This window comes from Roseobacter litoralis Och 149 (assembly GCF_000154785.2).
GTDB lineage: Bacteria > Pseudomonadota > Alphaproteobacteria > Rhodobacterales > Rhodobacteraceae > Roseobacter > Roseobacter litoralis.
The window spans coordinates 1665055-1722043 of the sequence record NC_015730.1 but is presented as its reverse complement, the minus strand read 5'-3'; the positions used below and the strand labels follow the sequence as shown (position 1 = coordinate 1722043).

Below are 56989 nucleotides of genomic sequence, written 5' to 3'. Positions count from 1 at the left end.
GATACCACTGCTGCGGAAAAAACCCTCAATATGCTGCGGACCCGGCTTGTGACGCTGGACTAACGGCCAAATACTCATAGAAAAGGCACCCCAGTGCACTCTTTTCGTACGTCTTGCCCTGCCGCACGTTGATATGTGTCCATTCCTTGGTGACTTGATCCAACTCGCTTGAAGGATGCATTCCAAATAGAGCGAGAGAGACGACAACGACCAAAACCAAAAGGATATCAAGTACTGGCCGAATTTGGTCTTGCGATCCAGAGAGAACGAGAAGCTCTGCAAAACGTAAAAACCAATGGCGACGGCTAGTAAGACGACCCAACGCGGCGCCAGTCCCTCTGTGCTCGAAACGTGTTGCTTGAGCAGAGCGATATGTTCCATCTGAGCCCAAAAGACCAAACGGCATAAAGGGACCGTTGGAGGACAAGGGCTATTGTCAGAAAGGAGAAGCCGTAGTGCAGCAGCCAGACTCCACGCGTCTGCTCTCGCTATCCGCGACCGGGAAATAGAGACCGCAGCATCAATCAACCATGGCAAGATACCTGCACCAGCAAAGCCATTAGCTCCGATCCTCAAGCAGCACATTGACATTCTCAACCGAGTTGAGCATATGCTCAATTAAGTATGCGGTGGTGCTTTGGTGAGAACAAATCGTGGCAAGAATAAAATGATTTTCGATCTGGAGAATTATCTGAGTTCGATCTGGCGCATTACGGTCGAACGGGGTGATATCGTGCCCCTACCGGATGATTGCGCGCAGATGAAGGCTCATGTCGCAATAGATTGGAACCCAGATGGTGACTCAACGATCCCGCGCGCGCCTGCGGCATCATTGAGGGATATCTGCTTCCGCCTCAACTCACCCCGATTGGACGGCGTTCAAAGCACCACGAGACACGCACCTTGGGCATTTGCAACAACACAGGCAGATTGAAACAGACCAAGGCAAACGCGACATGAAAGGCACTCATCCAAACATCGACGTTATCGCAAGGATCGACACGGCTGACATGATCGCCAGTGCGGACGTGTTTCATTCAGACGTCGTTTGGCATTTTTTCAACCCCGACGCGCCGGAATTGGCAGGATCTTACAAAGGTATGGCTGGAATTGCCGATTTCTTCCAGAAGGTCCGTAGTTACGGCGAAGGGAATTTTGTGATTCAGCCGCATGCCGTTCAGGCTGTTGGAGACGAGCTTGTGGTAGTGCATAGCCGCAACCAACTTGGAAAAGGTGAAAAAGTAATGGAGTTTGATGTGGTCGTGGTTTGGCGCATTCTCGACGGAAAGGTCTCGGAGGTTTGGGATATCCCTGCAAAGCAAACGGCCTGAGCCAACCGGTTGGAGGCCCGTCCGGCCCTGCGAAAGTGCCCTTTCCATGAGGCAAATAGCAACTATCGGCACCGTGTCAGATCAAACCGCCCCGCTTTCTTGAATTGAGAACCATCAAACAAGACACTGATTACCTTGACTATACGCGGTTCTGAAACCGTACGTCCGAAAAGGAGAAATCGAATGCCATTTGCTCTGCCAGACCCGAAACGTCGAAACCCCCTCCTCTTTCCTGACGGGTCACACGATCCTGCAACCGTCTTTCTCAATCAGGTCATCGATCATCCCAATATCGAGATCGGTGACTGGACATATTATCATGACCGACGCCTGCCCCAGGACTATGCGGAAACTCTTGCACCTTATCTGTTTCAGGGGGCCCCCGAACGCCTTATCATCGGGCGTTTTTGCCAGATCGCGCAGGGTGTAGAGTTCATCACGGCGACCGCAAACCATCCGATGTCCGGTGTCTCAACCTACCCTTTTGCAATTTTTGATCCCCCTCGGTTCGCAAGCTACCGATCGGACCTTCCTCGCGGGCACGACACGATCGTCGGCAATGATTGCTGGATTGGACGTCGCGCGACACTCTTGCCCGGCGCAGAACTTGGAAACGGCGTTATCGTAGCCGCAAATGCAGTTGTCCGCGGAAAAATCCCTGACTATGCCATCGTTGGCGGCAACCCGGCGGAGGTTATCCGCATGCGCTACACCGAGCAGGATATCGAAACGCTGCTTGGGCTTCGCTGGTGGGACTGGCCGACGAAGGCGATCGAGAACGCTATTCCAGCCATCGAGGCCGGAGATGTGGCGGGCTTGCGCGCCGCAGCACCGTAAAGGCAGTATCCAATGACCATGACGGCACCATCGCGCATCGCACAGGTCTGTAACAGGATTGAGGCGGACCTTGCAGCACCCTGGCGCACCGCAGACCTCGCGCGTGAGGCCGGAATGACGCATCATCACTTCCAACGGCAATTCGCAGCCTACACCGGCAAAACTGTGGCAGGTTACATTCGCAGTCGTCGGTTAAAGCGCGCTGCAATCCTGCTGCATGACATGCAAGCGCGTATAACTGACATCACGCTTAAAACCCTGCCGGTGACAGTGCTGGGCTGGCCTGTGGTCACGCTTCCCATCGGGCGGGACTCAAATGGTTGCCAATGGGTGCGCAATTGGTCGGTAAGCCGAGTTTAGACGGGCGCTTGCTGTCAATCTCGTCAAAAGTTCTGGCGGCACTTTTGTGATTGGGGTGAACCGGCCCAGGCATGCCTGCCGGGCCGGACATGCCGCATTATCTTGTCACAGCGAAACAGTACTCGGCACCGTGGCACTGGAAGCTTCTATCCAATCCGCCAGATCTCCGTACAGCTCCGCACTGTGCGGATCGTCAAGGAGCCAATGGCCACTTCGTGGATACATCCGAAACGTAGAAGGCACGGGCGACACCGAATAGTACTCCGCAATCCGCCGCACGACCGTCGCAGGCACCGCGCGGTCCCGACCGGCAGCAACGGTCAGCGTTGGGATGCGCAGGCTATCTGGCGCGATGTCGATGCCCTTGGTCATATCAGCAAAGAGCTGCCCGGGCTCGTAAACCATGTCACGCAATGCTCGATCTTGCCGACGTTTCGAAAGCGGGTAGAGAAGCACATCCCTCGCACCACGACGCCAAGCTTTGTGAAACCGCGCTGTGTCTCCGGAAAAAAGTACATTTGCGAAACACCAAAGCATCCAAGGTGATCGGTTCGGTATCGCCTTGGGCGGTGCCGGGGCGAGGAACACTGCCTTTGTGCAAAGACCCTCCGCTGCCACGATCTGCGCAATGAGCCCCCCCATGGAGTGACCAATTACGACAGGAGGTCGGCCTGTCCGCGACGTTGACGCCCGGCATAATGAGCGGACCTCCGAGACGAATTCGTCCAATCCCTTTGCAGGCGCTTTCAACTCGGACAGACGCTTTGGCCGATGCGCTTTGAGTAAGGTCGGCGCGTGACATATCATCCCTCGCGCGTCGAGGTAGGCTCGTAGCGGGTCCCAAACAGTGCCCTGACATCCCAGTCCGTGGACCAAAAGGACTTCATCCTGATGCATTAAGGCGCTTGAGGAACTCTGTGTTGCACACATTCTTGCCTATTTCCTTATCGAGATTGATTTTGGCGGCCCATGGCTTCTCGCCGCCCCTCTTCCGCTTCAAGCGTTCGCTCAGCGACCTCAATGGAATTTGGAGGATTGGATGCCGAACCAACAAGTGAACCTGATGCAGCGAAGGTTTTCCTGCCCGCCCCGTCGTCCGCAGCGACAGCTTCATACGTGTTGCCGTTCCGATTGCTTTGATCTCGTGACGCTTTGCTTGCCGCCTGCATTCGCCGGTATTTATGCTGTATTCGGCTCATCTGAGGCAAGGGTGGAAATGCTTTGCGGTATGACGCAAACGCTGGTCTTGTTACCGTCAAAATCTCGCAAAGCTCCGCCGAAAAACTGGCTGCCGAACGCCTCGGCCAAGCCGGTTCTTTCGGCGCCGAGGTCTACGAAACTGCGCACAATTAGTGCGGGTTTCTGCAGATCCACGCCCCCATTCCGCCGTTTCGAGGTGCTGCGGCATTGCCGTCGGTTGACGTGGTGACAGACAGCATCGGCTTTGTTGGATATTTGCGCCAAGCGATCGTGCAGTCGAGTGTTCAGGAGCGTTCTGCTCCGAACTGCGCCTCCGGCCTGTCACAGAACGCACCTGCTCTCTCCAGTATATCGGTGCCGGGGGTAATCTAGTCAACCATAACAGCTACCCGCCTGAATGCGGTTGGTGTGTCATGAGTGCCGCCGCTGTGTTTGTGTCGATCGGGTATCGTTGCGCATCACTGCAGCGGCCTCCATCGACCGCCAGTGATGGAGAACCTGTCGGCTGTCGATGTCAAAGGAAAACCAGTAACCGCCGCCGTTCGCTTGATCGTATCTTCGGTCGATCGGACGTTTGGCCAACGCACAGTAGAGCAGCGTGCCCACACCACCATGTCCGACAAACAGAACATCTCGGCCGCTGTGGTGCCACAGGAACTCAATGACCTCGCGCAGGATACGCGCCTGTGCATCCTTGGCCGTCTCCCAGCCGTGAAAGCTCTCATTTGGCCGTGCAAAGAAGCAATCAGCCGCCGCCTCAAACGCGGTCGGTGGAAGAAATCCGGTCGCGCTCCGGTCGTTTTCATGCATGTTCGGTCTTACGTCCACAGGACAGGCCCACGCTGCGGCGAGGGATGCGGCAGTCTCAAGTGCCTTCCGTTCAGTGCTGGTCACGATATGCGTCGTGTTCGGCCAAGGGCAGGCGCATGCAAGGTGCTCGGTTCGGTCACGACCGACCCGCGACAGCCCCCATTCAGGTATCGGGATGGTTTGATCTATCACGACCTGCGGGTGCGTCAGATATCTGGCAATTCTGTTCATCTTTCATTCCAGTCAATAGACCCAACAGCGCATTCTGTTGGGATTAAAAGCCACTCTCAAAGCCGGTCTGCCAACGGCCATGCGCATTGGCCTCTTTAAGGAGAACCGGCATCGATCCAGTCGAGCAACGGCCGCATCCACAAGGGATCAGCGGCATAGAACAGCCCGTGGCCTGAACCTTCGTGGAAGACCATCGATAGAGGGCTGTCGAGCTGCGGGTTGCGGTCAAACAACGGGGAACATGGGAAACCAAGGTCATCCGCAGTATCGGCCATCGACAGTACGCGACCCTCCAGACCGTCTCCAGACAGATCTTCCCCTGAGACGGCCTCGGCAATGCAACCGGCGAGAATCGCGTAGTTGACATCTGGCTCGTTCAGCTGTCGGGCCGCGCGAAGGGTCATGTATCCACCTTTGCTGAAGCCAACCACCGTGATGCTTTCCTCTGGGACGCCAGCATCTTGCAAGGCTTGGACATGCCCTACAATCGTGCCGACATAATCCAGCCCACCGGGGTCGCGCAGTTCTGCAATCACGACATGGCCCCGTGCCGAAAGGCCTTCCGTGATCTCTGCGAATTCATAAGGACCAAACCGTTCCGACACCGCCTTTGGACCTTCGTGCTCGATAATGCGTCCGTGAACGTAGATAATGTAGCGGGCGCTGGGGTTGATATGATCTGGCAGTCCGCGCAGCACGGTTTGCGCGGCTGCGGTCCCTGCGAGGGCCGATAGTGTTAAAGCAGCCACTGCGGCTAAATGCCGAACGCTGATATGTCTGTGCCGAAGTAAGTGTTTCATGGTTCTTTTCCATTTCTGGGGGGGGCGACAGGTGTGCCGCTCGGTTAACAAGATACCTGTTTAGTAAACGCGGCGCTTTTCCATTCATGCTTGTTTGCGAGAACCCGCGCCGATCTCAAAGCCGCATAGACACCGTTTAGTCCGGCAGGACCTTGCCGCGTCCGGGCGTTGGCTGCGTCCTCAATCGCTTTGCGTGATCGCGACGAATACAGCGACCGCGATGGCAACTAAAATAGCAAAGAAGGAGCGTTCTTTTCTCTTCATGGGAAGCCTTTCATTTTTTGTGTTTCTCATTCGAGCGGGTTCCGCTTCGAGTGCGGGCAAGGAACGTCTCGATTGTACGGCGCAGACCATCTGGATTGTCGATGTGCAGCATGTGCCCACCGTCAAGGGTCTCGAATTCGGCACCTTTGAGCGAATTTGCAATGAGGCGCGCACCCCGGTGCGTTGCCGTGTTTTCTGTTCCGACGATGACCAGTGTTGGCGTTGTCACCTTGGCCAGATGACGTCTTCCATCATAAAACCGGGCGGCATCAAAGGCGGCTACGATCTGGTCACGCTTCATTCGTGAAAGCCAGCGACGCGTTTCTTTAATGGCAGGGCGCGATTGCCCGGCACCTGCCATGCGCTCCAGCAAAAACCTCGGCAGATACTTCAGCACGGGGCGCGCAACAGGCGGGGCAACGCGTCCGATCCAACGGTCGCGCACTGTCGAGACCGCTTCGACCAGGATGAGCCCGCGCAACCGGACCGGGCTTCGCACCGCCAATTCAAGAGCGACCATACCGCCGAGCGAATGACCGACCAAAACCATATCGTCTTTCAGCAACGGACGCAGCCTTTCGGCGAAGCTTTCAACCGTGGGCGGCAGTGCCGCATGCGCAGTGCCGTGTCCCGGCAGATCAGGCGTCACCGATTGTGGAAGATCGGCGGTCAGCGGCTGCCACGTCTGGCCCGATAGCCCTGCCCCATGAATCCACAGGCTTTTGGCCCTCCGCAATACGCGGCATTCATCGGATTGCATATTGCTCCCCCTGCATTTTCAACGCGCGGACGATTCGTGCAGCGACGCGGCAACCACTCCGAATTGCCCCCTCAACATACCCTGCAAAGATGTCATCCAACTCGGCCCCGGCAAACTGAACGAACCCTTGCCATTGCGCCAAACGCGGAACGGTGTCAGGCGGTTGGTCATGCCCCACATGGGCGTTGTAGCCACCCCCACTCCATGGATGGTCCACCCATATTGCTTCATCCACATCGACCGGGTGGCCTGCAGGATCGCCCAACACCCGCGCAATATCGCCCAAAAGCAGAGCCTGTCGATGATCTTTGGATAAATTGGCACGCTTGCGCGCGACCGGCCCCCCCAAAAAGGCGGTCAGTTGAGGGTTGCCCCCGGTATCATAGCTGGTGTCGCGCACTGCCAAGCCCGCTGGCGACGCAAATGTAATTGCACCGCTATACCCCTTATGCCGCCAAAAAGGGCGATCATAGACCAGCCTCGTCTTGATCATGTCGCCCGCTGAGAAGGCAGATAAAAGTCGATCAAGCGCTGCGTGATCAGGCACGTCGATATGAATTTTGCGCGCGACGGTTGGTGGCACGGCGACAATCGCCTGCGATGCATGATAGGTTTTACCCTTGGCAGCAATCTCCAGCCCCTCCGGCGCGCAAGAGACACGGGAAACCGGCATGTTCAAAACCGGCTGGCATGACAGTTTTGACGCGAGCGCCTCGACGATCCGTGACATGCCGGCTGGAAATTGGAACTCTGCGTCCCCGCGTTCTGAGGCATAGGCCGCAAGGCCCGTTTTGACGGCCAACGTGCTCATCGCATCAGGATCAGCGCCATACTGCTCTGCAAGCATCGTGCGTGCGATTGCTTCATCTTCGGGACACAGCAGAAGCCGCTGGATAGCGGCCCCAAGACTGTCCTTTGGTGGCTTAATCCGGGTCGCCGCCAATGCCAGACCACGCCGCAACTCTCCCACATCCTCCCTCGGGCTTTTCCACCACCTGTAAAGCGAGCCGAGAGAGCGTACGATTTCCGGCGGGGATGCCCATGAGCGGATCGCATCGTTTATCAGGTTTTCTAAGTCTTCTGCCGACACAAGGTCGGTGCGCGGGAGAACGTCCCCGCCGACGCAGCACAGGTCGCACCCCGTGGACGAAACCGGAGACACATGCAGTTTTTCTTGCGCGGACAGCTCCCGCACCGCCGTCATGTCCCCATTGATCATTTGAGCACCTCGTTCGAAGGGAACCTGACCGGCATACGCCACGCTGTGAACGCGCCCGCCGATGCGGGATTGCGCTTCAAGCACGAGACACGACACACCAGAGGGTTCAAGTGCAGCAGCGGCGGCAAGATCAGCAGCCCCCGCCCCGACGATCAAAACCTTGACATCTTCGACCATATTTGACCCACTCAGAGCTGAGCAATCGCTCAGTTGAGCATTTGCTCAAATTCGTTAATGGTGTCAAGGGGGGGGGCAACATGAAGCGTTTGTCAGGTGAAGAACGTCGCGCACAAATCGTTGAAAGTGCCTATACAGTTATTCTCGAAAAAGGGCTGGCCGGAACCGCGACGCGAGATGTGACGCGCAAGCTCGGGGTCGGCTCGGGCCTGCTTCACCATTATTTCCGCTCTTGGGGAGATTTGCGTGCCGAGGTCGTAAAAACCTTCATCACCAAGGAAATAGAAGCATTGAAACACGCTCTGTCAGACTCCGCATCGGACAACATGTTGGAGCGTTTCATTGACTGGATGATCGCAGATCCTGAGTTCCGGTTCTGGCGGCTATGGCTTGATGCCATCGAGGAAGCGCGACGGGACCCCGAACTCGCAAGCATCGTGCAGGAAGGGCATGTGCAATGGCATGAAACGATCACAAAGCTCATCCGCCAGTCCGTCGATGCAGGGCTTGGAACGTGCGAAACTCCGGAAAACGCCGCATGGCGCGTTTCAGCGCTTATCGACGGCCTTATGGGAATGCTGGCGCTGGACGGTACGCCCCTGACAAAAGAGCTTGTCAAGAAGCTCCTACATGAGCAGGTCGCCATGGAACTCTGCCGCGACACACGGTAATCTCGCGACGTAAGGAAAACGCGCCAGTGTCCCCCGCCGTTCGTTTTCGCTAGCCCGTAGATCGCCACCATCGCAATCCGCGTCAGCTTTATCGGTGGTCTGGGTTGAGAACTGCATTTCACACAGGCCGATCAGGTAGCGCTTGATCGGGCGCTGATCGCTGAATTTCGCAACTTTGGGGCGCGCCCGGTCGGCAGTCGCCACCTCGGTTCGCCGCGGGTCGCAAAAGGGTACGGAATCTGAGGCCGCGAATACAGCCCTGAATACTGGCGACACGAAAGCGGCCTCGACAGGCTGGTCAAAGCCAATATGGGCTTCCTCAATAAAGAGGCCTTACAGGGTATCGCTGATACGCCCATGCGTGAGCAAATGGTCATGTTGAAAACTTGGACAATCACAGCCGACGCCTCCGGGCACGAGCCGATCTGTTTGCCAAATGGTATGCACCATCCTGTCGATGGGGGATGAAATTCCACCTGAAGAGTTCGAATCTTTTTGGAGCGCGATCCTGTGTGTGGTGACCAGTGGTCTAAGAACGTTGCAAGCCACAAAAATCGTAGCGGCACTGCCGCTTTCCGCTATGCGGGTATTCGCAGTCATTGAATTCATAAGGGCGTTGCACAAGGATCACGCCGTTCTCGAACCTGAGGGCCGCCGGGAACGGATATGGCAGCGCCTGCAGGTGATCTGGGCGCTACGCTTGCCTCACACCGAGGGGGCGCAAATCTTTCGAGACACACACAGTAATGGTAAGCGATGTTTGACTGGCACCCTTCTGTGGCTCAGCCTGGTGTTGATCCTGACCATCCGCCCCCTCACCTGTCCGCTCCCCCATCGGCAAGGTGCGTAGCCCTGATGCCCTCGAACGACAGATCGGCGAGACCTGCAAAACGGATCGCGGCATCGGCAGGGGATGATCGCTCTTGTTACATGAAAGCCGCATGGCAGTTCGCGTATTGTTTTCCTCCAAACAAATTGCCCTTCGCCATTTGTTTTGCGGGCAACGTCAGTTCATCCTGCATTCCATTCTCTCGACTCGATTATTCGTGTTGCCTACCGATAGCTCCCGAACGTAGGGTGCACGAGACCAGGACGAAAAATCCAATGAATTCATAAGCTGCCCGGTTTGACAGGCTCTTTGACGGTTAGTGCGAATGGAAAATACTTGTCGATCAATATCAAAATCTTGAAAAACGCATTGGGACCCGAGTGGAAATAGCAGCACAAGGAGCGGACGCGGTGGCTTCGGTTGTGCCGGTATGAGCGCGACACTGAAAGCCATGCTATGGATGTTTGGATCCATCGCGTCCTTTTCCACGATGGCCGTGGCTGGACGCGAAGTCGCGAGCGAGCTTGATACCTTTGAAATCATGATGTTCCGCAGCCTTTTCGGGGTGATCATCGTGCTGATCATCGCCGCATGGGCGGGCACGCTAAATCAAGTGAACACGGGCAATATGCGGCTGCATTTAGCGCGTAACCTCGCACATTTCACGGGTCAGAACCTGTGGTTTTACGCGGTCACGGTTATTCCGCTTGCACAGGTCTTTGCGCTGGAGTTCACCTCACCCCTGTGGGTTATCGTTTTGTCCCCGTTGATCCTCGGCGAAAAGCTCACCCTCATGCGGGCTGTGGCGGCCGTCATGGGATTTATCGGCATTTTGATTGTGGCCCGTCCCGATATGGCAGGGATCAACGGCGGTGTCGTGGCCGCCGCTTCCTGCGCGATTTTCTTTGCGCTCTCGATCATGCTGACCAAACGTCTGACACGCACTCAAGGCATCACCTGCATTCTGTTCTACCTCACCGCGATGCAGCTTATTTTCGGCATTATCGCCGCTGGGTATGACGGCGATATTGCCATGCCCTCTGTGCAAGCTCTGCCTTTGGTCATTCTGATTGGCGCGGCCGGTTTGCTTGCACATTTCTGCATGACCAATGCGCTGGCGCTGGCACCGGCAACCGTGGTCGTGCCCATCGATTTCATACGCCTGCCTGCCATCGCGATCGTCGGCATGTTGCTATACAACGAAGCGATTGATGTCTGGGTGTTCGCAGGTGCCGCCGTCATTTTTGCGGGCAATTATTTAAACATATGGTCCGAAACCCGTGTGAAAACCTGAACTGACGTTAGGTCACGGCTATTTTTTCCCCTGCGTCACCGATTGACCCATCACAATTACGTGCTTTATTGCGGCGATCTGCGTTAACATAACAGTAACCTTGAGCAGAAAGCATCTTCTGGGGAGGAGATTTATGAGAACCTATATTACGAGCGCGGCAGCCCTTTGTGTGGCTGCCAGCGGCGCATGTGCCGGTGCACTGGACCGTACCGGACAATCCGTCGACGTATTGTTTGAAGATGGTCGCTACCTGGAATTCAGCCTTGGCTATCTCTCACCCAGTATCACAGGCGAAAGCATTGCGACGGTTGGTGGTGCCCCCTTCCCCACGTTCCCTGCAGGTGGTCGCTCCGGCGATATTGGGCAAAGCAATTTCAATTTTGGCGCAGCCTACAAGGCAGACATCAACGAAACATGGTCTTACGCACTGATCATCGACCAGCCGTACAAGGCAGAAGTCGACTACCCTGACGGCACGGGTTATTTCGGCGAAGCGTCATTTGCCGAATTCAATTCCACTGCCATAACCGGGCTATTGCAGTATAACATGGCCAATGGCGTGTCCCTGTTCGGCGGTCTGCGCCTGCAAGAAAGTGACGCAAGCGCTGCCGTTGCATTTGCAGGCGGGTATGAAGTGTCTGCGGATGCGGACTGGGGGCTCGGATATGTCGCGGGTATTGCCTACGAACGCCCTGAAATCGCCCTCCGCGTGGCGCTGACATACAGCTCAGAGATTTCGCATGAAAATGACGTATCAGAGTCGTTCACTTCGCCATTTTTCACCGGCGGCGACAGCGTCGCCGAATTTGAGACACCCCAGTCGGTGAACCTCGAAGTGCAGACCGGTATTGCTCAGAACACGCTGCTGTTCGGCAGTGTGCGCTGGGTCGATTGGTCAGATTTCGACCTGTCTCCACAACAATACACGGCAACTTTTGGCCAACCGTTGTTGAGCTATGTTGAAGACACCGTCACCTATCGTTTGGGCATTGGCCAACGCATAAACGAAAATTGGTCGCTCGCTGCCTCCATCGGCTACGAAGAAAACACGGGCAACCTCTTTACCAACCTCGGCCCGGCAGATGGCGGCGAAAGCATCGGTCTGGCGGCGATCTACTCGCAGGGTAAATACGAAATCACCGCAGGTGTGCGCTATATTCGCATCGGTGACACAACGACTGCGGTTCAGGGAAACCCGGCGGCGGAATTCAACAATAACGACGTCATCGCTTTTGGGGTCAAGGTTGGATACCGTTTCTGATCTGAACTGACATTGCATTTGAACGCCCGCCCGGACATCCCGCGCGGGCGTTTTCTTTGCGCAGGATTCGGGTGGACCGTGGTCATGGCAATTTCTACGTTGCCCGCATGATTGAACAGAAAACCATCTCTGGCAGCGCATGGGTTGCGCTTGTTCTGCTTGGCACGATCTGGGGCGCATCCTTTGTCTCGATCCGCATCGCACTCAACGAAGTTGGGCCGCTTACGTCGGTTGCGCATCGCACGTTCTGGGCCATGCTGGTCCTTTGGGGTGTCGTCTTTGCCCTGCGCATCAAAATCCCGCGCGATCTCGCCGTCTGGCGCGCCTTTCTGATCATGGGCCTTTTGAACAACGTCATCCCGTTTTCGCTGATGGCTTGGGGACAATTGCACATCGAAAGCGGCCTGACCTCCATCCTGAATGCCGCGACGGCCATTTTCGGCGTGCTGGTCGCCGCTCTTTGTTTTGCCGATGAACGTCTTACGCTGCGCAAGGCTTTCGGCGTTGGGCTGGGATTCGTGGGGGTGGCGACGGCAATCGGCCTCGACAATCTGGCGCAATTCGATCTGCGTTCGCTGGCGCAGATTGCCGTGATTGCCGGAACGATTTCTTATGCGTTGGCAAGTGCCTGGGCGCGCAGCACGCTGTCCGGCCTGCCCCCGCAACTGGCCGCCGCCGGTATGCTGACAGGTTCGACGATCATCACCCTGCCCCTCGCCATGCTGTTCGAGGGCCCAATATCCTTGGCCTTGCACCCCGTCACGTGGCTCGCCATCGGGTATTATGCGCTGATTGGCACCGCAGGGGCGTATCTGCTCTATTACTTCGTTCTGCAGCGCGCAGGGAGCGGTAATCTCATGCTCGTCACGCTTCTTATTCCCCCGGTTGCTATCACGGCAGGCGCGCTCTTGCTGAATGAGACGCTTGCGCCAAATGCCTATGTGGGCTTTGCGCTTTTGGCGATCGGACTGGCGGTTCTGGATGGGCGGGTCTGGTCATGGCTGCGACCCGCCGTTTAGTACACAGCCGATTGATTGACGCCTCCGCGCGGCGGCGCTACCACAGGCGACAGGTTTTCAAGTCCCAAAGGGGCATCCCATGCTCTATTCTTCCGCGTCCGACTGGCACGCAGCCCCGCGCAAATCCGTTCTGGTCTTTGGCATGTCCGGACTTGGAAAAACGCATATGTCCAACCTGCTGCGCGCCAGTGGTTCATGGTTTCACTACTCCATCGATTACCGCATCGGCACGCGATATATGGGCGAATACATCGCGGATAATGCAAAACTCGAAGCGATGAAGGTCCCGTTCCTGCGCGATCTGCTGATGAGCGACAGTATCTACATTGGCTCCAACATCACCTTTGATAACCTGTCCCCGGTTGCCACCTATCTGGGCAAGCCCGGCAACCCGGCAAAATCAGGGCTGCCCTTTCAGGAATATGAACGCCGCCAAGACCAGTTCCAACGCGCTGAAATCGCCGCCCTGCAGGACACCGCGCATTTCGCAAAGCGCGCCGAAGACCTTTATGGCTATCCCAATTTCATCTGCGACACCGGCGGGTCCATCTGTGAATGGGTCGACCCGGAAGATGACGCCGACCCGCTGATGACTGAACTGGCAAATCATTGCCTGATGATCTGGATCAAGGGTGATGAAGCCCACACGCAGGAGCTGATCCGGCGCTTCGATCGCGCGCCCAAACCCATGGCCTATCAGCCGGCGTTTCTGACCCGTGTTTGGCGCGAATACCTTAGCGAAAAGAACTGCACCGAAACCGAGGTCGATCCCGATGATTTCATTCGTTTCACCTATGCAAAGGCCCTCGCCCACCGCCAGCCGCGTTATCAGGCCATGTCGCGCTGGGGCATCACCGTCACCGCCAGCGAGGTCAGTGCCCTGAAGACCCCGGATGATTTTTACGCGCTTGTCGCCAGCTATCTTTGAGCAGTTTCACTGCCTCGTGACATCGCGCCCCTTGAGAGTTTGACACACAGAGGTTACTTGCACTGCCTCATCCATCCAGCGGAAAGACCCCATGCCGATCAAGATACCTGCCGACCTTCCTGCCTATGACGTGCTGACGCGCGAAGGCGTGATGGTCATGGACCCGGATCAGGCGGCGCGTCAGGATATCCGCCCGCTGCGCATTGGGCTGTTGAACCTGATGCCCAAGAAAATTCAGACCGAGAACCAGTTTGCCCGCCTGATCGGCGCGACCCCCCTGCAGATTGAATTCAACCTGATCCGCATGTCCGAGCATCAGACAAAAAACACCGCCGCCGAACATATGGAGAGCTTTTACCGCCCCTTTCAGGACATCCGAGATGAGAAATTTGACGGGCTGATCATCACCGGCGCGCCCATTGAACATCTGGATTTTCAAGATGTTACCTATTGGGATGAGCTGCGCGAGGTTATGGACTGGACACAAACCAACGTACATTCCACCTTTGGCGTGTGCTGGGGCGGCATGGCCATGATCAATCACTTTCACGGTGTGCAGAAACACATGCTGGAGGCCAAGGCGTTCGGTTGTTTCAGGCATCGCAACCTTGCACCGGCGTCTCCCTACCTGCGCGGGTTTTCGGATGAATGCGTGATCCCCGTATCGCGCTGGACCGAGATGCGACAGAGCGAAATCGACGCCGCCGAGGGACTGAATACGCTACTGGGCAGTGATCAGGTCGGGCCGTGTCTGGTGCAGGACAAAGCGCACCGTGCGCTCTATATCTTCAATCACTTTGAGTATGACAGCGAAACGCTGAAACAGGAATATGATCGCGATGTGGCCTCGGGGACCGAGATCAACGTGCCGCTGAACTATTACCCGGATGATGACCCATCGCGTGCGCCGCTGAACCGCTGGCGCAGCCATGCCCATCTGCTTTATGGCAATTGGTTGACCGAAATCTACCAAGACACGCCCTATGACATTGATGCCATTGGCCGTTAAATCGCTCATTATCCTCACCCTGCTGTGCCTTGGGCTCGCAGCCCTTGTGCAATGGCGGGCAAGTGCACGCGAATCTGCGGTGGAGGCGCAATATCCACCCTCCGGTCAGTTTATTGATGTGGAAGGGACCAAAATTCACCTTAAGGTATCAGGCCAAGGCCCTGATATTGTTTTGATTCATGGGGCCAGCGGTAGCCTGCGCGATTTCACCTTTGATCTGGCTCAGCGGCTTGAAACGCGCTACCGCGTGATCGCTGTTGACCGCCCCGGCCTTGGCCGCTCCGAACGCCCGCCGGGGTATGGCGGGGTGTGGAACATCGCAGCCGAACCCCCCGCGCTACAAGCACAATTGTTGCAACGCGCGACGGATCAACTTGGCGTTAAAAACCCCATTGTGGTCGGGCATTCCTATGGCGGTGCCATCGCGCTGGCCTGGGCGCTGGAGCGGCCCGAGGACACCGCCGCACTGGTGCTGCTCGCCGCCGCGTCGAACCCGTGGGAGGGCGAATTGGGCTGGCTCTATCAAATCAATTCGACGCGATTGGGCAGCGCGATTGTTATCCCGCTGATCACGGCGTTTACACCGCATGCTGTCATCGAAAATACGCTGAGCGAGATTTTCGCACCGCAAGTCCCCCCGCCCGACTACATGGCGCATTTCGGGGCCGACATGACGCTGCGCCGCGCGACCCTGCGCGCCAATGCGCAGCAGGTCAACGCGCTGAAACCCTATGTCACCGAGATGTCCAAGCGCTATGACACGCTGACACTGCCCGTGGAAAGCCTGCATGGCACGCTGGACACGATCGTGCCGCTCACCACACATGCCACACCGCTGGCGCGTCAAATCAGCGGCGCAGTCCTGACGCAGATGGAGGGCATCGGCCACATGCCCCATCACGCTGATCCGCAGGCCGCTGTCGCCGCGATTGAGCGTGCCGCGACACGTGCCGGTTTGCGTTAACCCGATTAACATTCCATATAGACACCATGACTGACCTGCGGAGGATTCATGGATCTGCCTTTTGACGGTGCCATCAGCGCTTATTTCGAAAACGACGCGCCTACGGCTGTGCGCGATGCGATCCGCCGCGCAGATCGTGGCGACATCCTGTCGACCAGCTATCCTCATTCTGAACGCATGGCGCGCAAGCCCTATGAACGTGAACTTGCAGCACTGCAGATCGAACTGGTCAAAATGCAGGCTTGGGCCAAGGCCAGTGGTGCGCGAATTGCCTGCGTCTTTGAAGGGCGCGATGGCGCGGGAAAAGGCGGAACGATCAGCCGCTTTCGAACCAATCTCAATCCACGTGGGGCGCGCATTGCGGCATTGTCGACCCCTACGGATACCGAGAAAACACAGTGGTACTTCCAACGCTATATCCAACACTTGCCCGCCGGTGGCGAGATCACGTTTTTTGACCGCAGCTGGTATAATCGCGGCGTGGTGGAGCATGTGTTTGACTTTTGCACGGATGAGCAGCGCGCGCATTTCTTTGCACAAGTGACGCCCTTTGAACAAATGCTCGTCGAAGACAACGTACATGTGTTCAAATTCTGGCTCAATGTGGGGCGCGCAGAACAATTACGCCGGATGCTCAAACGCGAGCGCGACCCCCTCAAGCAATGGAAACTCAGCTGGATTGATGTGGAGGGTCTGAAGCGTTGGGACGCCTACACAAAGGCCATCTCGGAAACGCTGGAACGCACCGATCATCCGGATGTGCCCTGGACCGTGGTGCGGTCAGATGACAAGCGCCGCGCACGGTTGAACGTGATCCGCCGCGTTTTGCTTGGTCTGGAGTATACGCATAAAGACACCGCAGCACTTGGTGCTCTGGATACATCAATTTGCGGCGGTCTGGACGTCTGGCATGCCTAAACGCGGATACCACCACGGCAATCTGCGTCAGGCACTGGTGGATGCGGCCCTGCAGTTGATTGAGGCGAAAGGTCCGACCGGGTTCACCCTGTCAGAGGCCGCAAAACAGGCAGGTGTGACACCCGCCGCCGTCTACCGTCATTTTGAAGGTCGCGATGATCTGATCGCGGAGGCCGCGCGCCAAGGCTATGAAATCTTTGCTGATTTGATGGAGTTTGCCTATCAAAAAGGGCAGCCTTCAGCGCTTGCCGCCTTTTCAGCGACGGGTCGGGCCTATCTGGCTTTTGCGCGCAAACATCCCGGTCACTATATCGCCATGTTTGAAAGCGGAATTTCAGTGAACCGCACGGTCGAACTGGCAGCTGTTTCCACCCGCGCCAACGCCGTCATGGAAAAAGCAGCGGCAGACCTCAGCGAGCATATTCCAATGGATAAACGCCCACCTGCGTCGATGTTTTCAGCGCATATCTGGGCGCTGAGTCACGGGGTTGTCGAACTCTTTGCACGAAACTCGCCCGGTCGCGCCTCACCGTTTCCAGCGGATGAATTGCTCGAAACCGGCATCGGCATTTACCTGCGCGGTCTTGGTCTGATCAAGCCAGACCAGTCAGATTAGCACCTGCAATGCACCATATGTGGATTTGAGCGCATCCCAGATGATTTCTGGCCCAGCAGTTCAGCCCACGATACGGCACAATCTGCAGGCAGGCTAAAAACCTTCTGAGCTATGGCGATAACGGGGATGCTTACATTGTACGTTGAGGCGGTCGGGAGAACGTCATTCCCCCAATCGGCCCTCCACCCCTCTAAACCACTACAAAGCAATAATTCAGAGGGGTAAGGCTGGTACCCAAGGCCGGACTCGAACCGGCACAACCGTTAGGTCGGGGGATTTTGAATCCCCTGCGTCTACCATTCCGCCACTTGGGCAACGATGGTGTCTTTACCCAAGCTTGTGCAGGACGTCCAGTCCAAAGAGTCTTTCCTGATCGCTAAACGTCACTGCAATCGGCGCGATGTTTTTCCCGCGCTGGCGCAGATGTCTTCAATTTGGTACGCGGAGCGACAACTACCGTGGAATCAATTGACCCACCCCCAAGGAGAGACGCACATGACGGCCCGCGCCATGAACGAAACAGCGATTTCGGACCGGCTCAGCCAATTGGCGGAGAGCGCGCAAGGCGACACGGTTTCGCTCGACTGGATTCTGAGCCAGCTTCATGAACGCGCCTTTGGTCTTTTTCTTCTGGTGCTTGCCCTGCCCTGTTGCATTCCATTCCTCTACGGGATCCCGCAGATTGTCTCACTGCCCTTGATGTTTGTATCAGCACAGATCCTATTCGGGCGTCAAACCCCATGGCTGCCGGCGCGGCTGGCCACGCGCCGCGTCTCGGTAGAGGGACTGCACAACCTGTCACGCCGCGCGGGTCCCTCCCTGCGTCGGATCGAAGCCATCAGCCGCCCGCGGCAAGCCCAGCTGACGCGCGCGCCTCTCGACCGGGTCGTGGGCCTTGCTCTGGTGCTGTTCAGCGCCTCGATCCTTGTTCCGCTCCCAGGAACCAACACAGTGCCCGGCTTCGCGGTTGTCCTCATCTCGATGGGTCTTTTGCAGCGTGATGGCATCCTCGTGATCTTTGGCTTTGTCCTCGGAACCGCGTGGATTGCGACCCTGATCTTTGCAGGCGCAACATTGGTGAGCTTGATAAAGACGTGGATGGGGTTTTGAACGGCGCGCGGCTCGCCAGCCTCGCCGCACTCGGGTCTGCGGCATTGCTCGCAGGCGCCTTCCTGTTTCAAGCGCTTGGCTATGCCCCCTGTCAGATGTGCATCTGGCAACGCTATCCTCACGCGCTGGCCATGGCCATCGGCCTCATTGCACTTGCGATCCACCACAAAGGACTGCGGCTCGTCGGGGCGGCGGCCACGCTGACAACATCCGCAATCGGCTTTTACCACGCCGGGGTCGAACAAGGATGGTGGCAGGGTCCGACAACCTGCAGTTCGACCCCGATCGGCGACATCAGTGCCGACGCATTGCTCGATCAGATCATGAACGCACCACTTGTGCGCTGCGATGACATCCCGTGGGAAATGTTCGGGCTCAGCATGGCCGCATGGAATGGCATCCTGTCTCTCGCCCTGGCGGCTCTTTGGCTCACCGCCTATCGGCGCGCCTGACCCTTAAGCGCTGACGCCCGATGCGCGCCAGTCCGGGCAGCGCCCGGACTCTCAGTATGAAATGCGCCGGCGTGCCGGCGCTCCGCTGGATCACTCCGACGTCCCGGTCACATCATACCCATAGAGCCAATCAAACTGCGACATCATCAGACCCGGCGCTAATGTTGATCCCAACGTCAGCGCGCGGTGTGCGGCCCAGCGAAACGGGCCGGGTCGCAGGTGGTACTTCCACGCGTTGCCTGTCGCTGCGGCAATGACCTTTTCCACGCGCGGTTTGCGCCGCGCCTGATAGCGCGCCCAATCTGCATCCTGCGTTGCGACCTCAGCCAGCACCCAGGCGTCCTCCAGGGCCATATTCGCCCCCTGCGCCAGAAACGGCAGCGTGGGATGTGCGGCATCCCCCAACAAAATGGTTCCCTCTTTGTGCCATGTCTGCGCCACAGGATGGCGAAACAGCCCCCAAAGATTGACTGTTTCGACACGGCTCAAAACGTCCTTCACCGGCCCGTCAAAGTCACAAAATGCATCGAGCAGGTTTTGCGGATCATCGGTGTGATCCCACCCTTCCGCCGCCCATGCCTGTCGCTCTTGAACGGCCACGATATTGATCAATCCGCCGGCGCGCAGCGGATAGCGCACGATATGCCGCCCCGGTCCCATCGTAACTGTCGCCTGTGGCGCTGACGGCAGGCCAGAGGCTGGCACCGTGGCCCGCCACGCCACCTGCCCCGTGAAGAATGGCGCGGATGATCCATGAAACGCGGCGCGACCCACTGAATGAAGTCCGTCTGCACAAACCACCAGTGGTGCCTGCAACTGGCCTCCGTCGCCAAAATGCACCTCAGACATCGCACCTGGATTGTGAGCAACGACCCTGCGCCCCAACTCAATGATGACACCGGCCCGCTGCGCAGCCGCCAGCAGGCAGGCCACCAGATCCACCCGGTGGACAAAAAGATACCGCTGCCCGCTTAGCCGTGTCAGATCGAGCCGCGCAACTTGTCGTCCGCCCAGATGGTTTTCAAGGATCACTTCCTGTGCCTGCACCGCCCCCGTCTGATCCAGGGCAGCCTCGACGCCAAGCGCACGCAGCACAGCCAGCCCGTTCGGACTGATCTGCAGTCCTGCGCCCACTTCCGCGATCTCTGTCGCTTGCTCAACCAGCGTAACCGCCACGCCACGCTGCGCCAAAGCAGTGGCGACAGCCAACCCGCCGATACCGCCCCCAACCACTATTGCAGTGCCTGTCATGCAAGGCTCTCCCCCAAAAAAAATGCCGAAGCATTTGCTCCGGCATATTTAAAACAAAGCGATGATCAGATGATCAATCGTCGCGATGCACTTTCTCACGACGCTCATGGCGTTCTTGCGCCTCAAGGCTCATGGTTGCAATCGGACGCGCATCCAACCGCTTCAGAGAGATCGGCTCGCCCGTGACGGAACAATAGCCAAACTCGCCCTCATCAATCCGACGTAGCGCGCCATCAATCTTGCTGACCAATTTGCGCTGACGGTCGCGTGTGCGCAATTCCAGCGCGCGGTCCGTTTCTTCGGATGCGCGGTCGGCAACATCGGGAATATTGCGCGTGCCGTCCTGAAGCCCTTCGATCGTGTCCTTACTGCCCGCCAAAAGCTCGGCCCGCCAGTTCAGGAGTTTTCGCCGAAAATACTCAACCTGCCGTTCATTCATGAACGGCTCGTCTTCGGCCGGGCGATAATCGTCCGGCAAAAACACTTCTTGCTTCATTTGTTTCCCCTCAACGTGGTTCAAGTCGTCCATACGTACCGAGTCCTTTGGCCGAGATGCCCCTCACGCGAGCGTCTACCCCACAGGCTGCGAATTGTCACTACACAATCGCTAGGTTTTCTGTCTAAAAGGACCTGAGCAAAACGCGGCAAGAGGTTGACAAGAGCATGAAATTCCAAAGCACGGATGATTACGTGGCAACCGACGATCTGACGATTGCGGTTAATGCGGCGGTCACGCTCGAACGCCCGTTACTCGTTAAAGGCGAACCCGGCACCGGCAAGACCGAACTTGCCCGTCAGGTCAGCCAGTCGCTGGGCCTGCGGATGATCGAATGGAACGTCAAATCGACGACCCGCGCGCAACAGGGACTCTATGAATATGACGCGGTCAGCCGCCTGCGTGATAGCCAGTTGGGCGAAGAGCGCGTACATGACGTCAAGAACTACATCCGCAAGGGCAAGCTGTGGCAGGCCTTCGAGGCGGGTGAAAAGGTCGTTCTGCTGATCGATGAGGTAGACAAGGCCGACATCGAGTTCCCCAACGATTTGCTGCAGGAACTCGATAAAATGGAATTCTTTGTCTATGAGACCGGCGAAACCATTTCGGCGCGCCACCGTCCTATCGTCATTATTACATCCAACAATGAAAAAGAACTGCCGGATGCGTTTTTACGCCGCTGCTTTTTCCACTACATCCGGTTTCCCGATCCGGAAACCCTGCGCAAGATTGTGGAAGTGCATCACCCCGGCATCAAGGATGCCTTGCTCACCACTGCGTTGACGCAATTCTATGAAATTCGCGAACAGGCGGGGCTCAAGAAAAAACCGTCCACCTCCGAGGTACTGGATTGGCTTAAACTGCTGTTGGCCGAAGACATGACAGCGGCAGATCTCAAGTCATCGGGCACGAATGCCCTGCCCAAGCTGCATGGCGCACTGTTGAAGAATGAACAGGACGTCCACCTGTTTGAGCGGCTGGCCTTCATGGCACGCAGCGGGCGCTAGCATAGCCGACGCTAAAATTTCCCTCGAACCGGCGCATTTTTCGCGCTAGCCTGTGGATAACGTGTGGCACAAAGACCGCCGACTCCAATCATCCAAAGGCTGGCAGAAACGAACATGTCGAAAAATCCGTCCGCGACCCTGCGCGCTTTGCGTCCAGACGATAAACCCCAATGGGCGCCTTTGTGGCGCGATTATCTCGCGTTTTACGAGGCCACGCGGCCCCCGGAAATCTATGATCTCTATTTCGACAGGCTGATCGGCACCGATCCGCAGGATTTCAATGCGCTGGTCGCCGAGGTCGATGGCAAACTTGTGGGCCTTGCGCATTATCTGTTTCACCGCCACGGCTGGTCGGAGGAAAACACCTGTTACCTGCAGGACCTTTACACCGCGCCTCAGGCACGCGGCAGGGGCCTTGGGCGCGCGCTGATCGAAGCGGTCTATGCGGATGCCGACGCGGCAGGCGTGCCGAGCGTCTATTGGCTGACGCAGGATTTCAACACACAGGCGCGCCACCTTTATGACCGCATCGGGGCGAAAACGCCTTTCATCAAATACGCACGCAAGTGAAAATCCGGGCGGTCCTCTTGCTGGTTTTCTACTCGCAGCCTGCGCGCCGGTCGCACGCGATGGCGTGACCTCGCGCAGGATCGCACAAAACGCGGTGCTTCTTGCGAGCCTGCAACTTTTACGTGCCGAGGCATTGCAGGCCGAAGGACGCGCCGGCGAAGCAGATGCACTGCGACTGGACAGTCCTAGATGAGCGCGTTACGGATTTGCAGCGGATTGGGCCGTTCACAGCAAACTGCGGGAAATCGCAACGCTAAGGTCGGCAAGACCTCCAGACTGACGACCCATACCGCGCAAATTTCCCCGATTGGGATATGAGAGAGAAGACATGATCATTATTTGTGGCACACTCCTGGGCGCCATCATCGGCGGGAATACGGCGCGGCGCCGCAAGGGCAACCGATTGGACATCGCCCAATATGCAGCGGGTTACGGCATGGCCTTTCTTATTGTCAGTATGATCATAACCGTCATATTGGACCGGACCGTCATCTAACCGAGGCACGTGCGATGTTTCTGCCCTTCTTTGATGCGCTTCGCAAAAACGCGGTGCCGGTGTCCTTGCGCGAATTCCTGTCCTTTCTCGAAGCGATGAAAGCGGGTCTTGCGACCTATGACGTTGAGGCGTTTTATTATCTCGCGCGGCTCACGCTCGTCAAAGACGAACGCAACATCGACAAATTTGACCGCGCCTTTGCCGCTGCCTTTTCAGGGCTGGAGAGCATCCCCGATGACGTCGTGCTAGAGGCGGTCGATATCCCGCACGCGTGGCTTGAAAAGATGGCGGAAAAGCATCTCTCAGACGAAGAGAAAGCTGAAATTGACGCTTTAGGTGGCTTTGACAAACTTATGGAAACGCTGAAGAAACGTCTAGAAGAACAGAAGGGCCGGCATCAGGGGGGCAACAAATGGGTCGGCACGGCGGGCACCTCGCCCTTTGGGGCTTATGGCTACAACCCGGAGGGCGTGCGCATTGGCCAGGACGGCTCACGGCATCAGCGGGCGGTCAAGGTCTGGGACAAGCGCGAGTTTCGCAATCTGGACGACACGGTTGAGATCGGCACGCGTAACATCAAGGTGGCGCTGAAACGTCTGCGCCGTTGGGCCCGTGATGGCGCGCATGAAGAACTTGATCTGAACGGCACCATCCGCGCCACCGCCGAACACGGCTATCTGGATGTCAAAACCCGCCCCGAGCGGCGCAATGCGGTCAAGGTTTTGCTGTTTTTGGATGTAGGTGGATCAATGGACCCCCATGTTCGTGTCGTTGAGGAGTTGTTTTCGGCGGCGCGCGCGGAATTCAAGCATATGGAATATTATTATTTCCATAACTGCCTTTATGAAGGCGTGTGGCGCGACAACCGGCGCCGCTGGGATGCGCAGATCGACACCCATGAGGTGTTGCGCACCTATGGGCCTGATTACAAATGCATATTTGTCGGTGATGCCTCCATGTCCCCCTATGAGGTTGCCTATCCCGGTGGCGCGTCAGAGCATTGGAATGCAGAAAGCGGTGCAACCTGGCTGGCGCGCACGCGCGATCAGTGGCCAAGCCTTTTGTGGATCAACCCGGTTCCGGAGCGGTATTGGCCCTATACGCAATCCATCGGCATGGTTCAGGAAGTCATCGGATCGGATGCGATGGTCCCGATGACCTTGTCCGGTATTGAGCGTGGTATGAAAGTGCTTGGGCGCTGAACGTTCAAATGTTCGGGATTCTTTGGCAATTGATCCGGCAAAAAGCTTGTCCAAACGCGGTGCGGGCACCATATATTGAGCATGTTGAAACTAACGCCGATCCTGCTCGCCATTATGTATGGCCTTGTGATGTACCGCTTTTCGGCGTGGCGCACGGCCAAGGCGCTGGACACGCAGTCCACCGAACTGGCCGATCCCATGCTGAAAGTCATGACAGACCGCATGGCAGCCGCCCTCGGGATCGACCGCATCAAAGTGCATATCTACGAGATTGATCCGGTCAACGGGCTGGCCGCACCCGATGGGCGTATTTTCATAACACGCGGGTTTTACAACAAATTTCGCGCAGGCGACGTGACCGCTGATGAGATGGCCAGCGTAATCGCGCATGAATTGGGGCATGTCGCGCTCGGGCATTCTCGTCGCAGGATGATCGATTTTTCTGGCCAGAATGCGCTGCGAACGGCCCTTGCCATGGTTATTGGCCGGTTCATTCCGGGCGTCGGACCGCTGATTGCAGGGGCTTTGACGTCTCTGGTGGCAGCACGTTTGTCACGGTCGGACGAATACGAAGCGGACGCCTACGCCGCGGCCCTGCTGACCAAGGCTGGCATTGGTGTTGATCCGCAAATTTCCCTGTTTCGCAAGCTGGAAAAGCTGACGGCTTCAAAGGGCGGCACCGCTCCTGCATGGTTGCTCAGCCATCCGAAAACCGAAGAACGGATCAAGGCGTTGGAGACATTGCGCCTGCAATGGGAAACACCGCAACTGACTTAGGACAGAGCCTTGGCCACCTGCGGCAGCCGCGCTTTTTTTAGCAATGCGCGGATGTCCCAGTCTTTGCCAGATAATGCCCGCGCTGTGTCCAAAACGTGCTTTCCTGCCGCTTCCACAAGGTCCGGGTCATTCAACCATAACCCGTATAAAAACCGATCCGGGTCCAACCGCTCCAATCCCTCTTCTGCCAGAAGTCCGCGCGGGAAATCCTTTGCGTTCAGCGTCATAATGGCATCCGACGATGATGCAACTGCAGCAGCCAACACATGGATATCATTTTCATCCGGCAGCCAGAGCCTCGCGGTCAGACCTTCAGGCACGGGCACGCAGGCAGAGGGAAAGCCCGCCTTAACAAGCGCGATTTCCGACCGCGCCTGTATCTCTCCCTCAGGGCCAAGTTTGCGCGCTGCCCGCGCCCATTCCTCGAGGATGCGTGCAGACCACACAGGGGTAAATGCGCCCGCGCGCGCCGTCTGCAATACCATTTCGCGCATCACTGTCGGATAGAGCACGCAGGTATCGATCAGGATTTTCATTGCTTCAAAGCTGAAAGAAAATAGACTTCAGATATCCGCTTTCTGCCAACTGCGGCAGCTGTGGGTGATCTGGTCCTGCAAACCCGGTGTAAATAAGCGATCCGCGACGGCCTGACCGGCCAATGCCACGCGCACAGGCCGCGCGGAAAGCAGATAAATCCGCCGCATGCGAACAGGAACACAGGCCAAGAGTACCGTTTTCCGCCACCAGCGTCGCGGCCAATCGCGCGACCCGTTCATAAGCACGCAAGCCCGCATCCACCGATGGTTTTGATGGCGCAAAGGCCGGCGGGTCACAAATCACCAGATCAAAACGCGCGCCCTCTTCCGCGAGCACCGTTAAGACCTCGAATGCATCCCCCTGACGCGTTTGAAAGCGACCCTCACACCCGGACGCCTTTGCACCCTCCTCGGCCAGCGCCAAAGCAGCGGCGGATCCATCCACGGCAAGGGCACTCTGCGCGCCTGCCGCCAGTGCGGCCAGTGAAAAGCCACCCACATGGCTAAAGACATCCAAAACCCGCGCATCGCGCGCCAGCGATGCCGCAAAGGCATGATTTGCCCGTTGATCCAGATAGAGCCCGGTTTTTTGCCCGCCGGTCAGATCGGCCATGTAGACCGCATCATTCATCGGGACGGTTATGGGACCCTCCGGCGCGCTGCCGTGCAAAACCGCACTCGCATCGTCCAAGCCCTCCAGCGATCTTGTACGACCGCTTGCGTTTTTTAAAACGTGGCTCACACCGGTCACGGCCACCAAAGCATCGGTCAGCTCATGCAAGAGCGTCTCTGCCCATGCTGCATTTGGCTGCACAACACAGATGTCGCCGAAACGATCAATCACAACGCCCGGCAATCCGTCCGCTTCCGCGTGAACAAGCCTGTAATAGGGCGCGTCGAACACTCTCTCACGCAGATGCAACGCTTTGCGCAACCGCGTCTCGAACCATGCCACGTCAATCGTGGCCTGCGGGTCGCGGTCAAGCATCCGGCATATGATCTTGGAGTCCGGGTTGAGTGCGACAAGGCCCAACGGCACGCGCCCGTCGTCCTCAAGAACAGCAAGCGTTCCGGCGGGTTTCGATCGCGTGCGTCGGTCGGTGACCAACTCATTGGCGTAGACCCAAGGGAAGCCATGGCGGATTGCGCGCGCATTTGCTTTCGGTTTCAGCCGGACAGTGGGTAAATCACCCACCGGGGCTGAGCTTTCAGAAATTGATGTTGTCATAGCGCCCTGCTCTAATGCCTTCGCGCACAATGTGAAAGCCGCAAATGGCATAGCTTCATTTTGCTATAGCGATTGGCCGAACAATAGCGCCTGTTGGCGTCGTGTTGACGTTCAGTTCCTGGACCTGGACCGCCAACCGCCGCGCCGTCTGGGTGTCGCCATACCCGCCAACCCTTCGTTCATCACATCGTTCATGGGATGCTCCGGGTTGTCACCGACATATTGCGCGATCAGCAGGCGCAACGTTTGTCCCGTATCCTGTTCCATGGGCAAACTTAATGCCCAGTCAAGGAATATGGTGCGGCATTCGGGCTTGGTTATTCCTTCGATCTGGTACGCTTCAAAGATCAGGGCCTTTGGATCATTTGCGTCACCCTTCATGCGAGGTCCCCATTTGTGGCGTAAACTGACAACACCGTAGTCAGTATCTGATCGCAACGCTGGTACCTTTCCGCCAGTTTTGTCTCAAAAGCGTCAAACGATGGACAGTGCAACACATCCGTCAGAAAACCTTGGGCTGCGGGGGCAAGAGTTGCTGCGTCCAAAGGCTGATCGGACAATAGCCGCACCGCAGTATGAAGGTTTAAGAAAAGCGCGGCTGCTGCGGTCAAGTCCGCAGCCTGCTCGGCAGAAAGAACCCCCAGATTCGCCAGATAGGCGATGCCATCGGCTGTTCCATCCATCGGCTTGCCGGTCAAAAGCGCGCCTGCTTGCGCCAAGAGCTCGATTTCCTGCAGGCGCCCGGGTCCGATTTTCGCTTCAAAAAGACCGGGTGGGGATTTGGCCTGCTGCAGGCGCTGTCGCATATCTGCGACCTCTTTCAACACGTCCCCGGTCTTTCGCGGCATTGAAAAAACCTTGCCCTTAAAGGCCGCCACGTCACGGGCCAGCGCCTCAGGCCCCGCGATGACATTCGCGCGCGTCAGCGCCAGATGCTCCCATGTCCACGCCTGATCGCGCTGATAGCTTTGAAACGCAGGCCAGCTGGTCGCGACCGGCCCCTGATTGCCCGAGGGGCGCAGCCGCATATCCACCTCGAACAGTTTTCCCTGCGCCATTGGCGCGCTCAGTGCCGTGATGAGCGCCTGCGTTAAGCGTGCATAATAAACCCTTGATGCCAATGATTTCTTTCCGCCCGACGCTTCCACATCCAGCGGGTCGTAAATGACGATAAGATCAAGGTCGGACCCCGCATTCAACGTCCCCCCACCAAGCGATCCCATCCCCAAAACCACGGCCCCGCGCCCGGGCGCCGCCCCGTGTTTGAGCGCAAAGTTATCAATCACGATCGGCCAGAGGACCGCCAGAACTGCGCGCGCCAGATCGGCGTATTGCACACTGGCTTCCTGCGCCGATATCAACCCGCGCAGCAGATGTACGCCGATGCGAAAATTCCATTCCTTGTGCCACCGACGCGTTGTATCAAGGCGCAATTCATAATCCGTTTCACGCGCCATTTCCTCTTGGAGGGCCTGTTCCAAGCCTGCCTGTTTTGGCCAGTCTGAAAAGAAATCTCCTCCAATCACCGCATCAAACACACCTGCATTGCGCGACAGATACAGCGCCAGCGCAGGTGACGTCCCGGAAATGTCGATGATCAGGTCTGTGAGTTGGGGGTTCGCATCCAGCAGGGAAAACAACTGCACCCCAGCGGGCAAACCCGCCAGAAACCCATCAAAGGCAATCAACGCATCCTGCGGACGCGCTGTGCCGGACAGACGCGCCAGAAGATCCGGCTTGACCCGATCAAAAATCTGCCTGCTGCGCGTGCTTCGAAGTGCGGGATAACTGACCCAACGGTTCAGGATGGAGACATCCAGATTGGCCTGCGGTTCCGGTGCGTCGGGTTTTGAAGGCGCAAAAAACCCTTCGGTCATTTCATGCACCGCCGCCAGTCGCCGTCTGAGGTCTGCTTGCAGAGTTTCCACGTCGGTGGCCATCATCGCGGCGAGGCGCGCAAAGTTCTCGTCCGTTTTGGGCAGGGTGTGGGTTTGCGCATCCTGCACCATCTGCAACCGATGCTCGACCGTTCTATGCGCCACGTAGTGATCGCTCAAGGCTTCGGCGACGTCGGATTCGACCCAGTTCTTTTCAGCCAGAAGCTCAAGCCCCTTGAGCGTCCCCCGGCAGCGCAATTCCGGATCACGCCCGCCCGCGATCAATTGCCGGGTCTGGGTGAAAAACTCGATCTCGCGTATGCCACCCCTCCCCAGTTTCATGTCATGTCCCGGCAACGTGATCGGCCCGCCAAGACCTTTGTGTTCGCGAATGGCCAGCCGCATGTCGTGTGCATCCTGAATCGCTGCGAAATCCAGATGCCGCCGCCACACAAAAGGTGTGAGCGTCTTGAGAAACCTGTTGCCTGCGGTCTCATCCCCCGCCGCGACCCGCGCCTTGATATAGGCGGCACGCTCCCAAGTTCGGCCCAGACTTTCGTAATACTGCTCTGCGGCCTCCATCGCGATGCAGACCGGCGTGACGGACGGATCGGGGCGCAAACGCAGATCGGTTCGAAACACATAGCCCTGCGCGGTAATCTCGCTCAACGTTGCCGCCATGGCACGGGTGGCGCGGGAAAAGGCCGAACGCGCCTGCTGAAACGTGTCGGCGTCGAAACGGGTCTCGTCGAACAGGCAAATTAGATCAATGTCTGACGAATAGTTCAGCTCATGCGCGCCCATCTTGCCCATCGCCAGCACGGCCATTCCTGCGCCGTCCTCGGCGTCGCCCTCATCCATACCGGGCAATTTGCCACGCTGAATCTGGTGGCGCACCGCTGCCTTCAACGCGGCCTGACACGCAGCATCCGCAAGGTCAGTCAAGGCGCCAGTGACCCGGGCCAGTGGCCACGCCCCCCCGAGATCAGCCAAGGCCGACATCACTGCAACCCGTCGTTTCGAGCGGCGCAGACCATTTGCCAGCGCATCCGGCGCATGTGACGCGGTGGTGGCAAGTTCATCCGCGACGGCTTTGTCTATGTCCTCAAAAGCTGTCCTGAGCCACTCCTGCTCCTTTTCAATCAACCCGGCAAGATAAGGGCTACAGCCCGCAGCACCCGCGATCAGAGCGCTGATCTCCGGTCCGAACTCTGGCAGGAGCGCGGCAACGTCCTGCCCTTTCTGCGTATCAAAGGGCGTTGGCACGCGGCGAGTGGCATTGGATAAATTCATATCCAAGGTTTCGCTGTGTGACTGGTGAAGGTCAATCAAATGGCGTCAAAACCACCAAAAAATTTATGCAGGTGGATGAGATGATAGAAAAATACCAACCACAATGATGAAAAAATTTACCTTAATATATTGTTATTAAATAGATTTATAGCCCAATGTAAAAAACATTCACATTTCCCCTTGTGCAAACACGTAAAAAGCACAATCTATCTAATGTGAAAGGCATTCACATACCGGGCCGCCCGGTCGGTTCAACACCAAATGAAAGGCATTTATATGACGACCCTCACGCAGACCCCACCCGCCGCACACCAGCCCGGCTGGTTGACACGCGCCGAATATTGGCTCGACTCGAAAGGCAAAGGCGCGTGGATCGCCGCCATGGTTCTTGGATTCATCCTGTTTTGGCCAATCGGCCTTGCCCTTTTAGCCTATATGATATGGAGCAAACGCATGTTCACTAAATCCTGCCGCCAAATGAAAACGCAATTCGGCCCCATGCGTTCTGTGACACAGCCGTCCGGCAACAGCGCTTTTGATGCCTATAAGGCAGATACGTTGCGCCGGCTGGAAGAAGAGCAAGGCAAATTCGAAGCCTTCCTTGAACGCCTGCGGGACGCTAAAGATAAAGCGGAGTTCGACCAGTTCATGGACGAGCGCGCCAAGAAAAGCGAAGAACGCGCCGCAGAGGCGTGAAGCCCGCAAAACAATGGCTTCCGGAGGTTTTGTCCGGGGGCCAATCCTCGCACAGAAAGCACGAAGATGTCCTCGACACCCGATCCACATGCCCAGCCCGATTTCTACAAAGACGTCCCGCTCAAGCGCCTGCTCGCTTGGGTGATTGACGCTCTGATCACGCTGCTGGCTTGTATCATTATTCTCCCATTCACGGCGTTTACGGGCATCTTTTTCTTTCCGTTCCTGTTTCTGGTGGTGGGGTTCGCCTATCGGTTTGTCACCATCGCAAACAGCTCGGCGACCTGGGGTATGCGTGTCTTCGCCATCGAGTTGCGCCAGTCTGATGGCGGTCGGATGACCCCGGCCAGTGCTTTTGCCCATACCCTTGGCTACACGCTCAGCTGGACAGTGCCCGTTTTTCAGTTGATTTCGATTGTTATGATGGCTGCGACAGAGCGTGGACAGGGCTTGTCTGACCATGTTCTGGGGACCGTAATGATCAACAGACGTGCGGTAATAAGTTAACCTTTGTTATCTTGCCATTTGACCAATGTCCTTGCTAGTCTGCCCCTGAAGACCGGCTAGGAACTACATGCGACATACGTTACCGATAGCACCGCAGTTTTACGTCACGGCCCCTCAGCCGTGTCCGTATCTTGACGGCCGTATGGAACGTAAGCTGTTCACGGCGCTGCAGGGTGAAAGCGCGGACAAGCTGAATGACAGCCTGTCCCAGCAAGGGTTTCGCCGATCGCAGAATGTGCTGTACCGGCCGTCTTGCGCGGAATGTTCGGCCTGTCTGTCAGCACGCATTGATGTATCCGAGTTCGCACCCTCCCGCAGTCAAAAACGGACCATCAGGCGCAACCACGATCTGGAGCGGCGCGCGACATCGCCCTGGGCGTCAGAAGAGCAATATGATCTGTTCCGCTCCTATCTGGACAGCCGTCATGCGGATGGGGGTATGGCGGATATGGATGTCTTTGAATTCGCCGCCATGATCGAGGAAACACCGATCCGCAGCCGCGTCGTTGAGTACAAGAATGAAACCAACGGCGCACTCGTCGGGGTGAGCCTGACGGATGTGCTGTCAGACGGGTTGAGCATGGTCTATTCATTCTATGCACCAGATATGACGAAACGCTCAATGGGCACCTATATGATCCTTGATCACATAGAAATCGCACGCGAAGCCGGGCTTCCCTATGTGTACTTGGGATACTGGGTGCCGGGCAGCCAGAAGATGGGCTACAAGTCAAAGTTCGCAGGTCTCGAAGTCTATATCGGGGGAAGCTGGCAAAAAGTCGAAAACCCCGCAGAATTCACGGCAGAAACGCATCCACTATCGACCGATCCCATCGCAGAGCAGGTCGCGAACATACAACTGCCGGATACGCGCCCGACGCGGTAGCAAGACCAATGATAGCGGTCCTCAATCGTATTGGATAATGACAGCTTCAAAATCGCAATCGCTGGTGACAACCGTATGGTGCCCTTTGCCATGGGTATCCTGCATGTGCCACACGTCGCCCGGTCCAATGTCCTGACACATCCCATCGCTGGTCGTCACCCGTACCGCCCCGGCAAGGCAGATCAGTTTCTGCGCAACAGGCGTGGGGTGAACAGGTTCGTTCCACCCTGCCCTGAGCCGTAAGAAAAGCATCTGCCTGACTGCATCCGGCCGCGACACCTCGATGGATTTGGCGGGTGGTGCAAAGCTTTTTTCTTCCAATGGAACTTCGACGATTTTCCAGTGGCTCTCACCATCGGGATCGGAATAGAGTTTGTGGTACTTCACTAGAGCGTCTGACGAAATACCTGAAACATCAAGTATCACGTAACGCGTTGAAATCTTTGATTTCAGGCAGCGTTATGTGATTCAGGTTTTTCGCATGACGCTTCAAACAACCTTCCGCTGTCTGAATGCGCTTCGAGATATTACTGCCAAGCATAGTCTCAAGGAACACAACCACACAAGAAAAAGGGGGCCCGAGGCCCCCCTTATGATTGCTCGTCTTCGAGCTTTTAGTTCGGGATCAGATCCGGGATGATCGTGACAATGCCCGGGAAGGTCCATAGCAGGGCAAGACCGGCGACCTGGATCAAGACGAAGGGTATGATCCCGCGATAAATATGCCCGGTCGTGACCTCTTTTGGGGCCACCCCGCGCAGATAGAAAAGGGCGAACCCAAAGGGCGGTGTCAGGAAGGATGTCTGCAGGTTCACGGCGATCATGATCGTGACCCATTTGGGATCGAACGTGCCGCCGTAAATGACCGGCCCAACGATCGGTATCACGATGTAGATGATCTCAAGAAAATCGAGCACGAAGCCCAGAACAAAGAGCACGAGCATCACGATCAGGAAGACCGTGAATTCATTATCGAACGACTTGAGGAATTGCTGAATGTAATGTTCTCCTCCAAAGGAGATCACCACGAGGTTCAGCAGTTGCGAGCCGATGAGAATGGTAAAGACCATACTCGTGACCTTGGCCGTTTCCCGCACAACCGGCGACAGGATGCCGGATGTGTAGAGAATCCAGCACGAGAACAGCAGCCCGAAGATTGCATAGAGATAGGCACCATAGGCCACGAAGAACGCAAACCAGCTTTCAAAACCCACATCATCGGTGTTGACGCGCAAATCGAAATTGATGCCGACCAGAATACAGACGATGATCGCCAGCGTAGACCAGATGATGACCTTGGGCGTTTTGTCCTGATCCCGCAGCTTGCGATAGGCGGCAAGCATGATGGCACCACCGGCCCCGAGAGCCGCCGCGGGTGTCGGGTTGGTAATGCCGCCAAGGATCGAGCCGAGAACAGCCACGATAAGGATCAGCGGCGGGAACACGACGCGAATGAGCTCATTGCGCGCGCAGATTTTCGTCGCATAGACCACACCATACATCAGTGCTGCAAATGGCAGGGCCAGAATGACGACCGTCGCACCTGCTGATGTTGCAGGCGAAATAGCGATAATATCGAGCAGTATGATCACGACTGCCCCCATCGCCCCGATAAGCAGCGGTTTGGTTGGCGATGAGGGTGAAACACCCCGCGCTGTGGTCAAAAACAACCCTGTGAGAATGAGGATGATCGCGATCCCGGTTCCGATGGGTGCGGCGTCGTCGATTTTGTCTTGCAGTGCTGTGACGAGTTCTTCTTCGGTCAATGCTTGGGACGCCTGAATGCCACCCGCCGCATCAATATCAACCTGCTGTGCTACCGCCGCGTCCCAAGCCTCCTGACCGTGCAATTCGATCATCGAGGCCTGACACTGCTCACTGACCGTAGTCCTCAGCGATGCCCCCTCACCTATGTCCGAAAAGCGCGAAACATCTGTCGATTGGCTGCCGACCATGCCGAGGTTCCCCAGCAGGATGGTGCCGACAATGATGAGAACCGGTGCGCCAAGGAACCATGTGAAAGCTTCGTTTCGCGTAATGGGTTCGGCGTTCGTGCTGCCCATCTCAACCGCCGGGGCCTTGTCGGGGTTCAGCAGTGCGTAGCCGAATGCATATAACGCATATAGCAGTGCAAGCATGATACCCGGCAGCAATGCGGCCTGAAAAAGTGTACCAACGGAAAGGACCGCAGGTTCCCCGAGATAGGTAAGCGCATCCGTACAGCCCGCCAGACTGGCGCGGCGTTCCTGTGCCGCGGAATACAAATCCCCCGCCAAGGTGCCGAGTAGAACGATCACGATGGACGGCGGGATAATCTGGCCCAAGGTGCCGGAGGCCGCAATCACCCCCGTGGACAGCTCAGGCGAATAGCCGTTGCGCAACATCGTGGGCAGCGCAAGCAGACCCATGGTGACAACAGTCGCGCCAACGATGCCGGTCGACGCCGCCAGAAAGGCCCCCACAACGACGATAGACACGGCAAGACCACCGGGCAGCGGCCCGAAAACCCGCGCCATGGAGGTCAGCAGGTCATTGGCGATCTTGGAGCGTTCCAGCGTGATGCCCATCAGCACGAACATCAAAACAGCCAAGAGTGTCTCGATCGACTGACCGGCCAGCACACGTTCGTTCATGCGGTTGACGACAAAGGACACATTGCGATCCAGCGCCACTTCCCACCCACTGGGGAATACCGGTTCGCCGATACGCGGCAAATCCGGGTATCGGAAAATCGATATCGTGTCAGCCTTGACGCCTGAGTTTACCAGATCACGATAAACTTGGCTGCTGGTGTCTATGGCTTGGTGGATCAGCAATCCGGCGCTGTCCAGCGCCGCGATGATCCCGAAGGAGATAACCCCCGCCCCGGCGATGGCAAAGGCCACCGGAAACCCGGAAAGAATGCCACCAAAGAGGCAGATGGCTACGATGATCAGGCCAACTTCTACGCCGTCTAGACCGAAAAACATGGGCTTTGTCCCTTATACGTCACGCGCTTGAGGCGCTTGTTCTCGCGTTGTTACGCGCGTTGTCAGTGCGTGCCCTCATAGGCTTCTTCACCGTCACCGAGGCTGTCCTTATCGAGGTATTTGCCCGCGCTCTCTTCGCCTTCGCGCCACTCCTGAAAGGAGCGGAAGAACATGGCCATCGCCTGCAGGAACACCATCGCGGTGAACATGCACAAAAGCACCTTGAAGAGGAAATAGCCGTTGAACCCGTTCGGGCTGAAGCCGATGGTTTCAACATTCCAGCGCAGCGCGCGGGATTTGTTCAGCAGACGGTCCAGCGTATCGGATGCAGAGGGGTTCGGCACAATCAGGTGACGCCACATGAAGAACCACCCGTAAAGCCAGATGATCACCGCGACGGGCATCATGAAAAACAGTGCCCCGAACATGTCGATGACTTTCTTGGTGCGGAACCGGACCGAGGAATAGACCAGATCAACGCGCACATGTCCGCCCTGCACAAAGGTATAGGCCATGCACAGACAGACGACCATCGCGTTGTAAAGCTTGAGTTCTTCGGCAAACCAGCTGATGTCGAACTGCAGCGGGATACCAAAGCCAAAGGAAATATCCGGGCGCGTGAAAATCCGCTGCATGAACACGATGATGATCTGCTGGACCACCATCAAAAGACCTGCCCAGGCAAAGAAGCGCCCTACCGTATTGGCAAAGCCTTCAAGGACGCGCACGTAGCCCCACATGATGTTGCCACGCCAGACCCCGATGCCGAGCATCACAAGGAAGGCGGTGAACACGACAAAGAAAAATTCGACCGAACCGCCGTAATAGACAAAGCGCATGATGGCTTGCTTGTCCGACCAGTCCAACCAGAGCGAGGGATGCGCGAGGGCGTAGAAAAAGTTGTAAAATGAAAGTGCGATGTTGCTCAAAAACCAGAGCACTCCGTCCAACAGGATTGCAAACCCGCCTGTCGTAGCCACTTCTTCTTCCATTTTCCCCCCTTCTTTGATCCCGTTTCACATGCGGGTCAAAGCGTTGTTCTAACCCAGTGTCACCCCGGGATGTCAGGCATGCAAGGGGCCAGAGAAATCCTGGCCCCTTGCCGTTTCTTTACAAATGGTTAACCGGCTGCAAGCACGCGGTTACGCTGCTCTACGTAAAAGCCATCCGACTTGAGAAGCCAGTCAGAGCTCTGCGCCAACGATTCTTCGAAGGAGGTACGGATTTTGGCGAACAGTTCGTCGCCCATGTTTTCATCCATGACCGTTTTCGACGCGGCACCAAAGGCATCCCAGACATCGTCCGGGAACTGCAACGTCTTCACACCTTGCGACTGCAGGCGCGCCAGTGCAGCACCATTGTTGGACAGTGTTTCCGCCAGCTGGGTATGCGTTGTCGCCATTGCCGCGTTCGAGATGATCGCCTGATGCGCAGGCTTGAGCTCATTCCAAACATCAAGGTTCATACCGGCCGCCAAAGCGGAACCCGGTTCGTGGAAACCGGCGGTGTAGTAAACCTTGGCAACTTCCTGAAAACCCGCGCGTTCGTCCGCAAAGGGGCCAACCCACTCAAGACCGTCGAGGGCACCGGAGGAAAGCGCCTGATACAGTTCGCCACCGGGAATATTCTGGACCGAAGCGCCCAACTCGCCAAGTACCTTACCGCCAAGACCCGGCATCCGGAACTTCAGACCGTTAAAGTCAGCCGCTGAATTGATCTCATTGCGGAACCAACCTCCCGACTGGGAACCGGAGTTCCCCGCGATGAAGGATTTCAGGTTGAAGATTTCGCCCAGTTCGGTGTGCAATTCATGTCCGCCACCGTGGTGATACCAGTTTGTGACTTCCTGCGCGGTGCCGCCAAATGGCACGGCCGTGAAATAGGCATAGCCCGGATGCTGACCGATGAAATAGTAATCCGCCGAGTGGTAGAGATCCGCCTGTCCAGATGACACCGCGTCAAACACCTCAAAGGCACCAACCAGTTCGCCCGGCGCTTTTTTGTCGATTGTCAGCTGTCCATCGGACATCGCATCAACCATATCGTTGAAGTAGGTTGCCGCATCGTCCAGAACCGCAAAACCGCGGGGCCAGGATGTGACCATTGTCAGGGTACGGTTGCCTTGTGCGTAGGCAGGTGCCGCCAGTGTCGTGGCCGCAGCGGCAGAGCCGCCAAGTGCAGATGTCTTCAGAAATGAACGACGATCCATAAAGATACTCCTCCCGATTATATCGCCTGTCCGCTCCTTGTGGCGCACACGGCTTGTGAAGTAGTCGCGAAAGTAGCGTGATCGGCGCAGAAGGGAATACCTAGTACTGCGTAGATTTCGCACCTAATCCATCGTTTACTCTCGTTTTAGGCGAGCAAAACCGCGTTACACACCACATACGCGTCGCGATTCTGGCGAAAGCCCTGTTTGTGGCCCTTTGATTCGGTTCTCTTTCGCCGTAGCAATGAAGCATGAAGCGGTTCTTGCCTCTTTTCCGACCGAGCTATGCGCAAAAGCTGTCGCTTTTGGCCACGGTGCCCTTGATTGCAGCAGTTGCGGCCATCGCCGTTCTTGTGGCGTTTCAATCGCGTGCCTTGGCCGAACGTGAGGTCCGCGCGCTGGAGACCCAGTTGCTGCAGGCCAAGAAAGCGGAACTGCGCAATTATATCACGCAAGCGCGCAATGGGTTTTACTTCATCTACGGCAACGCCGCACCCGACGATTCCGACGCCAAGAACCAAGTCGCACAAATCCTGTCGGCCATGATTTATGGCACCGATGGCTTCTTTTTTGTCTATGATTATGATGGCAACAGTCTGGTCAGCCCACGCCAGACCCAACGCATCAATCAGAACTGGCTCGAAGAAACCGATACAGAAGGCACGCCAGTTGTTGCCCGCCTGATCGAAATCGCGCGGCAAGGTGATGGATATCTGACGCATCAGTGGCCCAAACCTTCCACCGGGGAAGACGCGCGGATGATCACCTATGTGACCAGCTTTCCCAGTTGGCGATGGGCCGTCGGCACGGGCGTGTTCATCGATGACGTGCTGGCCACGGTAGCAATAGCGCGCGCCGAGGTTGAAGCACGCGTGCAGCAAACCTTTATCTACATCGGTGCGATCACACTCGCCGCCCTGCTGGTCGTTTTCCTGACGGGCATGGTGCTGAACATCCGCGAACGCCGCCTTGCGGATGCCAAGCTGAAACGGCTGACCCAGCGGGTTCTGGACGCACAGGAAGAAGAACGCGGACGCGTGGCGCGTGAGTTGCACGACGGCATCAGCCAGATCCTCGTCGGGGTGCGCTATGCCCTTGATACGGCGCGGCGCAAACTGGAACGCGGTGATCCCAGCGCGGCGGAGCCTTTGGGCAAGGGCATCGAGACATTAGGCGAAGCCATTTCTGAGGTGCGCCGCATCAGCCGTGACCTGCGCCCCGGCATGCTGGATGACCTTGGCCTTGGTCCGGCGATCAAGAACCTGACGGATGCGTTTGGTGAACGCACAGGCCTGCGGACTGAATTCAGCACCGTTGTGTTCCGAAACAGGCTCGATTCCGATGCAAAGATCGCACTTTATCGCATTGCCCAAGAAGCACTCACGAATATCGAGCGGCATGCGCGCGCCACGCAAGTCAGCGTCGATCTGCGCGGCCATGCGCAAGGCGCCACGCTGCGGATCGAAGACAACGGCTGCGGGTTGAACAATGGATCAACGCACCCGTCCCAAGGCCTTGGCTTGCGCAACATGCAAGAAAGGGTCGAGCAATTGGAAGGTGAACTAAACGTATTCACAACGCGCTCCGGCATTGGCACGGTGGTCGAGGTTACCGTTCCGTTGTCCCATTTGCTGCCGCCCGAACCCGAAACTTCTCAGCCCGAAAAACAAAAGCAGACTGCATGACACCAACATCCCCTGACCCGATCAAAGTCCTGATCATTGATGACCACCCTATGGTTGCGGAAGGCATCCAGTCTATTCTCGAAAGCTATGAAGATCTGCGTGTGGTGGGCAGTTGCAATTCGGCGCGTGAAGCGATTGCGCAACTGGATCACTTTGATCCGGATGTGATCCTGATGGATCTCAACATGCCGGATATGGGCGGGCTGACCGCGACCGAGATTGTACTGGAACGCCGCCCCGGCACGCGCATCCTGATCCTGTCGATGCATGACAGCGCTGAGTATATCTCATCCGCGCTGAGCCATGGTGCCATGGGATATATCCTCAAGGATGTGCCCACCGACGAAATCAAACAGGCCATTGATGCCGTCATGGCGGGCGATCAATACCTGTGCACCGGGGCCAGCGGATCGCTGCAACCCAAGGAAGGCGAAGTCCGCGAAGCGCTGACCGGGCGTGAGCAAACGATTCTGCTGCAACTCGCGCAGGGCAAATCGAACCGGGACGTTGCGACGGCCCTCGATATTTCCGTGCGAACGGTTGAGACGCACCGCAAGAACATCAAACGCAAACTGGGTATTTCCAGCACAGCAGGTCTGACGCGATATGCGATGGAACACGGCGTGCTGCAGGGCACCGGCGTCAGTCTGTAACAGGCGCGTTTAACGCAGCTTTTCAGGATGGATTGCAGGGGCAACCACAGACGCTGTGACATCGTGAATGCACTTGGATGCAGTGAGGTTTTGTGACATTCGTCTTTGAAAGTTCGGATTGTCGTCGTACAACGCGGGTCAGCCTGTGATTGTTGCCGTGAAGGAAAACAGAATGTCAGACGCCCCTGCGCGGCCCCTCGTCAAATTACCCGAAACCATTGTAGCTCTGGCCTTGTTTGCGGCGGCGATCATAATCGGCGTCTTGACCGGTTTGCGCGGTATTGAGCTGGCGGACCTCGTGCGTGATCCCGCCGCTATTTACAAATACCCATCCTATATCGGTTTCTTTTCCCATGTCGGCGTGGCCTTGATGACATCGACAGCGGCTGTTACCGGCTTTGCGGTCGCAGTGATGCGCGGCTCTTTCTCCACAAGCCGCGGTGTTCTTCTAGCGGTTTCAGTCTTATCGGCTCTTCTCGTGATCGACGATGTTTTCATGTTGCACGAAAAGGCCTCGCGACTGGGAGAAGTCGCAGTCTTCGGCGTTTACGGTCTGTTGGGCTTGTCTGTCTGGTTCAGGTTACGCAAAATCGACAATCAATATGACATGCGTGGATTAAAGGTTGCGCTGTTTTTTCTTGGATTGTCGGTATTTACGGATGTATTTAAAATTTATGGCCCCTTCGCACATTGGCTGGAGGACTTTTCGAAACTTTCGGGATTTGCTGCCTGGCTTGTGTTTTGGTCCGGCTTTGCGTCGCACAGCCTCACATCCCGGCGGTGACCCCTGATGCGAAGGCGCTGAGCTAAGCGGGCATCCAACGGTCCAGCTTTTTTGCCTGCCGACTTTTCAGAATCAACAACGCTTAGCCGGTAAAGCTACGATTTTGGCTTTAATTCCCTCAAATGACATCTGAACGAAATAATATTACTGGTTTTTCTCACTCAGAGACATATTTTTCTGCGCATCGGCTGTTGACGTACTTGTCAGCCGCTCATAATGTCTCGCGCAACACAACGGAGTCTTACCGAATGAACGACCTAGTGGTCATTGTAGGAAACACGCGCATGGGCCGGTAACGGTAGACCATAGTCTGACCCATGCGCCCCCGCCAAGATCGGGGGCTTTTTTGTGCGCAACAGGTAACTGGCCCATCGGGGCCAACACGGAGAGAATACTATGACACGTCAAATGTCCGGTGCGAAAATGATTGTTCAGGCCCTGATTGATCAGGGCGTGGATACCGTATTTGGGTATCCGGGCGGCGCAGTGCTACCGATTTATGACGAGGTCTTTCAGCAAAACGCGATTCGCCACATTCTGGTGCGCCACGAACAGGGTGCTGTTCATGCCGCCGAAGGCTATGCGCGCGCCACTGGTAAACCGGGCGTTGTTCTTGTCACCTCCGGCCCCGGTGCGACCAACGCGGTCACCGGCCTGACGGATGCGCTGATGGATTCCATTCCGCTGGTGGTTCTCACCGGTCAGGTGCCGACCTTCATGATCGGCTCTGACGCATTCCAAGAAGCGGACACCGTGGGCATCACGCGCCCCTGCACCAAGCACAACTGGCTGGTCAAGGAAACCGAACGCCTGTCCGGCGTCATCCACGAAGCATTTCATGTCGCGACCAGCGGGCGCCCCGGCCCCGTTCTTGTCGACATCCCCAAGGACGTGCAATTCGCCACCGGCACCTATTCGCCGCCCAAACCCTCCACCTCGCATTACCAGCCCAAGCTGAAAGGCGACATGGAAGCGATCACCGAACTGGTGGCTGCGCTTGAAAAGGCCAAGAAACCGATCTTTTACACGGGCGGCGGCGTAATCAACTCAGGCCCTGCAGCCAGCCAATTGCTGCGCGAACTGGTGAAGGCCACAGGCTTTCCGATCACCTCTACGCTGATGGGCTTGGGGTCCTACCCGGCATCCGGTGAAAAATGGATTGGCATGTTGGGGATGCATGGTTTGTACGAAGCCAATATGGCGATGCATGATTGCGATCTGATGATCAACATCGGCGCGCGTTTTGACGACCGGATCACGGGGCGGCTCGATGCGTTCAGCCCCAAATCCATCAAGGCACATATCGATATTGATCCCTCGTCCATCAACAAGGTCATCAAGACCGACATCCCCATTGTCGGCGATATCGCCCATGTGCTTGAGGATATCCTCAAGGTCTGGAAATCCCGCGGGCGCAAGACGAATTCAGAGGCGGTCGCCAAATGGTGGGCGCAGATCGAGCAGTGGAAGACAGTGGATTGCCTGAAGTTCACCCAACAAGGCAAGATCATCAAACCGCAGTACGCGTTGGAACGGCTCGAAGCACTGACCAAAAAATATGACCGCTACATCTGCACCGAAGTGGGCCAGCATCAGATGTGGGCCGCGCAATATCTGGGCTTTGAAGATCCGAACCGCTGGATGACCTCCGGTGGTCTGGGCACGATGGGCTATGGCTTCCCCGCGTCGATCGGTGTGCAGGTCGCGCACCCGGATGCGCTGGTGATCAACGTGGCGGGTGAAGCGTCGTGGCTTATGAACATGCAGGAAATGGGCACGGCCATTCAATACCGCCTGCCCGTCAAACAGTTCATCCTCAACAACGAACGCCTCGGTATGGTGCGCCAGTGGCAGGAACTGCTGCACGGGGAGCGCTATTCACACAGCTGGTCCGACGCCCTGCCCGATTTCGTGAAACTGGCCGAAGCTTTCGGGGCCAAGGGCATCCTGTGCTCCGACCCTGATGATCTGGATGACGCAATCATGGAGATGCTGACCTACGACGGCCCGGTGATCTTTGACTGTCTGGTGACCAAGCACGAAAACTGCTTCCCCATGATCCCGTCGGGCAAGGCGCATAACGAAATGCTTCTGGGGGAAGCGGATACGCAGGGTGTGATCGATGCCAAAGGAAGCGTTTTGGTGTGATCAAACAAAGCTCGCTTTATACGATTCTGGCCACTGCGGTTTTGGTAGGTTGCGCTGCCCCCAATCAACAAAACGGTGTAGAAATCCGACAGGTCTCGAAAATCGTTCTGAGTAAAACCGGCATGGAAAAGTACGTGGAGTTCCGCCAAACAGCTCCCGTTTACAGCGCAATGTATGTAACATCGGACGGCCGTGGGGGCGGTCGGTCGCGTGGCGATAAAAACTTGGTACAAAGCAAAGAGAACGCGTTAGAAAATTGTCGGTACTTTAATCCAGAAAAATCGTGCATTCTATACGCGGTTGCGGTTCCAGAAAAGAGCGAAACATACGAATGAAAGAACTGTACCGAAACCGCGCAAAAACTGAATTTGCCAGACTACGGAAAACTAGGTGCAGAGCGCACACGTCGAAGTGCAAAAGAGCGGAAAAGAACTTCCGCACATGGCCATAAGAAATTGAGGACATCATTATGTCACCGCTAAAAATCAAAAAAGGCTCAAACAGCCATTCTGCCTATAACCTGCGTCCCACATTCTCGGATGTGATCGAACGGCACACGCTCGCGGTACTTGTCGAAAACGAACCCGGTGTGCTGGCGCGTGTCATCGGGCTTTTTGCAGGTCGCGGGTACAACATCGACAGTCTGACCGTCGCCGAAGTGGATGAGACGGGGCATCTTTCGCGCATTACGATTGTAACCTCTGGCACGCCGCAGGTGATCGAGCAGATCAAGGCGCAGCTGGGGCGCATTGTCTCGGTGCACGACGTGCATGACCTGACGGTCGAGGGGAAAAGCGTGGAACGCGAGCTGGCCATGTTCAAGGTCGTGGGCCAGGGCGACAAACGGGTCGAGGCACTGCGTCTTGCCGATATTTTTCGCGCCAATGTGGTCGACAGCACCCTCGAAAGCTTCGTGTTCGAAATTACCGGCGCACCGGAAAAAATCGATGCTTTCGCTGACTTGATGCGCCCCTTGGGCTTGGCTGAGGTCGCACGAACCGGTGTCGCGGCCTTGTCCCGCGGGGAGTAACCCCCGTCATTCACATCTTATGGGCAGGCTGCTTTGGCCTGCTCATTCCAAGGTGAAAAATCCACCACCTGCCCTCTTTTGCGCAGGCTCAGGTCTTCGATCTGGGCAGCATCGCGCAGCACATCCGGCAGAGCCGGTCCGACCTTTTCAATCACGAGGCGTGGGTTATGCGCCAATCGGGTTGATTGCGACATTTCCATGTCAAATTGCACAAGATCGCCTGCATCGAAAAAGTCACCGGACCGCAGAACCTCGTCCGACGGGTTCACGTATGCCAGGTCACCCTGATCTTCGCACCAGATAACCGCCTTGCGGTCCGAAGCGTCGCTCCACAGCACTACGCCCAACATGTGATCTTCCAATTCTTCAATGTCTTTTTTCAACTATACCAAGAAGTTAAGACATTAAGACACCAAAAAAGTGACACCGTACGCTTGGTTTTTGTGTCCACATGCGGTACAGTCGACACAAATCAAGACGGCAGTGACGCCATTTAGCGTCAGTTTCGGGTGACCAGAAGTAACCATTACGTGTAAAGCAATTGCTGATACAATTTATGCATGTAAACCACACCGAAGGACGATAATGCGCACCCCTGCCCGATCCCCCGCTCAATTGCGCAATATGTTCGGAGCAAATTTGCGTCACCTGTCTGAATCTTACCCGTCGGTGTCTTCACTGGCGCGTCAACTCGGCATCAACCGCACGCAGTTCAACCGCTATTTGAGCGGCGAGAGTTTTCCCAGACCAGACGTACTGGCCCGCATTTGCGATTTCTTTGATGTAGATGCGCGGGTATTGCTGGAGCCTGTCGATCAAATCGGCCCCAGCTCGGGGCCTGTGATGAGCGGTTTTCTAAAGGACTTCATGGGCGAAAAAGTTCAGCAGGTCCCTGAAAATGATTTTCCCAGCGGATTTTATCAGTTTTCCCGTCGGAGCTTTGTCAAGGAAAACCAATTCGTGCGCGGTTTGATTTATGTTCTGCGTCAGGGGAATGACACGCACATCAAAGGCTACGAGCCCAAACTCGCAATGGCCATGCAAGGCATCCCCCCAGCCCCGCAGGCGCGCGAATATCGTGGCTTTGTGCTCAAGGTGGAGGACGGCGTGGTGATCGTAACGTCCCGGCGCAACGGGCTGACGGCTTCAATGAACTTTTTGAACCGCGTCACGTCATTCGAAAACAACTTCTGGGTCGGCTATGCCACACGCACAGCCCGTGAGAATTCAGCATCAACACGTGTCACACGTTTGGTTTATGAACATTTGGGAAATGATCTTGAACGCGTGATGCCCATCGCCCGGTACACCGGGTTTTGCGCCCTTGAGGACTTGGTCGCGTTTCACCAAAACCTGCTGCAACACAAAGACCCGATGCGATAAGCTTCTATCCGATGTCGCCCTAAAGCTACTCAGGTCGCTGTCGCGACAGCCCATACGCGCACGTTCGGTATTTTGTTTCAGACATCCATCCTTAGGAGTTCTGACATGGAAAATCGTGTCTCGGATTTATCCTCTGTTCGCCGCCCGATCGCGCAGGCAAACGGTTTACCAAACGCGCATTACACTGACCCCGCCGTTTTCAATGTGGAAAAGCACGCACTGCTGTTCGAGGGATGGTCGGGGCTTGCCGTGGCTGCTGATGTCCCTGAAACAGGTGATGCGGTGCCACTCGATTTTCTGGAAATGCCGCTTTTATTGATCCGGGATCGCCAAAACAAGGTGCGGGTGTTTCAGAACATCTGTCGCCATCGCGGGATGATCCTCGTGGATGCGCCGCGCAAAATCGAGGGTGCCATCAGATGTCCCTACCACAGCTGGTGTTACTCGACAGAGGGCGCTCTGGTCAGCACCCCGCATGTGGGCGGGCCTGGCCAGAACACGCATGACGGCATCGACCGCGCGCTTTTGGGGCTCATAGAAGTGCGCAGCCATATCTGGATGGGTGTGGTCTGGATCAACGTGTCGGGCACCGCAGAGGATTTCGACGTTGCAAATGCCAAAATGATGGCGCGCTGGCAGGAATTTGACAAACCACTGCATCACGGCGGCACCGAGAGCCGCTTTACCCTAGAGGTGAATTGCAACTGGAAACTGGCGGTCGAAAACTATTGTGAAAGCTATCACCTGCCTTGGGTGCACCCCGGCCTTAACAGCTATTCACGTTTGGAAGATCACTATCATATCGAAGAGGATGACGCGTTTTCAGGACAAGGCACGCTGGTCTACCGCCAGATCAGAGACGCCGAGGGGGGCACTTTTCCAGATTTCGACGCGCTGAGCGACAAATGGGATACGGCCGCGGAATATATCACCGGGTTTCCGAATGTGCTGCTGGGGGTTCACCGCGATCATACATTCGCCATCATTCTGCAACCGGTCGGGCCTGAGAAAACGCTTGAGCATGTCCACCTGTTTTACGCAAGACCAGACACCAGCGACACCCTGCGCATCCGGAACGCAGAGCAGTGGAAAACGGTTTTTGCAGAAGATGTCTTTGTCGTCGAGGGCATGCAACGCGGTCGCCACGCCGTGTCGTTCGATGGCGGGCGGTTTTCGCCTGCCATGGATGGGCCGACGCATTTGTTCCACGCTTGGGTCGCGGGCAAGATCGAACACGCCCGCGCACAAAAGCAAGCGGCGGAATAATGTCGCTTGACGCAAAGCTGCTCGCCGCACATGCGGCGGGCGATAAGGATCGTTTGGTTACCCTTTATACGCAGGCGGCGGCCAGCGCGGACGATCCCGATGCCGCCGGGTTTTATCTCACCCACGCCTATGTTTTCGCGCTTGAGGCTGGCTTACCGCAAGCGGCTGATCTGCGCGCCCAACTGGTTGAGATGGGCCGCGAAGAACCACTTTAGAGCGTCTGACGAAATACCTGACACATCAAATATCACGTAACGCGTTGAAATCTCTGATTTCAGGCAGCGTTACGTTTGTCAGGTTTTTCGCATGACGCTTTAAGGGCTTACGATCATCTCTCGATAAAGATGCCATGAACTGTGCCCCAACAGGGGTAACGTGATGAAAAGGCCAAAGAAGCCCGGCAGCATGGAGGCGAACACCACAACCGCGATAAAGGCGGCCCAGATCAGAAAGACGACGGGGGAAGATTTGACCGCCTGAATGCTGGTAATCATCGCGGTGACAAAATCGATCTCCCGGTCCAGCAGCAGCGGCAATCCGATCACCGCGATCGAGAAAATCAAAACCGCGAAACCGGCCCCCACAGCCGTTCCGAATGCCAGCATCATCAGCCCGTTTGAGGTCAGAAAGACCTCAAAGGAACTCGATACATTGGTCATGGTGGACAGCCCAAGGAAGAGGGCGAAGATCATGTGGCCCAGAAAAAACCAGAACATGAAAATAACCACCATCATCGTGCACATTGAAGGCAACTGCCGGTGGCGCTGGTTCAGGATCACGCCAAAGATTTCCCCGGCGGGCACAGGCAGGCCCGCTTCGAGCCTACGCGACACCTCATAGAGTCCGACGGCCGCAAATGGCCCCAGCAGCGGAAAGCCAATCGCCGCGAGCACCAGCCAAAAGGTATGCCCGGTTTCGGCGGTGATGATCGTCATCACCCAGCCTGCGAGGACGTAAAATGCAGCAAACAGAATGCCGTAAAGCGGTTTGGCTTTGAAATCGGACAGGCCTTTTTTCAAAGCCGCGCGCAGCATATCGAAATTTGCATCGCGCAACTCCGGCGCGCCCGGTTTCAATTCACCCTCTGCAATCGCCGCCACGGAAGTCTCCTCTTCGTACTCGACCGATTAAAACGTGCCTGAGTTGCGGTGTTATGTCAAAATGGAATTGATCAGCCGTTTTGCGCTTCGGCCCGTGTCTTTCCAGATGCATCCAGTGCAAGGGTCGCCGCCATGAACCCATCCAGATCACCATCCAGAACCCCCTTGGTGTCGGAGGTTTCAAAATTGGTGCGCAGGTCTTTGACCATCTGATAGGGCTGCAGCACGTAGGAGCGGATCTGATTGCCCCATCCGGCATCGCCCTTGTTTTCATGCGCCTCGTTAATGGCCGCGTTGCGGCGGTCCAGTTCCATTTGATACAGGCGCGATTTCAACGCTTTCATCGCGATGTCGCGGTTCTGGTGCTGGGATTTTTCCGAACTGGTCACCACGATGCCAGTGGGATGGTGCGTGATCCGAACGGCGGAATCGGTCGTGTTGACGTGCTGCCCGCCCGCGCCTGAGGACCGGTAGGTGTCGATGCGGATATCCGAAGGGTTCACGTCAATGTCGATATTGTCATCCACCACCGGGTAAACCCAGACCGAGCTGAAGGAGGTATGTCGCTTGGCCGCGCTGTCAAAAGGCGAGATGCGCACCAAACGATGCACGCCGCTTTCCGATTTGAGCCACCCATAGGCATTCAGCCCGGTGATCTTGTAAGTCGCGGATTTGATCCCCGCCTCGTCGCCGTCGCTCATGGACTGAAGTTCGACCTTATAGCCCTTCTTCTCCGCCCAGCGGACATACATGCGCGCAAGCATATTCGCCCAGTCGCAGCTTTCGGTGCCCCCTGCCCCTGCGTTGACCTCAAGAAAGGTATCGTTGCTGTCGGCTTCACCATCCAGCAGCGCTTCGAGTTCCTTTTTCGCCGCGGTCTCTTCCAAAGCGCGCAATGCGTTTTCGGCGTCAGTTATGACATCCGCGTCGTCTTCCATCTCGCCAAGTTCGATCAGTTCGATGTTGTCAGCCATCTCCTGCTTGATGTTGTCATGGGTTGCCATGGCATCCACCAGCATCTGACGGTCCCGCATCAGTTTCTGCGCCGCATCCGGATCATCCCAGAGCGTCGGATCCTCCACGCGCGCGTTGAACTCCTCAAGCCTGTAGGGGGCGGTTTCGACATCCAGCCGCTGGGCCAGCAGGTCCAGCGATTTCTGTATTTTTTCAATGGTGTTCTGGACGTCTGCGCGCATGTCAGCCTCGGAAAACTAGGGTTACTTCCTGATAGACCAGCACCACGGCAGCGGCAAGGCACCGGCGGCGATTACACCCTGAGGATCAGTATAGCCCGCCGGAACTGAGCGTGCCGAAATTGGCATTGGGGCCGACCTCGATCGTTTCCCCGGTCGAGGTCGTCACCTCCTGACGCTTTCCGGGCTGCACTTCCTGAACCAGCGGCAAATCCTGACCCATGGCAAAGCCTCCATCGAACATGACACCGAACAATGGCTCTTCACCGCTGCGGAAATACTCAGCTACAACCGCATCGCCCGTGGCATCATCGTTCAGACGTGCACCGGTGAAACGGTCGATCTTGATAAAGCGACCGCCATTTGGCACCTCAAACGGGCCGCCGCCATATTTTTGCGTCGCTTCTTCCATGAACCGCTGGAACACCGGGCCGCACATGCCGCCGCCTGATGCGCCCCGCCCCAACGACCGGGGCTGGTCATAGCCGATGTAGCAGCCCGCAACGATGTTGCTGGTGAATCCGATAAACCAGACGTCTTTGGCGTCATTGGTTGTTCCGGTTTTACCGGCAGTCGGCACAGGCAGGTTGACCGTGCGCGCAGCAGTGCCGCGATCAACAACACCCTTCATCATCGAGGTTAGCTGATAGGCGGTGATCGGGTCCATTACGCGTTCCCGGTTCGAGATGATGCGCGGGCCAAAGCCGGGATCAAGGCTGGCCAGTTCACAATCGAAACAGTAGCGTTCGTCATGGCGGTAAATCGTGCGCCCGTAGCGGTCCTGCACCCGGTCCACCAGCGTCGGCTGCACACGTTCGCCCCCATTGGCAAACATCGCATAGGCAGCCACCATCCGGTAGAGCGTGGTTTCCTCAGACCCCAGCGCATTGGCCAGAAAGGTGCCCATGTTGTCATAAACGCCAAAACGTTCGGCATAATCGGCCACAACATCCATGCCGACCTCTTGCGCCAATCGCACAGTCATCAGGTTTCTGGAGCGTTCAATGCCGGTGCGCAAAGGAGTAGGTCCGTAGAATTCGCGCGACGCATTGCGTGGCCGCCACAGGCCTTGCGGCGTGTTGATCTCAATCGGGGCGTCTATGACGATGGTGGCTGGGGAATAGCCACTGTCGAGCGCTGAGGCATAGACAAAAGGTTTGAAGCTTGATCCCGGTTGGCGGCGCGCCTGTGTGGCGCGGTTAAACACGCTGTCCTGATAGGAAAACCCGCCCTGCATTGAGATCACGCGTCCGGAATTAACGTCCATGGCGACAAAACCGCCCTGCACTTCCGGAACCTGTCGCAGGCTCCAGCGGATAAAGCTGTCGTCCTCATCCGAGGTCATGGCGCGAACATGCACCACGTCGCCGACCTCAAGCAAATCACCCGCCCGCTGCGCCTTGCCGCTCAGAGAACCGTCGCGCCGCTTTTTGCGCGCCCAAGTGACGTCTTGCGCCGGGATGAAATGGCCGTCTTCGTCTTCAACGACGCCTTCGATGCCAATGCGCGCCGAAGTTTCGCCGACGGATAAAACCACCGCCGGATACCACGGGCCGTCCAGATCAATATCACGCGCGATGTCAACTGCCGCGAGGGCCGTGCGCCATGCCGTTTCATCGCCCAGCTGTCCCGGGTCAATCCGCGTTTGCGGTGCGCGCCAGATGCCCTGACGGCGGTCATATTCTTCCAACGCGCGACGCAGAGATTCGGCAGCAAGTGGCTGCAAATCCTGATCAATCGTCGCGCGCACGCTCAGCCCACCGGTAAAGAACTCGCCTTCACCAAAGTCTTCGCTCAACTGTCTGCGAATCTCATCCGTGAAATAATCACGCGGCGGCAACTCCGCCCGGAAGCTTTCGAAATCCCCGTTTTGCACCGATCGCAAGGGCGCGGCGACCTCGGTTTCATAAGCGGTCTGCGTGATATAGCCGTTTTCCATCATTTCCTTGAGCACGAAGTCACGACGCGCCTGCAGGCGCTCTTTCTGGCGCACGGGATGATAATCGCTGGGTGCTTTGGGCAAGGATGCGAGGAATGCCGCCTCATGCGCCGTCAGATCGCTCAGCGGTTTGTTGAAATAGGTCTGTGCGGCTGCCGTGACACCATAGGAATTCTGCCCCAGAAAAATCTCATTCAGGTAGAGTTCAAGGATCTGATCTTTCTCAAGCGTTTCCTCAAGCCGGGAAGCCAGAATGATCTCCTTGATCTTACGCTCCGCACGTCTGTCACCGGAGAGCAGGAAATTCTTCATCACCTGCTGCGTGATGGTCGACGCCCCGCGCACATCCTGTCCGCGCGATTTCACCGCATCGACCGCCGCCGCCCCGATGCCGCGCAGATCATAACCGTCGTGCTGATAAAAATTCTTATCCTCTGCCGAAATGAAGGCCTGTTTGACCAGATCGGGGATGTCCTCGGCCGGGGTAAACAGTCGCCTTTCCTTGGCGAATTCATCAATGATCTGCCCCTGACCGGAATAAATCCGACTGATGGTGGGTGGGGCATATTGCGCGAGTGATTCGTGGCTTGGCAGATCCTTGCCGTAGACCCAGAAAATCGCACCAATGCTCAGCACAACCATGCCCAAGCCCATGGTTATGGTCGTAAAAATACCACCCAGAAATGACAGAATGAATCGAAACACGAAAAGCACGCACCTTTGTTGACGTTACAGACTTGGGTATAAGTGTTTCTGGCGTCATGGTCAAAAGAGCGTGACGTCATAAGCACGTGATCGCTACTGCCTTATCAGCCCGCGCAGTGCCGCGTCCTGCGCGCGCCATTCCAGAACCGCGCGCGCCATGGCATCCACCATTTTGCTGCGCCACTCAGGGTTGCGCAGGTTTTCCAGATCGCGCGCGCTGGAGAGAAACCCGACCTCTACCAAAACGGACGGGATATCGGCGGATTTCAATACTGAAAAACCCGCCTTCCTGAGGGGTCTGTTGTTCATCGGCCCCCCGGAGGCTGTCATACTCTGGATCAGTGCTTGCGCCAGCGCCTTTGATCGCGGCTCTGTTTCCAGACGTGCCAAATCAAGCAAAACGGTGGTCACAGCATCATCCGACCCGGTCAGATCAGCACCTGCGATGATGTCCGCCCGGTTGTGGCGCGCCGCCAGATGCGCGGTTGCTGTATCGCTGGCCTCATCGGACAACGTGTAGACCGTTGCGCCCTGCGCCCCCCCTTGGCTCAGTGCATCTGCATGTAATGACAGGAATAAATCAGCGCGGGCGCGGTGGGCCTGCGCCACGCGGTTTTGCAGGGACACAAAAACATCCCGGTCACGGGTCAGCACGACATCCACATCCGCCGCACGGATCAAGGCGTCGCGAAGCTCAAACGCAACATCCAGCATCAAGTTTTTTTCCGACAGACCTTCGCGCTCCGCGCCGGGATCAATGCCGCCGTGACCCGGATCAATAACGACAACAAACCGATCGTCAGACACGGCGGGCTGCACCAGATCAGGCTGCGCAGTCGGCCAGACAGAGCTTTCAGGCACGCCGGACGCCATGGCAAAGGTTTCTGGGTCCGTCGACCGCAGGGTCATGTTCAGAATCGCCCCGCCTGTGACCTCATCAACTGTCATGCCAATCTCGTCAGGCAGCATCGGCTGCGCCAGATCCGCGACCAGCCGCGACCAGCCGGGCTGAAAGACGCCGAAACGCAGCGCGTCGATGCTGGTCCCCTTGTTCAGCAGCGCATCCGCCTGCACGCCTGACCAGTCCACTTCACGGAAATCCACGACCAGACGCGGGGGCTGATCGAGGGTAAAGATGCGATACGGCACGCCCTGCGACAGGGTCAGCTGCATGTCCAACCGGCCAAACCAGTTCTGTTTGATGTGGCTGTTGGCCGTGTCCACCCGCGCAACGCCGGACAGGTCCTGCGCATTCAACGGTGCTGCCAACACGCCCAAGACAAAGGCGCAGAGTTTCAAATGTCGGATCATGGGCTGCTCGGCCAGTTTGTTTTGCCGAACCCTATAACACCTCAACCCCGGAGGGAATGGGCTAGCGTGCCTGCATGAACGCCTCGAGCCGTGCCAGCCCTTCGGCGATATCCGCAGTCGAGCGCGCATAGGAAAACCGTAGCGTCTGGTGTCCGCGCAATGGATCAAAATCAAGTCCGGGCGTGACGGCCACGCCTGCCTGTTCGAGAGTTTCCGCCGCAAAGGCGCGGCTGTCATCGGTCATTTCCGACACATCCGCATAGACGTAAAACGCCCCGTCGGGCGGCGCGATTTTCGTGAACCCGGCCTCTGGCAACCCTTCGAGCATAAGTTTGCGGTTGGCCCGATACACATCCATATTCGCCTGCAATTCATCCTCGGCGTCCATCGCAGCGAGGGCGGCAATCTGGCTGGCATGGGGCGCGCAGATGAACATGTTCTGCGCGATCCGTTCTATAACGCGCACATGGTCCTCAGGGACAACCAGCCAGCCAACCCGCCAGCCCGTCATCGAGAAATACTTGGAAAACGAATTGATCACATAGGCCTCATCCGTCACCTGCAGCGCGGTGACCGCCTTGGCCTCATACTCAATGCCATGATAGATTTCGTCGGAAATGAAAGACGCACCCTGACCGGCGGCTGCGTCGATCAGACTGCCAAGCGCCGCCTTGTCCAGCATTGTTCCCGTAGGATTTGCTGGTGAGGCGACCATGAGCCCGGCCAGATCGCGCCCCTCAAGGTCACTGGCGACAGGCTGAAAACGGTTTTCGGGTGCGGTGGCGATATCGACGGGGCACAGATCCAATGCACGCAAAATCTGGCGATAACTGGGATATCCCGGTGCGCCGATCCCGACCCGGTCACCTGTGTCAAAAAGAGCGGTAAAGGCCAGAATGAACCCGCCAGAAGACCCCGGCGTGATGATCACCCGCTGCGGATCAAGGTCCACATCGTACCATTCCCCGTACAGACGCGCGATGCGGGCGCGCAGGGCAGGCAAGCCCAAAGCCACCGTATACCCCAGCGATTCCCGCCCCATCGCATCAGCCAGTGCAGATGCCGCAGCTTTGGGTGCACCGGTGCCGGGCTGGCCCACTTCCATATGAATAATGTGCCGTCCTGCCGCTTCTGCCTGACGCGCTGCCTCCATCACGTCCATCACAATGAAGGGATCGACCGAAGAACGCCTTGAAACCCGCATGAAAACCGCTCCTTATGGTGTCATGTGGTTTCATCGCGTATTCCGACGGACGTCAATCCCGGCGCTGATCTTTTGTCTGTTTGCACAGACAGTGTCGGCGCAGGGGCTCTTGCGGGACGCGGATCTCGAATACGGGCTCAAACAACTGGCCGCTCCTGTGCTGACTGCTGCTGGTCTCAGCCCATCGCGCGTCAAGATATTGGTTGTCGATGACAGTTCGCTGAACGCATTTGTCATCAGCACGGACGCCATTTTCCTGCACTACGGGCTGATCAACCGTATGAGCAACGCCGCCATGTTGCAGGGCGTGATCGCGCATGAAGCGGCGCATATCGCCAATGGGCACCTCACCCGGCGAATGAACAACCTTGCCAGCGCGCGCACTGCCGCCGGATTTGGCATCGCCCTTGCCGCTGTTGCGGCAGCAGCGGGTGGCGGCGAGGCTGGTGCGGGCGTTTTGCTGGGCACGCAAAGCTCGGCTATTAATCGCTTTTTGCGCCATACCCGCGCCGAAGAAGCCTCCGCCGATCAATCCGCTGTGCGCTTTATGCGCTCTGCCGGAATAAACCCTGCGGGCATGTCGCAGGTCCTGCAACTGTTTCGCGGTCAGGAACTGCTGGCCGAAACGCGTCAGGATCCCTACACACGCTCTCACCCCCTGTCCCGCGACCGGATGCGCGCGCTTGAGGGCTATGTCGCCGCCTACGGGAATGCGACGAACGACAATGCCACCGCAGATTACTGGTTTGAACGGGTTAAGGGCAAGCTCAGCGCCTATACCCGCGCGCCCAAATGGACGCTGCGCCGGTTGAACGAAAGCCCCTATCAGGATGTACGCCTTCTGCGCGAAGCGGTTGCTGAGCACCGCCAGTCCCGCACGAAACAAGCCCTTGCGGCGATTGACAAGGCCATCACGCTGCAACCCAACGATCCGTTTTACCATGATCAACGCGGACAAATTCTGTTTGAGACGCGCAATTTTTCCGCCGCTGCGGCGGCGTATGGGCGGGCGGTGCAACTGGCCCCGAACGATGCGCTGATCCTATCCGGCTACGGGCGCGCGCTGTTGGTCGAGGGTAATGTTAACAAAGCCAAGCAGGTGCTTGAAAAAGCACGCACAATCGATTTCAGAGATGGCACGATGCTGCGCGATCTGTCGGTCGCCTATGCAAAATCCGGCCAGAAGGGCATGGCGTCGGTGGTGACCGCCGAACGCTATGCGCTGAGGGGGCGGATGAAAGACGCAGGCATTCACGCCAAACGTGCCGTTGATTTGCTGCCGGAAGGGTCCGGCCCTTGGCAACGGGCACAAGATGTGTTGATTGCATCCGAACGCGCCGCAAAACGGAGATAAACTATGCTGAAAAAACGACTGATGGCTTTTGCCCTGAGCCTGATAACCGCAACCGCTCCGGCGTTGGCGCTCGATCTGAGTGCGATGTCAGACGAAGAACGCACGCAATTCGGGGCAGAGGTGCGTGCCTATCTGATGGAAAACCCACAGGTGATCATGGAGGCCGTCAATGCCTTGGAAGAACGGCAAGCCGAGGTGCAGGCGCAGGCTGACGTAGATTTGGTCTCCCGAAACGCCGAGGCGATTTTCAACGACGGCTTTTCCTATGTCGGCGGCAATCCCGATGGTGATATCACCCTTGTGGAGTTCATGGATTATCGCTGCGGGTTTTGCAAACGCGCGTTCGGTGAGGTCGAAAAACTGCTCGCCGCTGATGACAACATTCGTTTTGTCGTCAAGGAGTTCCCGATTCTCGGGGAGCAGTCATTGCTGGCATCCCGATTTGCCATCGCCACCAAGCTGGAAGAAGGCCCTGACGCCTACAAAGCGATGCATGATGCGCTGATGTCCTACAACGGCGATATTACAATCCCTGCCCTGAGGCGCCTTGCAGACACGTTCGGTCTGAACACTGATCAGATCGAAGCGCGCATGGAAGCGGATGAAGTCACCCAAGAACTGATGGCGACGCGCGCACTGGCGCAGCGGTTGCAGATCAGTGGTACTCCCACATTCGTGCTCGATGATGAGATGCTGCGCGGCTTTTTACCGATGGATCAGCTGCAAATGATTGTCGACGAAAAGCGCGGTTAACGTACCGCCCTATTCAGCCGCATCCGCAAGGGCCGCTGCAGCTTCAAGCTCAGCGGCCTTTTGTTCGACCTGCTCCACAATATGTTCAACCATCTGGTCGTTGTCCAATTTGTGGCTTTGTTTGCCCGCCAGATACACCATGCCCGAGCCCGCACCGCCGCCGGTAAACCCGACATCGGTCATCAAGGCCTCACCGGGTCCGTTCACCACGCATCCAATGATACTCAGACTCATTGGCGTTCTGATGTGCTCCAGACGTTTCTCGAGGGCTTCGACCGTCTTGATCACGTCAAAACCCTGCCGCGCACAACTGGGGCAGCTAATGATATTCACACCGCGATGACGCAATCCCAGTGATTTCAGGATTTCATAGCCAACCTTGACCTCTTCGACGGGGTCTGCCGACAGGCTGACGCGTATGGTATCGCCAATACCCATCCAAAGCAGATTGCCCAAACCGATCGCAGATTTGATTGTTCCCGACACAAGCCCCCCCGCCTCGGTGATGCCAAGGTGGATGGGTGCATCAGTTGCATCGGCCAACTGCTGATAGGCCGCTGCCGCCATGAAAACGTCGGATGCTTTGCAGCTGATTTTGAATTCGTGAAAATCGTTATCTTGCAGGATCTTGATATGGTCGAGCCCGCTTTCCACCATCGCATCAGGACAGGGTTCACCGTATTTGTCCAAGAGATGCTTTTCAAGGCTGCCCGCGTTCACGCCGATGCGGATTGAACAATTATGGTCCCGCGCCGCCTTGATGACCTCTTTCACGCGCTTTTCATCGCCGATGTTACCGGGGTTTATCCGCAGACACGCAGCCCCCGCCTCCGCCGCTTCGATCCCTCTTTTATAGTGAAAGTGGATGTCTGCGACGATGGGAACCGACACCTCGGTCACGATCTGTTTGAGCGCTTGAGAGGAAGCTTGATCCGGCACCGAGACACGAACGATATCCGCCCCCGCTTCTGTTGCCGCATTGATTTGATCAATTGTGCCTTTAACATCTGTCGTCAGCGTGTTGGTCATCGTCTGTACTGTAATAGGCGCGTCGCCCCCAACAGGCACGTTGCCAACCATGATCTGGCGTGATGTTCTGCGGTATATGTTGCGCCAAGGGCGTACATGATTAAGCGACATCGGTGGGACCTTCATTGCTGTGTCTGTCACTTAAACTAGACACTCAGGCCCCAACCCGCAATCACCCTTTTCAATTTGTGGGGCAGTTATTCTGACGCAGGACCCGCAGGTGTCTGAAGCTCAACGACGGTTGTTGCCAATGCTTCATCCGCCGCCAGATCCGCGACCTGATAGGTTGCTTTGAGCGAAGCGACCTCGAGCGAGATGTTCGACGTGATGGTTCCCGTTTTTCCAACCGGCCCGTAATACTCACCATTCAGCGCAAAATATATCGCGCCACT

At 56.9% G+C, this 56989-nt stretch carries 57 protein-coding genes and 1 tRNA gene (2 of these 58 running past the window's edge); 34 read left to right on the top strand and 24 right to left on the bottom strand.

Annotated elements, in window-relative coordinates; all coding sequences use genetic code 11:
* From RLO149_RS08125 to RLO149_RS22875, 4 genes are all read left to right on the top strand, one after another.
* Positions 1–63, top strand: partial view of a cysteine hydrolase family protein gene (locus RLO149_RS08125; RefSeq protein WP_245538140.1) — the 3' end only. Its footprint begins 435 nt before the window's first position; only the last 63 of its 498 coding nucleotides appear in the window; its start codon lies off the left edge, out of view; its stop codon occupies positions 61–63.
* Between the two features lie 893 nt (positions 64–956).
* Positions 957–1331 (top strand): nuclear transport factor 2 family protein, encoded by a 375-nt coding sequence (locus RLO149_RS08115; protein ID WP_013961596.1) that lies wholly within the window; start codon positions 957–959, stop codon positions 1329–1331.
* A 183-nt stretch (positions 1332–1514) separates the two neighbouring features.
* A complete protein-coding gene (locus tag RLO149_RS08110) occupies positions 1515–2168 on the top strand; it encodes a CatB-related O-acetyltransferase (protein ID WP_013961595.1) in 654 nt (217 codons plus the stop codon).
* A 12-nt stretch (positions 2169–2180) separates the two neighbouring features.
* On the top strand, positions 2181–2528 hold the full coding sequence (locus RLO149_RS22875; RefSeq protein ID WP_013961594.1) for a helix-turn-helix domain-containing protein: 348 nt from the start codon (positions 2181–2183) through the stop codon (positions 2526–2528).
* A gap of 105 nt (positions 2529–2633) precedes the next feature.
* On the opposite strand, the gene RLO149_RS08100 is transcribed toward RLO149_RS22875, so the two are convergent.
* The 5 genes from RLO149_RS08100 to RLO149_RS08075 form a co-directional block, all read right to left on the bottom strand.
* Positions 2634–3425, bottom strand: coding sequence for an alpha/beta hydrolase (locus tag RLO149_RS08100; protein ID WP_158308142.1), 792 nt, complete (start codon positions 3423–3425; stop codon positions 2634–2636).
* Between the two features lie 714 nt (positions 3426–4139).
* Positions 4140–4769 carry a histidine phosphatase family protein gene (locus RLO149_RS08090; protein ID WP_013961591.1) on the bottom strand — a complete coding sequence of 210 codons (630 nt, stop codon included), beginning with the start codon at positions 4767–4769 and terminating at the stop codon, positions 4140–4142.
* Positions 4770–4864: 95 nt separating this feature from the next.
* Complete coding sequence (locus RLO149_RS08085; RefSeq protein WP_148264325.1) at positions 4865–5518, bottom strand: alpha/beta hydrolase family protein; 654 nt, start codon at positions 5516–5518, stop codon at positions 4865–4867.
* Between the two features lie 325 nt (positions 5519–5843).
* Positions 5844–6593 carry an alpha/beta fold hydrolase gene (locus RLO149_RS08080; RefSeq protein ID WP_013961589.1) on the bottom strand — a complete coding sequence of 250 codons (750 nt, stop codon included), beginning with the start codon at positions 6591–6593 and terminating at the stop codon, positions 5844–5846.
* Positions 6580–7989: a flavin monoamine oxidase family protein gene (locus tag RLO149_RS08075; protein ID WP_013961588.1), complete on the bottom strand. Its 1410-nt coding sequence runs from the start codon at positions 7987–7989 to the stop codon at positions 6580–6582. Before RLO149_RS08075 ends, RLO149_RS08080 begins: the two co-directional genes overlap by 14 nt.
* A gap of 80 nt (positions 7990–8069) precedes the next feature.
* On the opposite strand from RLO149_RS08075, the gene RLO149_RS08070 reads away from it, so the two are divergent.
* The 9 genes from RLO149_RS08070 (at position 8070) to RLO149_RS08025 (ending at position 17498) form a co-directional block, all read left to right on the top strand.
* Positions 8070–8660 carry a TetR/AcrR family transcriptional regulator gene (locus tag RLO149_RS08070; RefSeq protein WP_013961587.1) on the top strand — a complete coding sequence of 197 codons (591 nt, stop codon included), beginning with the start codon at positions 8070–8072 and terminating at the stop codon, positions 8658–8660.
* A 1259-nt stretch (positions 8661–9919) separates the two neighbouring features.
* Positions 9920–10783: a DMT family transporter gene (locus tag RLO149_RS08060; RefSeq protein WP_013961585.1), complete on the top strand. Its 864-nt coding sequence runs from the start codon at positions 9920–9922 to the stop codon at positions 10781–10783.
* A gap of 133 nt (positions 10784–10916) precedes the next feature.
* A complete protein-coding gene (locus tag RLO149_RS08055; protein ID WP_013961584.1) occupies positions 10917–12044 on the top strand; it encodes an OmpP1/FadL family transporter in 1128 nt (375 codons plus the stop codon).
* Positions 12045–12151: 107 nt separating this feature from the next.
* The gene (locus RLO149_RS08050) at positions 12152–13063 is read left to right on the top strand and encodes a DMT family transporter (RefSeq protein ID WP_044025580.1); all 912 of its coding nucleotides are present in this window, start codon (positions 12152–12154) and stop codon (positions 13061–13063) included.
* 79 nt (positions 13064–13142) lie between these two features.
* Positions 13143–13991 (top strand): hypothetical protein, encoded by an 849-nt coding sequence (locus tag RLO149_RS08045; protein ID WP_013961582.1) that lies wholly within the window; start codon positions 13143–13145, stop codon positions 13989–13991.
* A gap of 91 nt (positions 13992–14082) precedes the next feature.
* Positions 14083–15000 (top strand): homoserine O-acetyltransferase MetA, encoded by a 918-nt coding sequence (gene metA / locus RLO149_RS08040; protein WP_013961581.1) that lies wholly within the window; start codon positions 14083–14085, stop codon positions 14998–15000.
* A complete protein-coding gene (locus tag RLO149_RS08035; protein WP_013961580.1) occupies positions 14984–15964 on the top strand; it encodes an alpha/beta fold hydrolase in 981 nt (326 codons plus the stop codon). Before metA ends, RLO149_RS08035 begins: the two co-directional genes overlap by 17 nt.
* A 48-nt stretch (positions 15965–16012) precedes the next feature.
* Positions 16013–16882 (top strand): polyphosphate kinase 2, encoded by an 870-nt coding sequence (ppk2, locus tag RLO149_RS08030; RefSeq protein ID WP_013961579.1) that lies wholly within the window; start codon positions 16013–16015, stop codon positions 16880–16882.
* Complete coding sequence (locus tag RLO149_RS08025) at positions 16875–17498, top strand: TetR/AcrR family transcriptional regulator (protein WP_013961578.1); 624 nt, start codon at positions 16875–16877, stop codon at positions 17496–17498. Before ppk2 ends, RLO149_RS08025 begins: the two co-directional genes overlap by 8 nt.
* Before the next feature lie 228 nt (positions 17499–17726).
* On the opposite strand, the gene RLO149_RS08020 is transcribed toward RLO149_RS08025, so the two are convergent.
* Positions 17727–17812, bottom strand: a tRNA-Leu gene (locus RLO149_RS08020).
* Between the two features lie 181 nt (positions 17813–17993).
* On the opposite strand from RLO149_RS08020, the gene RLO149_RS08015 reads away from it, so the two are divergent.
* Together RLO149_RS08015 and RLO149_RS08010 are read left to right on the top strand one after the other, a co-directional pair.
* Positions 17994–18608 (top strand): exopolysaccharide biosynthesis protein, encoded by a 615-nt coding sequence (locus RLO149_RS08015; RefSeq protein ID WP_013961577.1) that lies wholly within the window; start codon positions 17994–17996, stop codon positions 18606–18608.
* A complete protein-coding gene (locus tag RLO149_RS08010) occupies positions 18593–19060 on the top strand; it encodes a disulfide bond formation protein B (protein WP_245538139.1) in 468 nt (155 codons plus the stop codon). Before RLO149_RS08015 ends, RLO149_RS08010 begins: the two co-directional genes overlap by 16 nt.
* A gap of 90 nt (positions 19061–19150) precedes the next feature.
* On the opposite strand, the gene RLO149_RS08005 is transcribed toward RLO149_RS08010, so the two are convergent.
* The gene (locus tag RLO149_RS08005) at positions 19151–20311 is read right to left on the bottom strand and encodes an FAD-dependent monooxygenase (protein WP_013961575.1); all 1161 of its coding nucleotides are present in this window, start codon (positions 20309–20311) and stop codon (positions 19151–19153) included.
* Between the two features lie 73 nt (positions 20312–20384).
* A complete protein-coding gene (gene dksA, locus RLO149_RS08000; protein WP_011568938.1) occupies positions 20385–20807 on the bottom strand; it encodes an RNA polymerase-binding protein DksA in 423 nt (140 codons plus the stop codon).
* A gap of 167 nt (positions 20808–20974) precedes the next feature.
* On the opposite strand from dksA, the gene RLO149_RS07995 reads away from it, so the two are divergent.
* The 5 genes from RLO149_RS07995 to RLO149_RS07975 all read left to right on the top strand — a co-directional run bounded on the left by RLO149_RS07995 (position 20975) and on the right by RLO149_RS07975 (position 24859).
* Complete coding sequence (locus tag RLO149_RS07995) at positions 20975–21814, top strand: AAA family ATPase (RefSeq protein ID WP_013961573.1); 840 nt, start codon at positions 20975–20977, stop codon at positions 21812–21814.
* A 114-nt stretch (positions 21815–21928) separates the two neighbouring features.
* Complete coding sequence (locus RLO149_RS07990; protein WP_013961572.1) at positions 21929–22384, top strand: GNAT family N-acetyltransferase; 456 nt, start codon at positions 21929–21931, stop codon at positions 22382–22384.
* Positions 22385–22712: 328 nt separating this feature from the next.
* Positions 22713–22880: a hypothetical protein gene (locus RLO149_RS07985; protein ID WP_044025253.1), complete on the top strand. Its 168-nt coding sequence runs from the start codon at positions 22713–22715 to the stop codon at positions 22878–22880.
* 14 nt (positions 22881–22894) lie between these two features.
* The gene (locus RLO149_RS07980; RefSeq protein WP_013961570.1) at positions 22895–24082 is read left to right on the top strand and encodes a vWA domain-containing protein; all 1188 of its coding nucleotides are present in this window, start codon (positions 22895–22897) and stop codon (positions 24080–24082) included.
* 81 nt (positions 24083–24163) lie between these two features.
* Complete coding sequence (locus tag RLO149_RS07975; RefSeq protein ID WP_013961569.1) at positions 24164–24859, top strand: M48 family metallopeptidase; 696 nt, start codon at positions 24164–24166, stop codon at positions 24857–24859.
* Here the strand turns inward: RLO149_RS07975 and RLO149_RS07970 are convergent.
* The 4 genes from RLO149_RS07970 to RLO149_RS07955 form a co-directional block, all read right to left on the bottom strand.
* Positions 24856–25395, bottom strand: coding sequence for an RSP_2648 family PIN domain-containing protein (locus RLO149_RS07970; protein ID WP_013961568.1), 540 nt, complete (start codon positions 25393–25395; stop codon positions 24856–24858). The two genes, RLO149_RS07975 and RLO149_RS07970, sit on opposite strands and share 4 nt — an antisense overlap.
* A 4-nt stretch (positions 25396–25399) precedes the next feature.
* Entirely contained in the window at positions 25400–26623 is a 1224-nt protein-coding gene (locus RLO149_RS07965; protein WP_013961567.1) for an RSP_2647 family RNA methyltransferase, read from the bottom strand.
* Positions 26624–26734: 111 nt separating this feature from the next.
* Complete coding sequence (locus RLO149_RS07960) at positions 26735–27004, bottom strand: hypothetical protein (RefSeq protein WP_013961566.1); 270 nt, start codon at positions 27002–27004, stop codon at positions 26735–26737.
* Entirely contained in the window at positions 27001–29793 is a 2793-nt protein-coding gene (locus tag RLO149_RS07955) for a bifunctional [glutamate--ammonia ligase]-adenylyl-L-tyrosine phosphorylase/[glutamate--ammonia-ligase] adenylyltransferase (RefSeq protein WP_013961565.1), read from the bottom strand. Before RLO149_RS07955 ends, RLO149_RS07960 begins: the two co-directional genes overlap by 4 nt.
* A 276-nt stretch (positions 29794–30069) precedes the next feature.
* Between RLO149_RS07955 and RLO149_RS07950 the strand changes: the two genes are divergently transcribed.
* From RLO149_RS07950 to RLO149_RS07940, 3 genes are all read left to right on the top strand, one after another.
* A complete protein-coding gene (locus RLO149_RS07950) occupies positions 30070–30489 on the top strand; it encodes a DUF2852 domain-containing protein (protein ID WP_013961564.1) in 420 nt (139 codons plus the stop codon).
* 66 nt (positions 30490–30555) lie between these two features.
* Positions 30556–30996 carry an RDD family protein gene (locus RLO149_RS07945; protein ID WP_013961563.1) on the top strand — a complete coding sequence of 147 codons (441 nt, stop codon included), beginning with the start codon at positions 30556–30558 and terminating at the stop codon, positions 30994–30996.
* 67 nt (positions 30997–31063) lie between these two features.
* On the top strand, positions 31064–31882 hold the full coding sequence (locus RLO149_RS07940; protein ID WP_013961562.1) for an arginyltransferase: 819 nt from the start codon (positions 31064–31066) through the stop codon (positions 31880–31882).
* A 21-nt stretch (positions 31883–31903) separates the two neighbouring features.
* On the opposite strand, the gene RLO149_RS07935 is transcribed toward RLO149_RS07940, so the two are convergent.
* The 4 genes from RLO149_RS07935 to RLO149_RS07920 form a co-directional block, all read right to left on the bottom strand.
* On the bottom strand, positions 31904–32269 hold the full coding sequence (locus RLO149_RS07935) for a cupin domain-containing protein (RefSeq protein ID WP_148264324.1): 366 nt from the start codon (positions 32267–32269) through the stop codon (positions 31904–31906).
* A gap of 227 nt (positions 32270–32496) precedes the next feature.
* On the bottom strand, positions 32497–34851 hold the full coding sequence (locus RLO149_RS07930) for a TRAP transporter large permease (RefSeq protein ID WP_013961560.1): 2355 nt from the start codon (positions 34849–34851) through the stop codon (positions 32497–32499).
* Positions 34852–34913: 62 nt separating this feature from the next.
* Positions 34914–35843 (bottom strand): TRAP transporter small permease subunit, encoded by a 930-nt coding sequence (locus tag RLO149_RS07925; RefSeq protein WP_013961559.1) that lies wholly within the window; start codon positions 35841–35843, stop codon positions 34914–34916.
* 128 nt (positions 35844–35971) lie between these two features.
* Complete coding sequence (locus RLO149_RS07920) at positions 35972–37060, bottom strand: TRAP transporter substrate-binding protein (protein WP_013961558.1); 1089 nt, start codon at positions 37058–37060, stop codon at positions 35972–35974.
* Between the two features lie 251 nt (positions 37061–37311).
* Here RLO149_RS07920 and RLO149_RS07915 point away from each other — a divergent pair, with 251 nt between their 5' ends.
* The 6 genes from RLO149_RS07915 (at position 37312) to ilvN (ending at position 43360) form a co-directional block, all read left to right on the top strand.
* A complete protein-coding gene (locus RLO149_RS07915) occupies positions 37312–38745 on the top strand; it encodes a cache domain-containing protein (protein WP_013961557.1) in 1434 nt (477 codons plus the stop codon).
* Positions 38742–39398, top strand: coding sequence for a response regulator transcription factor (locus RLO149_RS07910; RefSeq protein ID WP_013961556.1), 657 nt, complete (start codon positions 38742–38744; stop codon positions 39396–39398). Before RLO149_RS07915 ends, RLO149_RS07910 begins: the two co-directional genes overlap by 4 nt.
* Before the next feature lie 172 nt (positions 39399–39570).
* On the top strand, positions 39571–40182 hold the full coding sequence (locus RLO149_RS07905; protein ID WP_013961555.1) for a hypothetical protein: 612 nt from the start codon (positions 39571–39573) through the stop codon (positions 40180–40182).
* Between the two features lie 396 nt (positions 40183–40578).
* A complete protein-coding gene (locus tag RLO149_RS07900; protein ID WP_013961554.1) occupies positions 40579–42330 on the top strand; it encodes an acetolactate synthase 3 large subunit in 1752 nt (583 codons plus the stop codon).
* On the top strand, positions 42327–42665 hold the full coding sequence (locus RLO149_RS07895) for a hypothetical protein (protein WP_044025252.1): 339 nt from the start codon (positions 42327–42329) through the stop codon (positions 42663–42665). The genes RLO149_RS07900 and RLO149_RS07895 overlap by 4 nt, the downstream gene beginning before the upstream one ends.
* A gap of 134 nt (positions 42666–42799) precedes the next feature.
* Positions 42800–43360, top strand: coding sequence for an acetolactate synthase small subunit (gene ilvN / locus RLO149_RS07890; RefSeq protein WP_013961553.1), 561 nt, complete (start codon positions 42800–42802; stop codon positions 43358–43360).
* 17 nt (positions 43361–43377) lie between these two features.
* On the opposite strand, the gene RLO149_RS07885 is transcribed toward ilvN, so the two are convergent.
* On the bottom strand, positions 43378–43710 hold the full coding sequence (locus RLO149_RS07885; protein WP_013961552.1) for a hypothetical protein: 333 nt from the start codon (positions 43708–43710) through the stop codon (positions 43378–43380).
* A gap of 235 nt (positions 43711–43945) precedes the next feature.
* Here RLO149_RS07885 and RLO149_RS07880 point away from each other — a divergent pair, with 235 nt between their 5' ends.
* The 3 genes from RLO149_RS07880 (at position 43946) to RLO149_RS07870 (ending at position 46224) form a co-directional block, all read left to right on the top strand.
* On the top strand, positions 43946–44743 hold the full coding sequence (locus tag RLO149_RS07880) for a helix-turn-helix domain-containing protein (protein ID WP_013961551.1): 798 nt from the start codon (positions 43946–43948) through the stop codon (positions 44741–44743).
* Positions 44744–44848: 105 nt separating this feature from the next.
* Positions 44849–46009, top strand: a complete 1161-nt coding sequence (locus RLO149_RS07875; RefSeq protein WP_013961550.1) for an aromatic ring-hydroxylating oxygenase subunit alpha — start codon at positions 44849–44851, stop codon at positions 46007–46009.
* Positions 46009–46224, top strand: a complete 216-nt coding sequence (locus tag RLO149_RS07870) for a hypothetical protein (protein WP_013961549.1) — start codon at positions 46009–46011, stop codon at positions 46222–46224. Before RLO149_RS07875 ends, RLO149_RS07870 begins: the two co-directional genes overlap by 1 nt.
* A 99-nt stretch (positions 46225–46323) precedes the next feature.
* On the opposite strand, the gene RLO149_RS07865 is transcribed toward RLO149_RS07870, so the two are convergent.
* The 5 genes from RLO149_RS07865 to RLO149_RS07845 all read right to left on the bottom strand — a co-directional run bounded on the left by RLO149_RS07865 (position 46324) and on the right by RLO149_RS07845 (position 53461).
* Positions 46324–47109, bottom strand: coding sequence for a DUF2189 domain-containing protein (locus RLO149_RS07865; RefSeq protein ID WP_013961548.1), 786 nt, complete (start codon positions 47107–47109; stop codon positions 46324–46326).
* Between the two features lie 71 nt (positions 47110–47180).
* On the bottom strand, positions 47181–48305 hold the full coding sequence (gene prfB, locus RLO149_RS07860) for a peptide chain release factor 2 (RefSeq protein WP_013961547.1): 1125 nt from the start codon (positions 48303–48305) through the stop codon (positions 47181–47183).
* An 85-nt stretch (positions 48306–48390) separates the two neighbouring features.
* On the bottom strand, positions 48391–50946 hold the full coding sequence (locus RLO149_RS07855; protein ID WP_013961546.1) for a penicillin-binding protein 1A: 2556 nt from the start codon (positions 50944–50946) through the stop codon (positions 48391–48393).
* A 93-nt stretch (positions 50947–51039) separates the two neighbouring features.
* A complete protein-coding gene (locus RLO149_RS07850) occupies positions 51040–52257 on the bottom strand; it encodes an N-acetylmuramoyl-L-alanine amidase (RefSeq protein ID WP_013961545.1) in 1218 nt (405 codons plus the stop codon).
* 61 nt (positions 52258–52318) lie between these two features.
* Complete coding sequence (locus RLO149_RS07845) at positions 52319–53461, bottom strand: pyridoxal phosphate-dependent aminotransferase (protein ID WP_013961544.1); 1143 nt, start codon at positions 53459–53461, stop codon at positions 52319–52321.
* Between RLO149_RS07845 and RLO149_RS07840 the strand changes: the two genes are divergently transcribed.
* Together RLO149_RS07840 and RLO149_RS07835 are read left to right on the top strand one after the other, a co-directional pair.
* The gene (locus tag RLO149_RS07840) at positions 53460–54815 is read left to right on the top strand and encodes a M48 family metalloprotease (protein WP_013961543.1); all 1356 of its coding nucleotides are present in this window, start codon (positions 53460–53462) and stop codon (positions 54813–54815) included. The genes RLO149_RS07845 and RLO149_RS07840 overlap by 2 nt on opposite strands.
* A 3-nt stretch (positions 54816–54818) precedes the next feature.
* Positions 54819–55568, top strand: a complete 750-nt coding sequence (locus RLO149_RS07835; RefSeq protein ID WP_013961542.1) for a DsbA family protein — start codon at positions 54819–54821, stop codon at positions 55566–55568.
* A gap of 9 nt (positions 55569–55577) precedes the next feature.
* Here RLO149_RS07835 and ispG read toward each other — a convergent pair whose 3' ends face one another.
* Entirely contained in the window at positions 55578–56708 is a 1131-nt protein-coding gene (gene ispG, locus RLO149_RS07830; protein ID WP_013961541.1) for a flavodoxin-dependent (E)-4-hydroxy-3-methylbut-2-enyl-diphosphate synthase, read from the bottom strand.
* Positions 56709–56794: 86 nt separating this feature from the next.
* On the bottom strand, positions 56795–56989 hold the end of the coding sequence (locus RLO149_RS07825; protein ID WP_013961540.1) for a helix-turn-helix domain-containing protein. Its footprint extends 1050 nt past the window's final position; only the last 195 of its 1245 coding nucleotides appear in the window; the start codon falls outside the window, past its right edge — the gene reads right to left on this strand; the stop codon is at positions 56795–56797.

Bases quoted from the DNA above. Each gene is read 5' to 3' on its own strand.
- RLO149_RS08115 (WP_013961596.1), top strand. From the start codon at position 957: ATGAAAGGCACTCATCCAAACATCGACGTTATCGCAAGGATCGACACG.
- RLO149_RS08110 (WP_013961595.1), top strand. From the start codon at position 1,515: ATGCCATTTGCTCTGCCAGACCCGAAACGTCGAAACCCCCTCCTCTTT.
- RLO149_RS22875 (WP_013961594.1), top strand. From the start codon at position 2,181: ATGACCATGACGGCACCATCGCGCATCGCACAGGTCTGTAACAGGATT.
- RLO149_RS08100 (WP_158308142.1), bottom strand. From the start codon at position 3,425: ATGCATCAGGATGAAGTCCTTTTGGTCCACGGACTGGGATGTCAGGGC.
- RLO149_RS08090 (WP_013961591.1), bottom strand. From the start codon at position 4,769: ATGAACAGAATTGCCAGATATCTGACGCACCCGCAGGTCGTGATAGAT.
- RLO149_RS08080 (WP_013961589.1), bottom strand. From the start codon at position 6,593: ATGCAATCCGATGAATGCCGCGTATTGCGGAGGGCCAAAAGCCTGTGG.
- RLO149_RS08075 (WP_013961588.1), bottom strand. From the start codon at position 7,989: ATGGTCGAAGATGTCAAGGTTTTGATCGTCGGGGCGGGGGCTGCTGAT.
- RLO149_RS08070 (WP_013961587.1), top strand. From the start codon at position 8,070: ATGAAGCGTTTGTCAGGTGAAGAACGTCGCGCACAAATCGTTGAAAGT.
- RLO149_RS08060 (WP_013961585.1), top strand. From the start codon at position 9,920: ATGAGCGCGACACTGAAAGCCATGCTATGGATGTTTGGATCCATCGCG.
- RLO149_RS08055 (WP_013961584.1), top strand. From the start codon at position 10,917: ATGAGAACCTATATTACGAGCGCGGCAGCCCTTTGTGTGGCTGCCAGC.
- RLO149_RS08050 (WP_044025580.1), top strand. From the start codon at position 12,152: ATGATTGAACAGAAAACCATCTCTGGCAGCGCATGGGTTGCGCTTGTT.
- RLO149_RS08045 (WP_013961582.1), top strand. From the start codon at position 13,143: ATGCTCTATTCTTCCGCGTCCGACTGGCACGCAGCCCCGCGCAAATCC.
- metA (WP_013961581.1), top strand. From the start codon at position 14,083: ATGCCGATCAAGATACCTGCCGACCTTCCTGCCTATGACGTGCTGACG.
- RLO149_RS08035 (WP_013961580.1), top strand. From the start codon at position 14,984: ATGCCATTGGCCGTTAAATCGCTCATTATCCTCACCCTGCTGTGCCTT.
- ppk2 (WP_013961579.1), top strand. From the start codon at position 16,013: ATGGATCTGCCTTTTGACGGTGCCATCAGCGCTTATTTCGAAAACGAC.
- RLO149_RS08025 (WP_013961578.1), top strand. From the start codon at position 16,875: ATGCCTAAACGCGGATACCACCACGGCAATCTGCGTCAGGCACTGGTG.
- RLO149_RS08015 (WP_013961577.1), top strand. From the start codon at position 17,994: ATGACGGCCCGCGCCATGAACGAAACAGCGATTTCGGACCGGCTCAGC.
- RLO149_RS08005 (WP_013961575.1), bottom strand. From the start codon at position 20,311: ATGACAGGCACTGCAATAGTGGTTGGGGGCGGTATCGGCGGGTTGGCT.
- dksA (WP_011568938.1), bottom strand. From the start codon at position 20,807: ATGAAGCAAGAAGTGTTTTTGCCGGACGATTATCGCCCGGCCGAAGAC.
- RLO149_RS07995 (WP_013961573.1), top strand. From the start codon at position 20,975: ATGAAATTCCAAAGCACGGATGATTACGTGGCAACCGACGATCTGACG.
- RLO149_RS07990 (WP_013961572.1), top strand. From the start codon at position 21,929: ATGTCGAAAAATCCGTCCGCGACCCTGCGCGCTTTGCGTCCAGACGAT.
- RLO149_RS07985 (WP_044025253.1), top strand. From the start codon at position 22,713: ATGATCATTATTTGTGGCACACTCCTGGGCGCCATCATCGGCGGGAAT.
- RLO149_RS07980 (WP_013961570.1), top strand. From the start codon at position 22,895: ATGTTTCTGCCCTTCTTTGATGCGCTTCGCAAAAACGCGGTGCCGGTG.
- RLO149_RS07975 (WP_013961569.1), top strand. From the start codon at position 24,164: ATGTTGAAACTAACGCCGATCCTGCTCGCCATTATGTATGGCCTTGTG.
- RLO149_RS07970 (WP_013961568.1), bottom strand. From the start codon at position 25,395: ATGAAAATCCTGATCGATACCTGCGTGCTCTATCCGACAGTGATGCGC.
- RLO149_RS07965 (WP_013961567.1), bottom strand. From the start codon at position 26,623: ATGACAACATCAATTTCTGAAAGCTCAGCCCCGGTGGGTGATTTACCC.
- RLO149_RS07960 (WP_013961566.1), bottom strand. From the start codon at position 27,004: ATGAAGGGTGACGCAAATGATCCAAAGGCCCTGATCTTTGAAGCGTAC.
- RLO149_RS07955 (WP_013961565.1), bottom strand. From the start codon at position 29,793: ATGAATTTATCCAATGCCACTCGCCGCGTGCCAACGCCCTTTGATACG.
- RLO149_RS07950 (WP_013961564.1), top strand. From the start codon at position 30,070: ATGACGACCCTCACGCAGACCCCACCCGCCGCACACCAGCCCGGCTGG.
- RLO149_RS07945 (WP_013961563.1), top strand. From the start codon at position 30,556: ATGTCCTCGACACCCGATCCACATGCCCAGCCCGATTTCTACAAAGAC.
- RLO149_RS07940 (WP_013961562.1), top strand. From the start codon at position 31,064: ATGCGACATACGTTACCGATAGCACCGCAGTTTTACGTCACGGCCCCT.
- RLO149_RS07930 (WP_013961560.1), bottom strand. From the start codon at position 34,851: ATGTTTTTCGGTCTAGACGGCGTAGAAGTTGGCCTGATCATCGTAGCC.
- RLO149_RS07925 (WP_013961559.1), bottom strand. From the start codon at position 35,843: ATGGAAGAAGAAGTGGCTACGACAGGCGGGTTTGCAATCCTGTTGGAC.
- RLO149_RS07920 (WP_013961558.1), bottom strand. From the start codon at position 37,060: ATGGATCGTCGTTCATTTCTGAAGACATCTGCACTTGGCGGCTCTGCC.
- RLO149_RS07915 (WP_013961557.1), top strand. From the start codon at position 37,312: ATGAAGCGGTTCTTGCCTCTTTTCCGACCGAGCTATGCGCAAAAGCTG.
- RLO149_RS07910 (WP_013961556.1), top strand. From the start codon at position 38,742: ATGACACCAACATCCCCTGACCCGATCAAAGTCCTGATCATTGATGAC.
- RLO149_RS07905 (WP_013961555.1), top strand. From the start codon at position 39,571: ATGTCAGACGCCCCTGCGCGGCCCCTCGTCAAATTACCCGAAACCATT.
- RLO149_RS07900 (WP_013961554.1), top strand. From the start codon at position 40,579: ATGACACGTCAAATGTCCGGTGCGAAAATGATTGTTCAGGCCCTGATT.
- ilvN (WP_013961553.1), top strand. From the start codon at position 42,800: ATGTCACCGCTAAAAATCAAAAAAGGCTCAAACAGCCATTCTGCCTAT.
- RLO149_RS07885 (WP_013961552.1), bottom strand. From the start codon at position 43,710: ATGTTGGGCGTAGTGCTGTGGAGCGACGCTTCGGACCGCAAGGCGGTT.
- RLO149_RS07880 (WP_013961551.1), top strand. From the start codon at position 43,946: ATGCGCACCCCTGCCCGATCCCCCGCTCAATTGCGCAATATGTTCGGA.
- RLO149_RS07875 (WP_013961550.1), top strand. From the start codon at position 44,849: ATGGAAAATCGTGTCTCGGATTTATCCTCTGTTCGCCGCCCGATCGCG.
- RLO149_RS07870 (WP_013961549.1), top strand. From the start codon at position 46,009: ATGTCGCTTGACGCAAAGCTGCTCGCCGCACATGCGGCGGGCGATAAG.
- prfB (WP_013961547.1), bottom strand. From the start codon at position 48,305: ATGCGCGCAGACGTCCAGAACACCATTGAAAAAATACAGAAATCGCTG.
- RLO149_RS07850 (WP_013961545.1), bottom strand. From the start codon at position 52,257: ATGATCCGACATTTGAAACTCTGCGCCTTTGTCTTGGGCGTGTTGGCA.
- RLO149_RS07840 (WP_013961543.1), top strand. From the start codon at position 53,460: ATGAAAACCGCTCCTTATGGTGTCATGTGGTTTCATCGCGTATTCCGA.
- RLO149_RS07845 (WP_013961544.1), bottom strand. From the start codon at position 53,461: ATGCGGGTTTCAAGGCGTTCTTCGGTCGATCCCTTCATTGTGATGGAC.
- RLO149_RS07835 (WP_013961542.1), top strand. From the start codon at position 54,819: ATGCTGAAAAAACGACTGATGGCTTTTGCCCTGAGCCTGATAACCGCA.
- ispG (WP_013961541.1), bottom strand. From the start codon at position 56,708: ATGTCGCTTAATCATGTACGCCCTTGGCGCAACATATACCGCAGAACA.